Below are 57,671 nucleotides of genomic sequence, written 5' to 3' on the forward strand. Positions count from 1 at the left end.
CCCATATCATCTTTGGCGTTCTTAAAAATAACAAACCTTTTAATGAAAATTGGGCTTGCTTTTAAAGACAGTATCTATGGATCCTAGACCATTTTAACCGAGACTATGTAATAGCCATTGAACCTGAATAAGGTCAGGCATTAAAACAGCGCTCATCGATTGATAGAAATCAATGCAGAACAAATTTTGAAACGAGTTTATAAATCACTTAGTTTGGATTTCCTGATTTGATTTTTTATTTTGCTTATAGCTTGATCAGGCAATTCGAAACATACCTTATAAAAATTTGCCCACAATTTCTATCGCGTACGATTGTTGGTTATTACTCGCGCCTCTATTGTTAGCCCTAAGGAAAGCATTTACATTAGAAATATCATGTCTTGTTTCGGCACGTAATTCAAAATTCTGCAACAACTCGTAGCCAACAGTTAGTGTAATTTCTTTCCAAGTCTGTGCAACACCTGTGCGATAACCATTTTTATCAGAGAAAATTTCTCCGCGTAGGGAAGTTCTCCATTTTTCGCTAAATTTATAATTAAAATATCCAGCAACACCCTGCCAAATTGCTTTTGCTATAGTCCCGTTTGGAAGAGCGGCTCTAGTTTGTTGAGCACCATCATAATTCACTACAAAGCTTATTTTTTCGGTAATATTTAGCGTGGCAACAAGATCAAGTAGAGTTCGTTGTCCTGTAGGGCCGTATGACGTACGCTCAGTGACACGCTGTTGGCCTGAATAAAGATAAGTGGCTAGAGAAAACATGGGGTTAAAAACATAGGAAGCACCTAGTTCGATGGTTTTACCGCGACTGGTATCTCGTATATTATCCCAGCCATTATTTAGTCCTCCTATCAAAGTGAGTTTGTTATTGGGAATATAAGAAACCCGTAATCCTGTCACTGTAAAAGGTTCGGCATATCCCCAAAGAATGGAGCGCGAAAAATTGGTATCATTGTAAGAAAAGAGATTCTCAGCACCTGCCAATTCAATAAAGGCTCCAGCCATGAATGTTAAGGAAGCAGCAGTATATTGAAGATAACCTTGTGGAATTGCGAAACCTATTTCCTGGGAAGGATCACTAGTAATCCAGCCATAAGGTGCAAAAGTCTGAGCATCACGGCCAACTACTGGCGTTATTAAGCCACCAAAGCCCTCTTGTGGTTGATAAGCCAAAGTCATACCAGTTTGCTGGAGGGTGAGTCCATTTTGCTTAATATCAAATACCCGATCATAAGTTCCACTGATAAATTGATTGCTTCGCAATAAATAATTGTATGAGCCGTCAATGTATCCAAAAACTTTCCAATTATTTGTTAAAGTATCCGCTGTGCTTTGGGATGGCGGTTGAGAATCATGCAGTTGATTCGCAGTGGCAACCGATATGAAAAATAAATTTATTATTAAAAGCAAAATGATGTTCATATTTTATCATATTGCCTCAGGTTTTAGCGGAAGTGAAAAACGAAAAGAGGCTCCTTTATTTTCAATATTTTCTACCCAAATATGACCTGCATGTGCTGCAATTATTTTTTGGCAAATTGTCAGACCTAATCCCAATCCGTGCTCAGATATAACTTGTTTGCCACGATAAAATTTTTTAAATACCTTATTCTTTTCCTGAGGGATAATTCCTGAACCAAAATCCTCGATACTAACAACAATCCTTTCTTGAGTTGCTTCGACTAAAATATGGATCGGAGATTCGGGTGGAGAATACTTAATAGCATTATCTAATAAATGGAGCAGGACTTCTTGAATCAGTTTACTATCTATCATAAGGAGAGGAAGCGCTTCTGGAATATTGACGTGAATACGCCGTTTGTGAATGGATTTTTTAGAATGCTTTATGACCGATTCGATAATTTTTTTTAGCGAAGAGAGATTTTTTTTCAGTTCAATCTCTTGAGTTTCTAATTGAATAATTTGGAAAAGATTATTATTCAATCTGTTGAGCTTATCGATTTCGTGATCGATATTTTCTTCTATCTCCCTAACTTTTTTCCCTTCTATTTTTTTTAGACGATTAACCGTACTAATCACTATTTTTAAAGGAAAGCATAAATCATGAAAAATAGATTTTAGCAGGGAGGTTCTAGCGTCGTCTCGTTCGACTTCCAATTCTTTCTTTCTTGCTTTTTCATGCAAATAGTCAACTTCCAGAGCCAAAGCCATTTGATTAATATAGGACTCTAAAAGACCTCTTTGTTCAGGTGCGAGCAATTCTTGATTCAGTGCCTGGATTCTTAAAACGCCGATAGGGCCAGATGAACCCAATAGCGGCAGATAAAGTGCGTTGGAAAATGATAAGGTTTCGGTACCAAAACCAGCAGGTTGCCCCATCTCATAAACCCATTCTGCAATGCCTTGCTCTTTACTATCCAGTTTTTGTTGGGAAGGATAGCCAGAGCGAATTGCAAGATTTTTCTTTTTCGGAAGTAATGCCATAACTTTGCTATTAAAAGCATTCGCAATGTGTTGCGTTCCTAATTGAAGTAGATTATCAACTCCACGTGTGCTCGTAAGTTGTCGACTAAAAGTATAGAGCGCAGTTGTTCGTCGCTGTGTAAGCCGTGCCGATTCAGCTTGGCGACGCATTAAGATAGTTAGATGACTAATAATTTGAGTAACTATTAACATCACAACAAGGGTAAAAAAATACTCTATATCAGTGACCGCAAAACTAAAAAAAGGAGATATAAAGAAAAAGTCGTAAGCCAGAACACTTAATACTGATGCCAGAGTGGAGGGTCCTATTTTTCCAAAAAGGGCAACTATTGTGACACCCAATAAATAAACCATGATAAGGTTGCTTGTTGCAAGAAAAGGATAAAGCAGGGCATTAACTAAAGTTGCTAAAGTGACAATGCCCAAGGTAATACCGTAGATTTTCCATGGTTTTGGGGAGGGTAACTGCTCTTTTTTAACTGAACTCTCAGAGGACTCACCTGTAATAATATAGACATCAATTTCGCCGCTATGACGAACAATTTCATCGGCTAAATTGCGGCGGAACCAACTCTGCCAGCGAATGGGAATATGCTTCCATATCATAATCAGAGTGATATTTTGTTCGCGGGCAAAACTTATGATCTCTTTAACAATATCAAAGCCCGCTAAAATATGTGTTTCTGCACCCAATAACTCTGCCAACCGTAAGTTTTTAATAGCACGGCGACGTTCATATGCCGTTGATCGTAAATGAGGTATATCAATATAAACAGCTAGCCATTCTGCTTGTAAACTATTTGCCAGTTGTTTGGCTGCACGGATTAATTTTTGTGCCTCCGGTTTTGGTCCCACACAGACAAGTATTTTATCTTTGACAGGCCATATTTTTTGTATACCTTCGCCTTGTCTATACCACAAGACATCCGAGCCTACCTGTTTTGCGGTGGTACGTAATGCCAACTCCCTTAAAGCAATTAAATTTCCTTTGCGAAAAAAATGTTCGCGAGCAAACTCGGCTTGCTGCGGGATATAAATTTTTCCTTCTTCCAGGCGCTTCAGTAAATCTTCGGGAGGCAAATCAACTAACTCAATCGTATCAGCACTTTCAATCATGGAGTCAGGAACAGTTTCTCTGATCGGAGCCTGAATGATTTGGGTGACATCGTCTTTTAAACTCTCAATATGCTGCACATTAAGAGTGGTATAAACATCAATACCACGTTCAAGCAATTCTTTGATATCCTGCCAGCGTTTCTCATGACGTAGCCCGGGAGCATTCGAATGGGCCATTTCATCGACTAAAATAATTCCTGGATGTCGTTGCAAGGCGCTATCAAGGTCAAACTCCAAACAGCGCTTGCCGTGATAAAGAACAGCTTTTCTAGGCAAAATTTCAAAGCCATGTAACAGGCGTTCTATATCTTTCCGTCCATGGGATTCGGCAATCCCTACGATAACATCGAGATCCTGGCGACGCTTTTCATGCGCATCCTGAAGCATTTGATGGGTCTTGCCAACTCCAGGTGCAGCTCCCAAATAGATTTTAAGCTTACCGCGATTCCCTTGTTTTTCTTCTTCCTGGGCACGCTGTAATAACTGCTCAGGATTTGGACGTGAATCGACCATCACCTGTCCTTAAATTATCCAGAGCAAGATTTAATTGCAAAACATTAACTCGAGGTTCACCAAGTATTCCCCAAGTACGGCTTTTAATTTGACTGATGATCAATGCTTGCAATTCCTTTTCAGGAATGTGGCGTGCCTTAGCAACACGTGCTACTTGATAGAAGGCAGTATAAGGGCTAATTTCAGGATCAAGTCCACTACCTGAAGTAGTCACTAAATCAACAGGAACTAACTGATTGGCCTTTGTGTTAAATGCGTTGAGCTGTGTTACTCGATCCTTAACTGAGGCTAAAAATCCGGGATTAGATGGACCGCTGTTTGATCCTAATGAAGCGCCGCCATTATAGGGAAAAGGAGTAGTTGCAGAAGGTCTGCCCCAAAAATAAGCAGGTGAAGAAAACGATTGCCCAATTAATCGAGAACCAATAATCAAGCCATTTTGTTGAATTAAGCTCCCATTTGCCTGAGTAGGGAAAAAAAATTGTGCAAGGCCAGTGACAATAAGCGGGTAAATTAAACCGGTGAGAAGCATTAGTGAAATAAGTAGTATTAAAGCTGTTTTCATTTGGTTGACTGCTGCTTTAAACATCGGCTCCTCCTTATGCTAGACCCAATCCTGATAAGAGCAAATCAATCAGTTTAATCCCAATAAAAGGCACGATTAAACCGCCTAATCCATAAATAAGAACATTGCTTCGCAACAACTTAGCTGCTTCAACATGATGATATTTCACGCCGCGAAGTGCAAGTGGAATAAGAAAAATAATGATAAGAGCATTGAAAATGACTGCAGATAGGATAGCACTTTCAGGTGTGGCTAAGTGCATAATATTTAAGGTATTTAATGCGGGATATGTGCTCGCAAATGCAGCCGGTAAAATTGCAAAATATTTTGCGACATCATTGGCAATACTAAAGGTAGTTAAAGCGCCTCTCGTCATTAGCAATTGTTTACCTATTTCAACGACCTCAATTAATTTAGTAGGATTGGAATCCAAATCAATTAAATTACCAGCTTCTTTTGCTGCCTGTGTACCTGTATTCATTGCAACAGCCACATCAGCCTGGGCTAGAGCAGGGGCATCATTGGTTCCATCACCTGTCATAGCAACCAAATGGCCTTGTGCTTGTAAACTGCGGATGAGTTTAAGTTTTTCTTCTGGTTTGGCATCGGCTAAAAAATCATCGATACCGGTCTCTGCGGCGATTGCTGCTGCTGTTAATGGGTTATCACCAGTTACCATGATTGTTTTGATTCCCATGCGCCTAAGTTGAGCAAAACGTTCACGGATACCACCTTTGATAATATCCTTGAGGTGAATGACACCTAATATCTTTTTTTCTTCGACCACAACAAGTGCTGTCCCACCTTGACGAGAAATGATCTCAACACTTTCTTGCACTGAATTTGGAAAAGTACCACCTATTTCCTGCGCATAGTGTTTAATAGCTTGCGCCGCTCCTTTACGAATTTGCCGTCCTGGTAAATTCGCTCCACTCATTCTTGTTTCAGCAGTAAAGGGAATAAAGGTCGCACCTAGTTTGGAAATATTGCGGCCACGTAATCCATATTTCTCTTTGGCCAAAATGACGATACTACGTCCCTCTGGTGTCTCGTCAGCCAATGAGGCTAGCTGTGCAGCATCAGCCAAGGCCGCAATGCTTACTCCTTCTGCCGGAATAAATTCAATTGCTTCACGATTTCCTAAGGTAACCGTTCCTGTTTTATCCAATAGTAAAACATCGACATCACCTGCGGCTTCAACCGCACGTCCTGAGATAGCAATGACATTGGCTTGAATCATTCTATCCATGCCAGCAATGCCAATCGCTGAAAGCAAACCACCAATGGTTGTGGGTGCCAGACAGACAAAGAGTGCTATTAGTACTGTGATAGTTACCACTTTGCCTGCATTGGCTGATACCACACCGTAAATAGAGAAGGGTAAAAGCGTAGCGCAGACCAATAAAAAGACAATAGTTAATGCTGCGAGTAAAATAGTCAGTGCTAATTCGTTAGGTGTTTTCTGGCGTTTGGCACCTTCCACCAGGCCAATCATCTTATCTAAAAAAGTTTCACCTGGATTAGAAGTAATACGCACGATGAGCCAATCTGAAATAACTTGGGTTCCTCCTGTTACCGCACTGCGGTCACCGCCGCTTTCGCGAATAACTGGCGCACTTTCTCCTGTGATAGCACTCTCATTAACGGAAGCAATCCCTTCAATGACGTCACCATCGCTAGGAATGAAATCGCCTGCCTCAACGAACACGATATCGCCACTACGCAGGAGGGCGGATTGAACCAAAGTAATTTTTGCGCCTTTAACTGGTTTTGCCAATTTCTTTGCCTGTATTTCACGGCGGGCTTTGCGTAAGGCTTGGGCTTGTGCTTTGCCGCGGCCTTCTGCCATGCTTTCAGCAAAATTAGCGAAAAGGATGGTAAACCAAAGCCATAAGGTGATTGCTAAAATGAATTTTGGTGAGGCTTCTCCTTCCCCAAATAAAGCCTGAATAAACAGTACGGTTGTTATCAATGAGCCGATATAAACACAAAACATGACCGGGTTGCGAATTTGATGAAGAGGTGCCAATTTTAAAAACGAATGGCGTACTGCCATCTTTATGATGCCGAAATCCCATAGGGAAGATCGATGTGTATTAGCGCCCATGCTGTCCCCAAAGTAGTAATTGCTCAACGATTGGTCCTAGAGCCAATGCCGGAAGAAAAGACAGTGCACCGATGAGGATAGTGACACTGATGAGAAGAAGAATAAAAAGAGGTGTGTGCGTAGCCAAGGTTCCTGAACTGTGTGGCCTTATTTTTTTGCCTGCAAGAGAGCCAGCAACAGCCAAGGCTGGTATTGCAATCCAGAAGCGTGAAACCAGCATCATGAAACCACCCAGCAGATTATAAAAAGGAGTATTCGCATTGAGCCCGGCAAAAGCGCTACCATTGTTATTTCCCATCGAAGTGAAGGCATAGAGAATTTCACTAAATCCGTGTGCTCCGGGATTACCAATCGAACTTACTCCCATTTCAGTAACAGAGCCTACTGCCGTAGAAAGCAAGACTATAAGAGGCATAATTAAAACTGCAATGGAGGCCATTTTCATTTCATAAGGTTCAATTTTTTTACCTAAATACTCAGGTGTTCTTCCAACCATAAGGCCGGCAATAAAGACTGTAATAATGACAAGCATTAACATGCCATACAAACCTGAGCCAACACCGCCAAAGATGACCTCGCCCAAATGCATCATCCAGAGAGGTGCAAATCCCCCTAAGGGCGTATAAGAATCAAGCATGGAGTTAACAGAGCCGTTAGAGGCAGCGGTGGTCGCTATAGACCAAAGAGCAGAACTAACTATTCCAAAGCGGGTTTCTTTGCCTTCCATATTACCACCAGGATAACTATCATATTGTGCTCTTTGCTCAACACCTAAAGATGAAAGGGCTGGATTTCCTGCTTGTTCTGCAATGGCTGTAAAAATAACAAAAGGAATCAATACAAAATACATCGCGGCTAATATAGCCCATCCTTGACGTCTATCATTAACCATCATCCCGAAGGTATAACAAAGGGCAGCAGGAATCAGCAAAATAGCAAGCATTTCTAAAAAATTGGTTAATGGCGTAGGGTTTTCAAAAGGATGCGCCGAATTGACATTAAAAAATCCACCACCATTGGTACCCAATTGTTTAATGGCAATTTGCGAAGCAACAGGGCCCATAGGGATGATTTGGGTTTTAATTTCTGTCGATGTTTGTCCCGCGTGATAACTAATCGGTTGTAATAAGCTAACCGTTAGATTAGGTTTAAAATTTTGAATCACGCCCTGTGAGACCAGAATGACTGCAAAAAGCAATGATAATGGCAGCAAGATATAAAGAGTCGCGCGGACGGTATCTACCCAAAAATTCCCCAAATGTTTTGTTTCATTACCTTTGATGCCACGGATTAGAGCAATCAAGAGAGACATACCTGTAGCCGCTGAAAGAAAATTTTGGCTGGTAAGAGCGAGCATTTGCGTTAAGTAGCTCATTGTTGTTTCCCCGCCATAGGATTGCCAATTGGTATTGGTTGCAAAACTGGCAGCGGTATTAAATGCCAGGTGTGGGGAGGGGGCAATGAATTGTTGTGGATTAAGGGGAAGGTAGGTTTGCAAGCGTTGGATTAGATAAACGGCTAATAAGCCAAATAAGTTAAAAACGAGCATAGCAGAAAGATAGCGTTTCCAATCCATATCTTGCTTGGGTTTGATGCCGCAAAGTCGATAAATGAATTTCTCCAGTGGGGCGCCAAGATAATGTAATCCCCAAGCTTTACCTTCATAAACGCTGGTTATGTACCAGCCCAAAGGTTTTACCAAGGCAAGGAGGATTAGCAGGTAGAAAAAAATTTGTAATAAACCTATCTCAGTCATAGAGTCCTTTCCTACGGGCATGCTCAAAATCAAGTCATAATTAATCTAGCGAACAAACTATAAAATAATCTTCTAAAATACCTCTGGTTTGAATAAAACAAACAGTAAGTAAATCAGTAGGGCGAGGGTAATTAACCCACAAATCAGGTATGTGATCATCGTTCGCTCCGCGATAATGAATCAAAAAAGTTGATTAAGGCGAGACAAAGTCCGAAAAAGAGCAGAGTCATACCAGGTAGTATAAAATCCATCGTGATTTCCCTCACTCTAGTGGTGTTCATTGTTATAAAACAAAGACCTAAGGTTTTCCAGCATAGATCAAAGCAGGTTTTTTATAAAGAAGAATTCTTTGATAAGTTTCTGTAGTAGCTGCTGCCCAAAATCGATCTTTCATTATTAAGCTACCGCCAGATCGCTTAGCTCAACAGTCTTTATAAAGAGAAGAATCATACTCAATTTTTTCGTAAGCAATGATAATAGGGAGGGGAGCTCTAAGTCTTCGAATTGATGTATTTTTTATCTTCCTGGGTAAGCGGTGAACTGGTTTAATAGTTAGATTGTAAATTAAGGGATTGGTTAAAAATAGATTTTCGCCTTTGTGAAAATAACAAAAACTTGTGTTAACGGTAAAACTTAAAATAATGATAAAAAACAGTATTTCCAGGTTGCATTCCAACTTGGCTTTTGAAGTGGAAATTTTCCCTTTTACAATTGTTGTGTTTACTTCATAATTGCCAGCTATTTTTTGAAATTGAGAGAGTTTCGCTGTCATATTCTCAATAGCGAAGCATCTATGAAACCATAGGGATATGCTTATAATTTAGAGAGATAATATGACTAATATAATAGAAATTTATGAAGAAATTCATTTCAATTACGAAAGATTTTTGGTTACCAAAAATCCCAGGCTGTTGGCAGCCAATATACGGTTATATGAGCAAGTAGATAAACACACCCTTAAATCCTTCTTAGCAACAGCCATGGCTCACCAGGTTGAGCCATGCAATCAATCATTGTTAATAATCGGGAAAAGTTATATAGCGTATGCCCTTGCGATGAAAGTGAGCGCTACTCGTAAAGAGTGCTTTCAACAGCTTGATGAAGCCGATGAGTGCTATAAGATAATTAGCAAACATACCCGCTCCCTCCCTTATACCAGTATGACACCATTACTTTCAAATCAGTTAATGGAAGCAGTTTATAGAAAGGAAGAGATTAAATTCCGTAGAGCAGAAATTTTCTTTCACTATGTTAAAAATTCTCCTCATGTAGTCCCTGAGGCATTAAGAAAGATTATAACGGTAGGGAGAAGTTTTTCTGCTCTTTTAAAAAAATCTTATAAGGATGAGGCTACTCAACAGCAATTAGGATTTGATAATAGCTTTATAAGCTCAGTTGATGAATTAGTCAGTGACGCAACGAGTTTATTAGAAAATAGGACTAGCGAGGAAGCAAGTGCCCCAAAAAGAGAACATCCTGCTCAACGTTCAACTCAAGTCAGGCCTAAAGAGGCGCCTAAGTCTATTGTTAAAAAAAGAAAAATCGATGATTTGCAGGACGTTGTTTCTGAACCATCAACAAATGCTGATGTTGGGTTGGATAGGATGGATGCCACCGATAATACAGGCGATACGCAAGAAAAACCTTTCGCTATTCATTCACCAGCTCCGTTTCGAGAAAAGGTTTCCGAGAGTTATCCCACAAGAAAATCCTGGATTCTTTCCCGATTTTTCCAATTTGAGCCGCCACCAGTTTCAGTAGATAATCAAGAGGAGAAGTTTGTTTCTAGTTATGAGGTATAAGTGTTTTATTGCAGAGTGATGTAAAAATTGAAAGTTTGCATCACTTTGGTGGAATTTGAACATTATCTAAATAAGCAATTTGCTTTTGTGTTCAAAAAGAATAAAAAAATTATTGCCATGTATGACATGTCATTTTTTGATAAGCTAAAACTGGATTATTTTTTTATCTCATCTGTAAAAAAGAATAAATGTGAGACATTTCAAATGGTTATGCAGTTCTCCTTATTATCATTGGGTGCTGCAGTCATTGGAGATTACGGTGCCTCGAATGAGGGAATGAAATTCATGTCCTGTTATTTACAAGATTGACTCGTCATTATAAAAATATTCTTAGTCAAGACTGTTTTTTTATTATTTATTTGTTTATCATCGTCTGCGCAGTAGGTCTGTTTACTTCTTCTAATATCCTGTGGATAATTCTTCGCTATTCCCGACAAGTTTTATAAAAAAAACGCCTATTTTAAGAGATAATCCTTGCCCCATAAGGCATTGAGGTGTTTTCTTTCTTTAGAGGGGTATTGAATTTATCCACAAAATCTGTGGATAAAAATGTGTATAGACTGTCAAATCCTAATGAACTAAAGCGGTTAAAAGCATGCTCGATAACTAGCCAGTGGATCGATGATGAAAATAAAAATACTAATCATCTTTAGCTGTTTTTCTTTGCTTTCTGTTAACTAGGAATCGGGTTAATTTAGGCTTCCAGGTAAAGTATGCGCAAAGAGCAAAATAGCTAAGTATCCATACAGAAACAGGGACAGGGGCTGTGTTTGTACGCAACGACCAACTTAATAAGATAATAAAAAAACTTTTTATACAGGCGAGGGCACCATTTTCAATAAAAAGAATACCAAACGTTTTTTGTGCATCTAAAGGATTATATCTTTTCATCACTGTAATGATTCTCCGTTATGTGAGTTGTTGCATAAAACGCTTTTTGAATCAGTTCTGAACTTTTATGCAGTACTTCTGAAATAGCGATAACTAATTCTTTATGTGCTTGTCTTAACTGACTAAGTTCTTCAATTGTATGATCCAAACTACAAAAATCATTGATTAACTCATTTCTTTTTTGGGAAAGAACCTTGTATTTATTGTGTTCTTTCTCTAGTTCAACTTTGTAATTCATAATTCAACACTGTTACTAAGGATTATAAAATCGGCGATGGTATCAATGCTTGTTATCAATTTCAATTTGTAAAGAGGACATTATACCACATTTGATTAAAATTTAAACAAAAAATATAAAGAGGAGTATTCCTAAGATCATTCTTTGTATAAAAATCTATTTGTTTTCAGAAAGATTGAGGGAGATTAGAGTAATCAGGGAATCAAAAGGGAATGAATGTGCTTGGTAGTCGAATTGCGACACTAAGTCTGATTATTTTGATAATCAGACTTAGTGGAGGGGTGCTTATTTTATGAATTAGCAGACTAATATACTGAATTATATGAAATTTTTAACATCACGCCGAGCCGATAAGACAAGACCAACAAACAATCTCTCAAACTTGTTTATCCTAAATGCTTGTCCTTGGCTAGTGAAATGATAGGAAAAGATATTTTTTGTTACCATATTGAAAATATTGGAGCCTCCTTAGGCAATTGTTGTGATATATTACGCAGCCATTGGTACTTGGCCAAAATTTGCCATTTATTAAAGGAATGGCTTTTGCTGCCATTTTGTACGTTATTGGTACTAAAAGGAGATAAAGTGTGCCAGGCAAAGCAAGTATCCTTGAGATTCCTAAAAATAAGATTTCTTGCACCACCCTTTTGCTGGTCGAAGATAATTCAATCGCGTTACAAATGATTGGAGGATATAGAGAAAAACCAGGATGCCATTATACTTCTGCCACCGATGGCGAGGATGCGCTTGAAATAGCAAAATCGAAAGATTTTGATTTAATTATTACCGATATTGGCTTACCTGCGTTATCGGTTAATGAATTAACTAGACAAATTCGTGCTCAACTCCTACCTGATCAATCCGTTATATCTTGTGCTAATAAAGCCAATAAGCAAGTTCTTGCAGTTGATACATTAGATACTGAAAAAAATTACTTGATAAGCATCCTCTACTCGAGACTAAAGAGGAGTTTTAAACTCAGTAGTTGTAAATACGACTTGAAGAAATTAGAAATATAAGTTTAACCATCAGTTATTTTTGCATAGTGTAATAAATTAATCCTGAAATCTAAACTAATGGTAATTGCTACCAATAGAAACAAACAAGGGAGAATGGGGAATGCTACCTCACTTTATTAAACAATTTTCTTCTGTAGTTGAAAATTTTTCGAATAAGCCTGCAATATATTTTGGAAAAAATATATTTAGTTATGAAGAAGTAAATCGATTATCAAATAATATAGCCCATGAAATTTCTAGGTTTGATTTTCCTAAAGAAACCATCATCCCTTTGGTATTAGAGAGGACTCCTAATATTATTATCACCATGGTGGGTATATTAAAATCAGGTTGCGCTTTTTTGCCAATAAGCCCATCTTCTCCTTGCTCACGTATAGAATATATCTTAGAAGAAACCAAGGCTAAACTCCTATTTTGTGATACGGCAATCCAATTTAATTTGCCGAGTAGCGTAAAGGCAATTAGGCCAGAGAATCTGTATGCTGACAATAATAACAATCTCTCTATGGAGTATACATATTGTCATAATGAGCTTGCTTACGTGATGTATACCTCAGGGTCAACTGGAAAACCCAAAGGTGTTTTGATTGAACACCAATCTATGATGAATTTATTTTCTTCATTAATTGAGACTTTAGCCCTATCAAATAGAGATTGCTTCCTCGCTCTTACCGATTACACTTTTGACATTTCTTTAATTGAATTATTAATGCCATTAACGCTTGGTGCCCCTATTGTTCTGACCGAGCATGGTGTTGTAGCAGACGGGAAAAAGATAAAACAATATTTAGAAAATTCTAAAGTAAGCTTTATCCAAGCAACCCCATTAACTTGGGAAATATTATTAAAAAACAATTGGAATAATAATGGTTCAATAAGAATTTTAGTTGGTGGTGAGAAGTTTAAAACGAGTCTTGCTTTAAAACTGCAATATGAAAAAGGGAATGTTTGGAATGTCTATGGACCAACTGAAACCAGTATGTGGTCGATGATTTATCATTTAAAAAGCCCAATAACCACTGAATCTGTTCCTTTAGGTCAACCTCTTGCAAATACTACTCTTAAACTAGTTTATGAAGACGACTCGAATCAAGCTGAACTTTATATAGGGGGGCTAGGCGTTGCAAGAGGTTATTTAAATGCGGAAGAACTGACAAATATTAAATTTATTCATGATGAGAAAGAAAGAGACCGTTTTTACAAAACCGGTGATTTAGTTGTTAAAACAGATAACAACACGATCTGCTATGTGGGAAGAAAAGACGATCAATTAAAATTTGGTGGTATTCGTATTGAGGCAGGGGAAATAGAAGCTTCGATTGAACAGGAAATATTTGTAAAAAAAGCTGTCGTAAAGATCCATGAGCACAATGATTATTACAAAACCCTGGCTGCTTATGTGGAAATTGATGAGGAATCGCTATTTTCACACCATTCAAATATTATCAGCAAAGATTCATCCTACTATATGGAAACGATATATGATGAAACCTACACTCATGCCAAAGAATTTGAAAGTGGGATTGTAAATACATGTGGTTGGCAAAATTCCTTTACAGGAAAAACATTTCAAGCGGATGAACTCTCGGAATCATATATTAATATTCGCAGATATATTCAAAATGCTGACCTTACTCATGTACTTGAAGTTGGGTGTGGTACTGGAAGTCTACTCTTAGATTACTTACCGAAAGCACAACAAGTAACATTAGTTGAAATTTCGCAGAAAGCTATTGATTATGTTCAATCAATTGTTCCTAACGTTCATTTGAACAAAATTGAATTCAAACTGGAATCAATCATTAATATCCACGAAACAAACCAATATAGCTGCATTATTCTTAACTCAGTGATTCAATATTTACCAAGTATAAAATCACTTATGGACTCTCTTAGACAACTGATCAAAGCGACTAAAACTGGTGGTAGGATACTGATTGGTGATGTACGCTCACTTGAATTGTTAGAGGTCTTTCTTGGTATTAAACATTATTGCCATCACCACGAGAAAGAGGATGGATATCCGTCACATTTATTTTACAAATCAAGGGATAGTGAAATTGTATTGTCTCCCCTATTCTTTTATGCATTGAAAGAACAATTTAAGAGAATAAGCTGGGTAGATATCAATGTTAAGCATGGTCTTTATCCAAATGAGCTTAATTATTTTCGCTACGATGTGATATTACATATTGAGCAAGAAGTGATGCAACTCGAGTGTCAAACAATCGCGTTTAATGCATTTAATTCTGAAGACGATATAACGGATATTCTTAATCAAACTCCCAGACCAATTAAAATCCAGAGTATACCTTACGACTATCTTGATACCCTTTGCAATGCGTTATCAATTCGTGAAAATACTCACTTGGAAAATTTGTTAAAAAATCCAATATTATTGAATGAAAAAAATAAAACCATTGCGCATGCTCTAATCCATAAAAAATTGAATGGCTATGAAAGATTTATTCATTATCAACATAATGCACCGCAAAATTATATACAAATGCTATTAGTTCCTGTTTCTAATACGAAAGAGCTAATACGTCCTTTTGAAAAGGAGAAAATTGACTCTTTTCATGCCCATTGCAGGGAACCTTTTAGTCCGTGGCTACAGAAATTTTGTTTTGATCATATAAAAATGCACGTTAAAAAGCATGTGATGACCTGGGTAAATCCCTCTATTTATATATGGGTTGAAAAATGGCCACAGACAATTAATGGTAAGCTGGATAAAAAGAAATTATCTCTTCCTACCGCCTATAATAATGAACAAGGTGGTAATAATTCGATTTTATCCAAGTTAAAACAAATGTGGCTTAATATTACAGGTGATAATGTGCTAATCACAGAAGAATTTTGGACACATGGAGTTTCTTCCTTATCCATGTATTATTTCTTGGCTACTATTAATGAAACTTTCCATTTACATATGACTTATCATGAATTTCATCAGCACAATACGATGGAAAAAGTGGCAATCTATATTGAAAACTTACTTGATGCCACCTTACCAGTAATCGAAAAGGAATATTAATGGTTACTCAAGCATCCTCTCCAACTAATCAAACGATGAAAGAAAAAATTAATAGCCTTTTTTTTCTTTCTTTTCTAAAGGAAGCCGAAAGAATTGTATTTTTTATTGACAAAAAACATACAATTAAACATATCATTCTCAAAACAGATAAAAACTATTTTTTAGAATTAGCTTACTATCAGAATAAACCTTTTGCTGATGCAATTAGTCACTTAAATCTCGATAAAAAAAATATTGTTAATTTAATGAATAAGGTAAATTCGACTTTGTTTGAGCAATCTGAGCTAAGTGATAAAAATTTAAACTTCGAATATACACTTTTAATCGCCTACATAAACTCGTCCTATTTAGCGATATTTACAGTTATTGATAGAACCAATGAAGCATTAAAATCCTACATAAATGCTATTATAAATACGCTACCGGGTGCAATTTATTGGAAAGATAAAGAAGGTCGTTATATGGGCTGTAACCAATTTGTTGCCAACATGGCCGGCTTTGACAAACCTGAACAAGTACTCGGAAAAACTGATTTTGATTTATGTTGGAAAGAATTTGCTCAAGATTGGCGTAACCTTGATTTGGAGGTAATGCGAGAAAATAAAACCTACAAGAGAGAGGAGCCAGCAAAATTAGCCAATGGACGAGTTATTACTGAATTAACCATAAAAAGTCCTTTATATAATGAGAAGAATGAGATAGTTGGTATTATTGGTACATCAATGGATATCACTGAGCAGAAAAATTTAGAACAAGATTTAATTATTGCTCGACAAAAAGCAGAAGCAGCTAGTCGTGCAAAAACCGAATTTATAGCCAATATGAGTCATGATATTCGCACTCCTCTCATTGGTGTTATTGGCATTTCTGAAATACTAGAAAATACTTTAGATGACCCAGAGCAAAAGAAAGATGCTCGTATGCTTTATGATAGCGGTGAAGAATTACTAAGAATGTTAAACGATATTCTTCGGGATGTTAGCGTTGGCAATATGGATGCAAATGATATACATCTTGATACTTTTGATTTATATCAATGCATAGCAGATCTGGTAAAACTTGAGCGCCCCACTACTACATTAAAGAATTTAGGACTAAATGTTGATATTGATAGGAATGTCCCTAGATATATTGTAAGTGACCGCAATAAAATACACCGCATACTACTTAATTTGCTAGGTAATGCTATTAAATTCACTTTGGCCGGACAGATCACTATACAAATTTCTTGTCTTGAAAGTAATGATTCAGATATTCGACTAAAATTCAGTGTGTCTGATACAGGAATTGGGATTTCTAAAAATATACAAGACAAAGTATTTGATCGTTTCTTCCGAGCAACCCCTTCATACAAAGGAATTTATAAAGGCTACGGCCTTGGGTTACATATTGTGCGTTCTTATGTTGAATTATTGGGTGGGGAAATTGGGCTCTCTAGTACAGAAGGGGTTGGGACAACAGTGTATTTCGAGCTTTCTTGTCGAAAAGGTGTAGAAGGAGACGTAATAATAGAAAAATTGGCTGAGTCTCAATTCCACTCTCCTACTCCACTAACTTCTTCTAGCTTGACGAAGTTATCACACCCTACAAACGAAAATGAAAAAACCCCACTTCTTTTATTAGTTGAAGATAACATGCTGGCTGCAAAAATATTAGAAACAATGGTTTCTAAAAACGGATACCGCTTTAAATCGGCCTCTACAGGAGAGGAAGCCTTAGAGTTGGCTAAAGCAAATCATTTTGATCTTATAATCACCGATGTTGGTTTGCCGGGAATGTCAGGTAATGAACTTGTTGCTAAAATTCGCGAATGGGAGATAGCGCATACTAAAAAACCAATACCTATTATAGGATTGACAGGACATACTACTGGCGTTATGCAAGCTGAGTGTTTAAAAGCCGGTATGGATGATGTTTTTACCAAACCGATTACTTTGCATATGATTCAGAATATTGTTAATAAATATATCATTAAACATTCTGAGGAGACGCAAAATACCAAGACAATTTCTTCGCAAGGTTTGGGGGAAGAGTTACCTGCGACAGAAAGAGAGTTATTTGAATTGGGACGTATGCCAATTTTTTGCGAAAAAGAAGCCCTTAAACACTTTGATGGCAATCTCACGCTGCTCCAAGAACTTATAAGAGAATTTATCTCTGAAGGAAGACAAGACGATATTTATCAGATAGAAAAAGCTTACACGACTAAAAATTGGAGTGAAATTGAAAAGATTGCACATAAATTAAAAGGTGGCGCAGTATATCTTGGTACAGCTCGCTTGGAATTAGCATGCCAGTATCTTGAACGCTATTACAAAGCAGGCCACCGGACATTATTAGAACAGCTTTATCATCAACTTTTAAAAGTCAACCAAGAAACAATCGATGCTCTTCGCCAATGGCTAAGACAAGGCAAACCATAATTGCATTTTAGAGATGCTTAAGCAAAGCAAGTCATTATAAATAACTTGTATGCGATAGATGTTTCATTTCCATACAGCGTCATAACATTTTGTTAAAAATTATAAATAGCTTTTTTTGTACTTTTTAGTATAATAATGCCTCTGAGTGTATTAATTGTAGTCCTAATAAAAGGTTTTCAATGCAGCTTTTTCAAAATATCAAAAATTTCGTTGCCCGTGTTGTTCAGGCATTTAGTTCTCTGAAAAATTGGCTTTTTGGAAGTAATGAACCAATACAAAATGAAGAAGAGGAAAGAGAGGAACAAAGAAGTCATCTAATCCCTTGGGTATCCCCTTCCCTTGTTAAATTATGTGCAATTGGTATAACGTCAAAAACTGCACTAGGGCTCCAGTCTACTTGCAGGATGCCGATTCTTTTTCCTAAAAAGGATGATGAGAATGGACCTCCTGGTTCAAGTTTTACATGGACAACTCCTGTCCTGCAATCTCAAGATGATAATATTTCTACTAATACTGCTGCCTGCGCTGCTTAAGCAGACTTAGTAAGCTTTATTCCATTTATTCAGTGGGTGACTGCTCATATTGTAGACTGCCCACTATCTTTTCTTAGAAACTGATCCAATACCCTTTTCCATAAAATAAAAATCAATGTCCAAATTTCGGCGGCGCCTTTTTCTAAATTCGCTAAAATAAAATGGAAGTAATGGTCATTAGAGGTCACTATGTTAACGGAAGAGAAAAAAATCGAGTATTATCAGGCGTTATTGAATAAGAATACTGAATATGAAGGTGTTTTTTACGTTGCTGTTACCACGACCGGTGTATTTTGTCGCCCAACATGTCCTGCAAGAAAACCTAAGTTTGAGCATTGTGAATTTTACGAAACAGCTCAACAAGCCCTACTAGCTTCATTTAGGCCTTGCAAGCGTTGTCTTCCTCTTTCTCATCCCAATCAAGTCTCAACAATAATACAAAAATTAGTGAATGCTATTGAAGAAAACCCTGAAAAACGATGGAAAAATGCAGATTTCCAGGCTCTATCAATTGAGGCAGCGACCGCTCGTCGCCAATTTAAAAAAAGGTTTGGTATGACCTTTGTAGAATATGCGCGAGCTCGACGAATAGGCATGGCAGTGAAACAAATCAGAAATGGTGAGTCAGTTATCAGTACGCAAATTTCTGCAGGCTATGAATCTGGTAGTGGCTTTAGAGATGCATTTGCACGAATTATGGGTGCTGCTCCTGCCAAGCATGGGCATAAAAATATTTTAAAGGCAGCTTGGCTGGATACTAAGCTGGGGCCAATGCTCGCTATTGCGGATGAAAACACCCTTTACCTCCTGGAGTTCATTGATCGTAAAGGGCTTGAGCGCGAGGTTGAACGCCTGCGAAAAAAAACACAGTCAGCAATCATTCCTGGCTCAACAGCCCCTCTTGTTTCAATTCAAAGCGAGCTTAATGCTTATTTTAATGGCGATCTGAAACTATTTAATACACCGCTAAACCTGCTTGGCTCCCCTTTTCAAAAGCAAGTTTGGGATGCTTTAGCCAAAATTCCTCCTGGAGAAACTCGTTCCTACGCTGATATTGCAAAAATTGTTGATAGACCCTCTGCCTGGCGTGCTGTAGCACGAGCTAATGGATCAAATCAACTTGCAATCGTTATCCCTTGTCATCGAGTTATTAGTAGCAATGGGGAGCTCAGTGGTTATGGTGGAGGGGTTGCAAGAAAAAAATGGCTGATTGAGCATGAAAAAAATACAAAAGCTATAAAACACCTATCAACTTCCTAGAGTGTGGCAAGCTTTAGGAGTAATATTTTCCGTCTTAGAGTTCGGTATTTGTTTGTGCTCTCCAAAAAACAATGTGTTCAGGCTTAATAAAGGTATTCAAGTACTCTAAAGCAGATTTCACTTTCTCCTCGCTATCAAAAAACTCTATAATGATTGGCAAATCCCACCGGACATCAAACACAGAGCTGCTGTGCTCTCCTGTTTCACCAAAGCCCTTTAGGCCACGAAACAAACTTATGCCGCGAATCTTTACCGTTTTTTCCAGGTAGTCAAAGATCTTTTTAACTAAATTTGCTGACTCAAGAATATAGATTCGCACGATAATCACATCAATAGATTTGATCATTTTTTCCATATCAATCAATCCTGTTTTTAAGCTAACAATGTAATTATAAGTTAAGAGTATTTTTTTTGCTTTGATTCCTATACTGATTTTTTGGTGATAATCTTCATGTATAGTGCATACCGGTGCTCGTAATAAAGGGAGATTTTTATGAATGCGAAGAGGGACTCGAAACCTACTGGTAATAATCCGTTGGCAAACCGTTTTAATCATTTACCCGCTAAACCTAAAGGACGTTTTCCACGAGTCGCGTACGTATTACAAGGAGGGGGTTCCTTAGGTGCTTATCAATTTGGTGTGGTTAAAGGATTATTAGAAGCAGGTTATCAGCCTGATTGGATTGCAGCGACCTCAATTGGGGCTATCCAAGCTGCAATTATAGTTGGGAGTCCACCAGAAAAACGCATTGAAAGGCTAGAGCAATTTTGGCAAAAAATTGCTCCTAATAATATAGTTGAATATTTAGGGGAGTTGGATTCAACTCTGGAGCTTTATAATAAAATCAGTGCCTCTTTTGCCTTACTGTATGGGCAACCCGGATTTTTTTACCCTCGCTGGTGTACTGGCGGCTTCCCCATATGGGGAGATCCCACCACGCTTAGCTATTACGATACAACGCCACTTAGAGAAACACTCTTGGAATTGATAGATTTTGATCTTCTCAATTCCTGCCCCATCCGTCTAAGTCTTGGTGCCGTACAAATTTCTAATGGCCATCTGATTTATTTCAATAACATTAATTACCGTATTGAAGTAGAGCATGTCATGGCGAGTGCAGCCCTACCCCCCGGGTTTCCTGCAATTAACATAAATGGTGAATTTTACTGGGATGGTGGTGTACACTCAAATATGCCCCTGGAAGTTATCTTAGAGGCCATTCCGCCAGATAATACATTGTGTTTTCTTATTGATTGTTTTGGAGGGCCTTCATTCATGCCAGAAACCATGAACGAGATCGAGGAACGAATGAAAGATATTTCTTATAGTACACACGCGCAACGCTCTATTTTTAACTATCTGCAACGCCAAAAAATGCGTAACTCGATGTTAGAATTAAGTCGTATTTTGACTGCTGATCAGAGGAAAAAATATGCACATTTACTTGATATTGGCACCCCGCATCATTGTACTCTCGTTCACTTAATTTACAGCGCAAGAATTGTTAAGGCAGCTTCCAAAGATTATAACTTTGGCCAGTCTATTATTAAAAAGCGAATAGATGCTGGTTATTTTGATGCCCAAACCATACTTGCTGAGGAATCGCAATGGGGGTATTTACCAGAAAACGGACAAAGTCGTTTGTATGAATCGCCCAATAATCATTCTCGTTTAATTCGAAAATGGAAAAAAGGTGCAATTTAACATAAATTAAGTTAGGTACTCGTTGTTTTATAAAGAGGCGCGTTATTGTGAACGATAATTCTACTGTATGGTATGAAGCATTAGGCAAATGGGTACATCATTTCTTTACGCATACAATGCCTCTTTTTTTTAAACGATGGAAAAGTCATCTTAGTTTGCCAGTTCTTGTTGTCGGTTTGGCACTTCTTATTGGTATCTTCCATCTCTTTTCGTATTTAATTCCCTTTACTGATAATGCTTTTGTCGTGACCAATGTCACCCCGGTAGCCGCTGATGTCTCGGGTTTTATTACCGATATTTATGTAAAAAACGGTCAGCACGTCAAAAAAAATGACCGCATATTTACAGTGTATAGAGTCCCTTATCAATTAGCTTATCAGCAAGCCAGTGCGGATTATCAGGAGGGGTTAAAGAAAATCACTGTATTTCAAAAGGAAATTGATAAAACGATGGCTCTAATTAGAGCAACTGATGCTGAATTAGATAAGGCTAAATATGCCCTCGGTTTAAAAAAAGATAAAAATGTAGCTGAAGCAGTTTCGATTCTGGAAATTAAAAACCTTTCTTATGATGTAACGACGCTAAGTAATAAACGTGCGTCCTTATTACAAGAGGTAGAAATATTACAGGCTAAAATTGAGCAGCAAAAACATACGATTGCCAGTCTTAAAGCTAAAAAAAATCAAGCCAAGATTAATCTTGATTTGACTGTGGTAAGGGCTCCGGGAGATGGCGTAATAGATAATATGTACGTCTCCCCTAATACACCGATTGAAATTCATAAACCGGTGTTTTCGTTTATAGACACATCAAACTTTTATATTCAGGCCAATTTTAATGAAACTGATTTACGTAATGTACGCCCTGGCGATAAGGCTTATATTATTTTGCGTATGTATTATTTTGATAAACTATTTCATGGTGAAGTAGTTAACTCACTATGGCCAGCAGAAAGACAAGTGACGGCTCAAAAAAGCCAGCTGCAGGTTGTTTCCAATCAGAATGAATGGTTATTACTGCCGCAGCGGTTCCCTTTGCAAATCAAAATATTAGATCCTGATCCAAATTATCCTCTAAACCCTGGCGCAAGTGCTTATGTTTATATCTCGACTAAAAGATAAGATTGCTGCCTACGATAAATATAAAGAACATCGTACTAATGGGTTAAAGGCCCTATTTGTCTTGGAACTCATGATTCTGTTTAACCTTTTTTCTTCTATGCACAATCCTTATTTTTATTTTTTTTATGTTCCGATCACTTGCCTTACAGCCGAAACTGCTGGGACTACGCTAAAAGAAAAATATGTATTTTTGTTATGGACTCTTCTTGGTAGTGCTTTATCGATCTTTCTCTTTGGTGTCTTTTCTGTTTATAACGTTTTTTTTATTTTTTTTGTTTTTTTCTACACCCTGGCCCTTTACTTTATTGTGCTGCATACCCTGAAAAGAATGCTTGTTATTGTTCCTTTAATGTTAAGTCTGGCCTCTTATTCCCTCATTTATGGGCTTGATGCAGATAGTAATTTTTATATTGCTGTCAATAATGCCTTACAAACCATTGCTGCTACTGTAGTTATTTTTGCTGGCTTGTCTATTTTTCCCAAAAGCTACTATTTTGAAATTTGGTTCAGTGCATTTCGTGAGGTCATTACTAATCTAGAAACACTCTCTGGTAAACTTTGTAAAGGAGAAGTTGAAACCATCGCTATTTTCCCAGGCATTATTACAATGGAACGTTATGCCAAAATGTTGCCTAAAAAAATTAAATGTTTCAGTGTATTAAAAATAACTCTCCTGGCTTTTGAACTGATCTTGACGATGTCTTATTTATTATCTTTTCAAAAGCAACTGCGCATAGAATACGTCGCTGTTTTACATACCTATCTTGCACGTCTCGCCGAGGCTTCTAAAAACAGGCAGCCTGTTATTTTGACTCAACAAGAGTTACCTGCGTTTAACGAAACACATGAGTTACGTCTTCTATATCAATTAATTTTAAGCTGGAATTATTTATGCGCGGATGGCTAGGAAACCAGACCTTTACTTACCTTGAATTGCGCTGCATACAAATTAGTACTGTGTTTTTCTTTACTTTTTTTGTGCAGGAATGGCTAAGGTATCCGCGCGCTGGCTGGACTGGCTTTGCGGTAATGATGATTTATGCTGGTTTCGACAATGGGACAACGATCTTTCGTGCCTATCAGCGCTTCCTAGGAGTGCTTTTAGGTCTATTTAGCGGCTATATACTATGGTTTATAGGCCATGTTGACTATCGAACCCTAATTATTATTCTCCCTATGACTGTGTTTTTTGCTTTTTTCCTGGTGGGGCGTGAGTATAGTGTTCCAACTGTATTCACTGTGAATGCGTCGGTGATTGGCTCCGGCTATTTTAGTACAGAGAATTCGCTGACAGTAACCTACTACATCATTGATTATACTCTTTGTACCGTGATTGCTTTTGGCATTATTTTAATTTTTGAATATTTTTGGTTTCGTCGCTATAAGTTGATGGAACGCTTTATTAACCAGACACAATCGGAGGTGATTAACGATCTTTATACGTTAGTTAAATTATTAAATCAGGGAAAAATTCAACGAACAGAATGGTTTAGAGCATGTATTAAATTGACGGAAAGCCTCTTTGCGGTGAATATGTTAATAAGGAATGCCCAATTTATAATTAAATCGGAAGGTGCAGTGGGAGATACGTTTAATCAGTTTGTTGAATTAACTAATCGCATTTTTATTGGCCTTAAAGCTCTCTATATGGCCTATTATACTAAACGTTATCATAAATTCGATTACTTTCAGTTATTGCAACAGGTACAGGCTGATTTAGTACGGTTAAAAGCTTTTGTTATTGGCGTAGAGAAAATGGATTTAAGCGACGGAGTAATGCATGCAACACCTGGTTAAAGCTTTTTTATTAACATTTATTTTAGCCGGATGTGCTTATCATAATCCCTACCCTAAACCTAATGTTAAAGTCACCAATCAATGGTCTGTAACTGACAGAAATATTATTTCTACAGACGAAAAAAATATGCCTTATATAGCCTGGTGGCGTGGTTTTAAAGATCCGACACTTAATCAGTTTATTGCCAGAGGTTTGCAGTGTAATACCAGCCTTAATATGTCACGAGGTCATATAGAGGCAGCACAAGGAGAACTTAAAAAGGTTCGTTATCAATGGATCCCAACTCTAGACATGATGCTAGGTTATTCCAGAAATCCAGCAACCGGATTTCCTGGTATTCTGGCTGTCCTAATTCCCAATTATACGATGAATATCTTTCATCAAATTAAAGAACAAAAAATAGCAAAATATAAATTAGAGCAAATCAAAGCCGAAGATGATGCTCTTAAATTGGTCATTATTTCCCAAATTACGGCAAGCTATTTTACCTATCTGGCTGAAAAAGAACGTAAACAACTTTTGCAGACTTTGGCTGATGATCTTGCTCATCTCGCGCAGGTTGCTAATAAGGTTTATAAGGGAGGCTTGAGTTCGGAAATTGAACAGGAAGAATTGTATAGCGAAGCGGAGATAATCCGAGGGGAAGTAGAGGTTGCCGAGCGTAATATCATTATTAGTCGTAATGCCTTGCGTTATCTAGTTAATCAAAATCCAGGTGAAATAAAAACTTCAGCAAAATTTTTACAATTTAATAACCGCCATTTAATACCAGGTTCCTTACCGTTAACAGTTCTTGAAAATAGACCTGATATGCAAATGGCTGCACATCGCTTACGCGCTTCTAACGAAGGCATAGGATTGGCGGCCTCTAATCTTTTACCCACTATCCAATTAGATTTGATTGATGGCCTGGTTGCTGGTGATAGCCGTTATGAGGTGCCAAGAGAGCATGTTTATTTTAATGATCAATTATTAAAAATTCCTTTGATCCGCATGTCGGTTCTTGGGGAAATTTCCAGGGCACGTGGCTTAAATAAGGTTTCTTATTTCAACTATATTGATACGCTGCAAAAAGCTTTGAGAGATACTACGAATGCTCTAGCAGAAAATGAGCGCTTAACCAATAAATTTCGGCAGACCACTCTGGCACAAAAACGTGTCGCAAAGGCATACGATTTAAATAATCGTTTATACCAGCGTGGCATCCAGAATTATGTAGAAACCTTGAAGAGCAAAGTTCTCCTGGATAAGATAAACATCAATTTAAACCAAGATAAGTTGCAGCAACTCATAACGGTAGTTAAGCTCTATCAAGAATTAGCAGGTGGATATCGTGCGGATGAGGCAATACCAAAGGCTAATCATTTACGACAAACAGCTTAATATTTGCCTGCAATAACAATCTCGATAAAGTTTGAGAACTAAATCCGCGCGTGACAGCGCGGAAAATAGACCTTATTTATAATTCACTCTGGCTGTTGAATACTCTTAAGCCCGCGAACAGGTATATCGATATGATATATATAGTGTTGGATGATCTGTTTGGCCTGCTCACTGGTTAGGGGTTTAGTTAGCGCCCCTTCCATAAAATAATCAACACAGTCATATTTAACGACATCAGCTTCATAACCTGTCAATGCGATGATTGGAACGCGCTGGCCAGTATCTTTCTCTACTTGTCTGATCTTTTTTGCGACAACATAACCAGAAGTATCTTCTAACCCGATATCCATAAACACCAAATCATACTTACCGGGCTTAAATAACTCTACTGCTTTATCGCCAGACTCGGCTACGTCTACTTGACAATCTAACTGCATTAGCAAAGATTGAGCAGCTTTTTGTGCAATAGTATTATCCTCAATCATTAATACCTTAGGGATCTTTTTATCGTCCATATTCACTAAGGCCTCTTGTGGTTTGGCATTATTCTTTTGCAATTGCTCTTTTATTTTACTTAATTGCTCTTCCATTTTCTTACGTTCGCTAATATCCACTAAAATACCAACCAAACCAATCACATTTTTATCTTTATCAAACAAAGGGATCCGGGTAGAAAGATAATGAATAATACCTCGTTGTTGATCGAAAACGGGGGCTTCTTCTTCGTTATAAACCGCCTCACCTGAAAGCAAAACATTAATGTCATCACGCTTGAATAATTGCATTCGCTCTTCTGACCAGGGAACGAGTTTTATTATTTGTTTGTAGGTGTTACCAACCAATTCTTCTGTACGTTTAAGACCCAGTAACTTAAGAAAATTACTATTTCCACCTGTAAAGACGCAGTTATTATCTAAAATATATACGATATTGGGCATGCACGCGATGATGTCCATGTAATATTGCTGCAAATTGCTATGTTCTTCGGCAATATCTTTTCTTTTGGTCGGGGACATACTAGCTCTCCATAATTTCATCTAATCGCAAGTGAAGTATAGTACATCTAGACTAATGATGTAGGTTCCCTCATCATATTTCAAGCATAGAGAATGCCATGTGTAATTTGCATCACTGTAACTGGCAGCAATTGAGATTATGATTTATAAATAGTTTAACTACCCTGAATACGGAATTGTGTTAAACATGAATAATAAACTTGTGAAAGCACTTTTTTATGTTTATGGTTTGGCCTGGCTACTGGGGGGATTACTTTATACTGGCGCTCATATGATATCGCCAATTAGTTTTTCCCATTCCATCATATATACCCCTGAAATAGCCTCTCATTTTATGCAAAAACTACAGCCTTACTGGGCATATTACGCCTGGTCCTTTATAATTTTTACTATTGCAGATATGGCCGTCATGTTATTAGGTTTAGCTTTCCGCTATATTTTTGGCACTAATTTTTACACCAATGTTGCTGTTTTTTGCTTTTTTGCCGCTGGTTTTACAGGAGTCATGGTTGATTTGAATTTATTAGCTTGCTGGTTTTTAATGGGTACATTTAAGCTTCCTCCAGAAATTCTCCAGAACTTCTGGAGTACCTTTCTGGTCATACAGTCACATTCGGCAATTTTAATCGCTTGGGGGTTTTTAATAGGAAGCTTGGGTGTTTATTTGGTGTATAAAGCAAGCAGGCAATCAAAAATCATTGTTAACAGTCACTGGATAAAGTGGACCCTTGTTATTTTTTGGCTCAACATACTAGCTGTAATTGCACTGATTTATGGTTTGATAACAACTGATAGTATTCCTATTGCAGTTATTTTAATGATTTTCATGATTTTTGCTGCACCAATCTGGTCTTTCCTAATGATAAGAACGTTAAAGAATTAGCACTCTTTAGTGCCTATTGGTAAACCAATACTCTGCCAAAGGTGTATTTTTGTAGTGAGATAGATACTTGGCAAAAAACTGCTCCGCTTCTACCTGCCTTTTAGAACGCAAGAGGCTGAGTAAATAAGTTTGCAGAAACAGTTCATCCTGAGCATCACTTCCCCCCATTTGGAAGCAATCAGTTATAATAGGCGCAAGCATATCACAGGCAGCATGATAATCCTTTCGCACAAAGGCCAATATCCCTTTGCAAAAAGGTAGAGTAACATTGTGCCACAAATTCTGTGCATAACCAGGCTGGAGTGCTTTTGCATAGGTTATCATTGTCTCTAAAGCCCGATTAATAGCCTTTTCATCGTCAATTCTTGCAAGACAATACAAAAAGTGAATGCTATTAAAACCAGTATACTGTTCATAAGGATGTTGATTTAGGTGGCCAGCAATCTCCTTAAATAAATCATCCTGTGGAAACCCTGCCATATCCAGGCGCCAGAGCAAGGAAATGGCATCAAGCTGCTCCAATACGGTATCAGGCCAGATACCAAAAATACTTGAATTAAAAAGCTCAATTGTTTCGGTTTTTTTACGATTTGCCAAATAAAATAAGGCAAGATGCCAACTATTATGTCCTTTAAGTAAAGGCAAAATCTTATCCCAGCTGGGCTGTAATTTTCGTAAACAGCTGATTCCGCTGCTAATGTCATTCTGCAAGAGATAAACATGTGCCAAAGTATGATGCGCCCATGGAGTAAGTAAATCCATATCAATTGCTCGCTCTGCCATCACTTTTGCCTGACTATAGTGGCCGCATAATTCAAGGGCAAATGAATGGATAGCTAAAAAATGAGATTCATCTTGATTTTCTGGTGCACTTTTTTCACAAAGTGCTAAGAAGTGCTTTGCTTGAAAAGCTTGACCACTGCAATAAAAAAGCCATTCAGCAAATTTTATTGCCAGGGTATCGCGCGGGAAAAGTGCAGCAATACTGGTAAACAGGCTGATAGCACACTCATAATCCAATCGCTGCCAGGCACGTACTGCTTGATAAGTCAGTTTTTCACGTAAATTGGCAGTTCGCAGGCATTTTTCAGCTTGTAATAAATAAGCTGTCGCATTATTGGTTGCAGTATGCTCTTGTCCATATAAATAAAAGGCTGCTGCATAAGTTTGAATCAGTAAATTATCAACATGGTTTTTGGCTGCTTCCAATACGGCATCAGCAGATTTCCCGGAGCTTACTATTTGTTGGTGAAAATAATCAATATCTCCAATGGCTTGCGTAGAATCAGTTGTAACGGCTAACCCTCTTGCTGTTTTCATAATAAGCCATGATTACTAGGAGTGATAAAAAAAAGCATAGCATAACTTTTTATTCAAATTGAAAGAATTGGCCTCATGAGGCAGCCAGAAAAATTAAAATTCGCTGCAAGCCCTCTTTTTCGCTTCTCTTTTTATTGGAGTTTAACAAGAGATACTATTTGAGTCAGTTTTTCACTCAATGTCATCAATAGTTATGATTCCAACAAGAGAATTATCACTATTAACAATTGGTAAATGAATTTAGTATCAAATCAGATCTAGCTTAAATCTAAAGATAGTTGCCCTGCATACCCAGTATTTGTTGGAAAGCTTTTTTACTTATTTTAATCTTATATTTCTTATATAAGTGCTCCCGAGCCAGCGCTTCATCTTCCCCCAGCATGTTGTCCTTTTCAAGAAAGGATATAATATCTTCTGTTACAGCCCATTGATACGTTAACCATTTCCATTTTTTCTGGTGAGAAGCTACAAAATCTGCTTTAAATAGAGTTGTTGACTTTTCATGAAGAACAGCGATTTTAAATAAGGCAGGTTCTAATGATTGAATATGGTCATAAGCAGCTTTAAGTGTTTCACCTGTATCATTCACATCATCAACGATTAATATATTCTTTTCTTTAACGCTGATATTGATGGGAGAGATGATTTCCGTTTTTTCTTTTTTAACCGCACCACCACGATAATGAACGATTTGCATTGAGCATAATTGACGAATATTTAAAAAATCACAAATAAATCGTGCTGTAGGAAATCCACCTCTGGCTATTGCAACTACAATATCAAATTTGTAGGGAGATTGCATAATAATCTTGGCCAGTTTGTAACTGTTTTCATATATTTCATGAAGTGTTATTACTTTTGCCGAAAAATTATCTTTCATGAATGAGCTCTACCAGGGTGTGATTCTTTTAATATAAAGATCGCTATTATTAAACTGGCAAGAAAACAGCAAGGCATAACCAACAATGCTCGATTATAACTTTCAACACTGTAAACGGGTATGTCATTTACTAACCAACTCTCACTATGATGAAGGATGACGCCTACGAGGGGTTGGAAAATTGCACCACCTAAGAGTACTGAAAGATTATTAAAGCCAGAAGCTGTTCCGACAAGCTCAGGAGGGTTATTATCCTTCACAACAGCAAAACTGACAGTCTGTCCGCCTGCGCCAAATCCTAAAAAAAATAAAACTACGTACATCCAATTGAGAGGGACATCAGGGAAATACAACAAAACTAAAGTAGATATAAGACCAAAAATGGAGCTAATAGCCAGTGCCAGGCGCCGACTATTGCAACGATCACTAACCCAACCTAACAACGGACTGCCTATACCTATCCCAAGCCAAATCATGCTACATAAGCCTGATGCCACCATCACCGAAATTTGAAATTTTTGTTGCAAATAAGGAACTCCCCATAACGCTGCGAAAACTGCGATAGGAGTCCATATAGCGAAGGAATAAGCACCAATTATCCAAGTATAAGAGCGGCTGCAAACATCTAATAAACGGCGCCATTCATCCCGAAACTGTCGTTTTGGTGCAGGCTGAGTGGGCTGGTGAGGATAATCTCTTATAACAAACCAAATAAGAGCTGCTAAACATAACCCAATAAAAGCCAGAATAAAGCTGGCATTACGCCAACCTACTTGTTCAATTAAAGCAGCTAAAGGCATTTCTCCAAACATAGCCCCGATTGAGCTCATTGATTGAGCGATACCAGCCAACAGAGCAAATTGTTGTGGTGGGAACCAACGTGAAACCAAAACCAGGACACCAATAAACGAAAACGCAGAAGCAATACCAATAAGAAAGCGTCCTAAAGCTGCTGTAAACAAACTATCGGTTGAAGCAAAAAAGAAAGAGCCCACCGCGCATAAAGTCAAGGCAGACGTCATTAACTTTCGTGGACCGTACCGATCAAACAGTAAACCTGCTGGTAATTGCATAGGTGCATAGGCATAAAAATAAAAGGCAGAAATAATACCAAAACCAGCTGCACTGACCTGAAAGGTTTTCATCATTGACTCAGCCATAACGCTGGGGGCAACTTGCAGCACAAACTCATACAAGTAAAAAGTGGCAGACAGCAAAAAAACGAGGTAAGCACTTAATTTATTAGGTTGAGCATGATGTAATTGATGTGTGTCCAAGATAAACGTCTTATCTGATGAAAATAGCACATTACACCCTAAGCGAATTTCCTTTGTCAATGCCTGGCGGATAGATTGCTCCCAATATTATTAAACGAGTAGAACCAGTGACTTGACAAAGATTAACCGGAGTATTGGTTAGAGTTTTTTCTGCCAGCCAAGCGAACATTGCTGCCTCTATAAAATCTGGGCTAATATTGAGGGCGGCTGTACTGTCCACGCTTATTTCAGGTAACAAATCAGTAAGCGTATTAAGAAGTGCCGTATTGTGAGCACCGCCACCACACAGCAAGAGACGTTTGGGAGATAAATTACCGGCCTTTAGCTCATGCGCAATTGCTCGAGTCGTAAAGCGAAGTAAGGTCGCTTGTACATCAACAGCATCATAAGCTGGTTGGAGATACCTTGCTAACCAATCCAGTGAAAAATATTCTTTCCCAATACTTTTTGGTTGCTGTCGTTTAAAATAAGCATCAGTTAAAAGTGCATCAAGGAGGGGCTCTATTACCCGCCCTTGCGCAGCCCATTCCCCACCTTTATCATAATCATGACCCAGATGTTTTTTAATCCACGCATCCATTAGGCAGTTTCCTGGACCTAGATCATAACCATGAAGATCATGCTCGTTGGCAAGATAAGTCATATTGGCAATACCACCAATATTAACAATCGCTAAAGGGTATGTGTGGCCTTGAAATAAAGCTTGATGATACAAGGGGGCAAAAGGAGCCCCCTGCCCGCCAACAACTAAATCACGCGTTCTGAAATCAGCCACTACAGGAACTCCAGTCAACTCGGCAATCGTATGAGCACAACCTAATTGCACTGTATAGGGAATATCTGCGGTAGCATCGTGGCAGAGTGTTTGCCCATGACTGCCAATAGCATGGATATTTTTAGCATTTACTTTTGCTGTAGCCATCAGTTCAAGTGCTGCTTTGGCAAACTCTCGCCCTAAAAGCGTATTTAACTGGCTAAACTGCTTCAACCCATAAAGATCGCCATTGTATACTTCGAGCAATCGCTGCTTTATTTCGGGGTTGTAAGGACAGGTAATTCCTGCGATGAAAGAATGGGAAGACAAATCGATAAGTGCAGCATCAATACCATCCATACTGGTGCCAGACATTAGGCCAATAAATAATTTCATTACTCCATCCGTATTGTTTGTGGCATACTGGTTTTCTTCTATGTTTAGCTGATTTTATAAACGAAAATGGTCTTATATGCCCTCTGAGATTGTTCAAAATAAACCCACCCCTTTTTGGTATTTAGGCATTTTGTCAACTTTCTCTTTGTTAACCTATGATTTATACCAACCCGCTTTACCGACAATAACGCAGTATTTTAATACAAGTCCAGCCTTAGGTCAGTTAACTTTAAGCCTATTTTTCTTTATATTTGGCCTTTCTCAACTAATATGGGGGCCTTTAATTGATCATTATGGCCGGCGGAAAACCTTGGCTGTCAGTTTGGCCATTTTTTTAATTGCGACTATTGCCTGTATTGCATCAGTTAATATTGAAATGCTAATTGCGGCAAGAGCTTTACAGGGGTTTGCCATTTGTTGTGTCTATGTAATTGCCTTTTCTTCCTCAAGAGATCATGAGGACAGTACGGAACGTGCCCGGATGCTTTCATACCTTTCCATGATTGTCGCAGTTTCACCTCTGTTTGCCCCAATTCTTGGTTCCATTATTCTGATGCGTTATGGCTGGCAGACAACGTTTTTAGTGATGGGTCTTATTGGTTTAATTCTCTTGGTGCTTGCAAAATACGTCTTACATGAATCAGTGTATTGGCAAAAAACCGAAACCACGTTTTTATTGAGAGCTTCTTTTGCTACCTATAAAAAAATCTTTACTCATCGTCGTTTGTGGCTTGCTGTTTTTATCATTACAGCGTCTTATTCTTGTGTCATGATTATAGTTATTAATGCGTCTTTTCTAGTGATCGATAACTTAGCCATTTCTCCTTTTAATTTTTCCTTATTATTTGCCAGTAATGGTGTAATGCTTGTTGCAGGTAATTATTTAGGTATTCGCTTGCGCGAAAAAAAATCATTGTCGTGGAATATTCGGGTAGGCTCTGCTTTGATGCTTATAGGTTCTATAACGATGTGCTTTCTTTTTTATATCCAAGGATTGAGTCTAATTAGTCTCGCACCGACTCTACTCATTAATTTAGGTGTGAGTCTGACTAACCCACCAACTTTTTCCATCGCGCTTACTGATTACCAACAACATGCTGGGACAGCAACTGCCGTACTTAATATGTTAAGGACAACCATTTCAGCGATTATTGGTGGACTTGTTGGTGGATTTATTAGTCACTACCCTTCTTTATTGGTCATCAGTATATTCGCATGTACATTCATTTCATTACTCACTAGTTTCTTTATTACCGAAAGTTGAAGGATAGAGGCAAATTTTTTTGATTGCTGACAATGGTTTGTATAATAGGGAAACTCTTTCCATAAAAATTGGTATAAAATTTTCCTTTATCGCTAGGCAATTTTGTAATGGCGTGGTATTATGTGGTCGAATTGTACAAAAATTTTATATTTCGATTTAAAATTAACCGGCCATTGTTTAGGATTTATTATGTTCCAGAAAAGTGAAAAAGCAGTCGACTACACTTCGGTTACCTCTTATGCTGCAAGTGCGATGTCGCATTTAATGTTACACAAAAAAGAACATTATGAGCAGGCTTTAAAAGATTTAGCTGCTGCTAGTGCTAATGTAATTAAGAAGGGGAAAACAGTCAATGATGTAGTGACTGCTATAGAAAACAGCATGAAAGCTTCTCATGAAAAAAGCCTCACGGCATTAAATTCTGCGCTTGGTATGGCCAAATTCCAAAAAAATCCAACCTTAGCTGGCTATATTAAAGCCCTGGAAACTAATAAAGAGAAATCTGTTGAGTCGCTCATTGAAGCGGTAGTAACTGATACCGTAGTTAAGGCAAACAAGGATTACGGTGCGGATTTAGGCGACTTCAACCCTGCAGAATACCACGTACTAGCAGCAGTATCACCAGCACCTTAGTCATACATTTCTAAGCCTTTTCTTTGTAAAGAAGAGGCTTTATTATGTTAAGAATGCTTATTAAGCTTAAAACAACGATAAAAATTTTCTGTTGTCTGCTCTGCAATTTTCTCATAACTTATTTGCCGTAACTCACCTAAAGCCATTGCCACGTATTTTACCAACGCCGGATGATTTTGCTTGCCACGATAAGGAACAGGAGCAAGATAAGGCGAGTCAGTTTCAATTAAAAGGCGATCCAGCGGCACTTTTTTAGCCACCTCTTGTAAAGCGGTTGCATTTTTAAAAGTGACAATTCCTGATAAAGAAATATAAAAGTTCATATCCAAAGCACGACGAGCAACATCCCAATCCTCTGCAAAACAATGCATTACCCCGCCAATATCGCGGGCTTCCTCTTCTTGCATTACTAATAAAGTATCATCCGCTGCCTGGCGGGTATGAATAATTAAAGGTTTTGATGTACGCTGTGCCGCTTGGATATGAGCACGAAAACGTTGACGTTGCTCTTCTTGTGCCTCTAGTGTCTCCGTTCGATAATAGTCAAGTCCGGTCTCACCAATAGCAATACAGGCTGGATGCTGCTTGGCAAGCTCACAAAGCTTTGCCGCATCAGGTTCCCGAGCTATTTTACTGTTAGGATGTAATCCAACTGAAATACTGATAGTTGGGTAGCTCGCTGCTAATTGGCAAAGAACCGGATAATCATCCAGCTCAACACAAACACAAAGAAAATGCCCTACGTCATTTTCCCGGGCTTGAGTGATAACATTATTGAGATCATTATCAAAATCAGTTAAATCAATAAAATTAAGATGGCAATGGGAGTCTACTAACATATTAGAAGATCATAAGAGTAATTTTGTTTTGATTTTAGCATGCCCAGACGGTAGGTCTCTATTTTTAGTGATCTATTTCTTTTTATATTCAAATAATAAATTTTCAAGAATCAGTGTTTGATTAATACTGATACTCTGATTTAGTTTTTTGCATAGTCGGTTAAGCTCATCCAATTGCCGAAAGAGGACAAGAGGGTGAAAATGGCTTGCTAACTCGTGCAATGCCAATGTCCATGATTTTTCATACTGAAAATTATTAAGGCGATAATTAATCATCTGTGCATTGATTAAATAAATAAGCCACAGCAAATCATTGATCTCATAGCTAAGCCATTTGGCAGCCAGACTGCATACAGAAATCTTATTGCCCATAAGAGCGAGTAAATCTTGAAGAATAACAGGTAGCTGGGAAAAAAGTTTACCCCTCTCACTATCCGTTGCATACCCTTCTCCAAGACTTAAATAATCGCTATGCAAAATTTCAGTTGCCGGGAAGCGCCAGAGTTGGCAACGGCTTAATATGGTGGGTAGAATAGTACTGACTTGCTCTGCAAGCAAAATAAAAACTACTCCATCAGGTGGTTCTTCGAGAAGTTTGAGCAAAGCATTTGCTGCGGCAACATTCATTTTTTCAGCCGGATGAATAAGGACTACCCGATTATTGCCCAATTGTGGTGACGTATATAACAGCGTCTGTATATCACGAATTTGTTCAATCTTGATTGCCCCGCCGACTTTATCAGGTTGCAGATAACAAAGATCCGGATGTTCAGCGAGTGTTACCAAATGGCAAGATTTACATTCACCACAAGGCTGTTTCTCATTAGGACAAAGTATTGCTGCTGACATTGCATGGGCAAAATCAGACACAGCCCCATGCTGTGGTGCAACCAACAATAGCGCATGAGGCAAACAGTGCCTGGCAAGATTTTTTTGTAACTGAGCCCATTGCTCAGTATGAGCCGGTAATAATTCAAGTGTTTTAGGAGGCATTTGGATTATGTGATACGAACGTTTTAAGTGCTGATAAAATTGATTTTTGCACTGTTTCCATGGCTTGACCAGCATCAATACAAACAACATTATCCATACCACGAATCATTTCATGGTAAGCGTTATAGACATCTGTAAAGAAGGCTAAGGATTCTTGTTCGATTCGATCGGTTTCACCACGCTCTTTGATTCTGCCAAGCCCTTGTTCCGGATTAATATCTAAAAAAAGAATCAAATCGGGCTTAAACCCCTGTAAACAGAATGTTGATAAATGCTTGATCATCTGTTTGTCGAGTTTTCGTCCTCCTCCTTGATAAGCGTAAGTAGATAACTCAAATCGGTCTGCTAAAACCCAGGCTCCTTTGTTTAATGCAGGACGAATTACCTGCTCTAGCAGTTGAACGCGAGCTGCATAAAACATAAGTAATTCACAACGAGGTTCAAGCGCTTCCCCCTCTACTTTTTCTTTCAACAACTGCCGTACATGCTCACCGACCCTTGTTCCGCCTGGTTCACGCGTAAGGACAAGCTCGGGAACAAAACTTTCCAGATAGTGTTTAATGGTTTGAAGCGCAGTTGATTTGCCAGCTCCTTCTAAGCCTTCAACAACAATAAATTGCCCACGCTCAATCATGATCGTCCCTTGCTTTGATAACGTGCAATAGCTTCTTTTTGCTCTTTATAAGTGGCAGAAAAATAATGAGAACCATCGCCTTTAGCCACAAAATAGAGATAGTTAGTTGACTGTGGATGTGCCGCTGCATCAATTGCTTCCTTGCCAACCATCGCAATTGGTGTAGGGGGTAACCCGCGGTAACGGTAGGTATTATAAGGCGAATCAATATCCAGATCATGATGGCCTAATTTGCCATTGTAATTATCCCCCAGCGCATAAATAACAGTAGGATCCATCTGCAAGGGCATGAATTTTTTTAAGCGATTGACAATAACACCAGAAATAATCCTCTTTTCTTTTGCTAAGGCAGCTTCTTTTTCTAAAATAGAAGCTGCAATCAATAACTCATACGGTGATTTATAAGGTAGTCCGGGAGCACGATTCCGCCAAGAGGTATTCAAATATTGTACTAAATTTTGGTTAGCAAGTTGCAGGAGATGTTTTGCATCGCTACCGGCATTGTAATTATAAGTATCGGCCAGTAATAACCCTTCTGGGTTCGGGTGAGAGTCAGTAATTAGTTGCCAATCATTGACGTTATATTTTAAATGCTGCGCATTTGAGAGATTCGCTTTCACCTGATTTAAGGTAGTGCCTTCAATAATTGTAAAAGACTCCACCAATACGTCACCAGCCACAACTCTCTTTAATAATTGTTGTGCTGATTCGCCAGGCTTAATTTGATAAATACCTGCTTTGATATGATGAGATAAGCCCTGAAACCTGATGAGCAGTAGAAAAAGGCGAGCTGACTGTATTAATTGTTTGGATTTAAGAGCTCGGACAAAGCCTGAGGCGGAACTATTTTTATCGATAGTGATGGTGATTAGTGCAGGTGCACTAATCACCATCGGTTTGACTAATAACTTGTAGGTATCGTAGCCAATTACAGTAGATACAACAAGAAATAGCGCTAAAAAACCAAAAAGGGTTGATTTAAACCAACGCTTTTTCATTTAAATTGCTTAAACAATAAACTTCCGTTAGTGCCCCCGAAGCCAAGCGAATTACTTAATGCATACTCAATTCGTCTTTCTTGTGCAGTATGAGCTACATAGTTTAAGTCACAGCCTTCATCAGGGTTATCTAAGTTAATAGTCGGAGGAGCAACTTGGTTTTTGATAGCAAGGATACTGAAAATAGCTTCAACAGCTCCTGCGGCTCCCAACAAATGTCCTGTCATTGATTTGGTAGAACTCATTGCTAATTCATAAGCATGATTCTTGAAAACTCGTTTAACTGCTTTAGTTTCATTCATATCATTAAGATAAGTTGATGTGCCATGAGCATTGATGTAGTCAATTTTTGTTACATCAAGGCCGGCATCATTCACTGCTGCAGTCATAGCACGTGCTGCACCATCTGCATCTTCGTCAGGGGCTGTAATGTGGTAAGCGTCTCCTGACATGCCAAAACCAACCAGCTCTGCATAGATAACCGCTCCACGTGCTTTAGCATGTTCATACTCCTCAAGCACTAGAACGCCAGCACCCTCGCCCATAACGAAACCATCACGATCTTTATCCCAGGGACGTGATGCTTTTTCAGGCTCATCATTGCGTTTAGACAAGGAACGCACTGCTGAGAAACCTGCAAGACACAAAGGCGTTGTTGTCATTTCCGCACCACCGCATACCATAACGTCAGCATCGCCATAGGCAATCATACGACCAGCAATACCGATATTATGAGTACCTGTTGTGCAGGCAGTCACGATTGAAATGTTAGGGCCCTTTAAATGGTGTTTAATAGAAATCTGTCCTGCGACCATATTAATGATTCCAGCAGGAATAAAAAAGGGCGACACTTTACGCGGGCCACCACTCATAAGTCTTTCTTGGTTATTAGTAATCGTTTCTATACCGCCAATTCCGGCACCAACAGCTACACCAGCACGGTAAGAAAGTTGTTCATCAATAACCAAGCCGGAGTCAGCTAAAGCCTCATCAGCCGCTGCAACTCCGTATTGGGTAAACAGATCCATCTTGCGAGCTTCTTTGAGCGGCACATGGTTTTCAATATTGAAATCCTTCACTTTGGCCCAAATTTTAGTTGAGTATTCAGTGGTATCAAAACCTTCAACCATACCAACACCACTTTTGCCAGCCAAAATATTTTGCCAGGATTGCTCTACATTTAAACCGACAGGGCTAACCATACCCATGCCAGTAACAACAACACGCCGCTTAGCCAATGAAAACTCCTCGAAGTATCTAGATCAAGCTTCTTCTTTATTAAGGTTTGATTCAATATAATCAATTGCTTCCTGAATCGTAGTGATTTTTTCAGCTTTTTCATCTGGAATTTCAGTTTCAAATTCTTCTTCCAAAGCCATCACCAGTTCAACAGTATCAAGTGAGTCAGCACCTAAGTCATCAACAAAGGATGCGTCGTTTTTTAGCTCTTCAGGTTTAACGCCCAATTGATCAACAACAATTTTACGAACTCGTTCTTCAACTGTACTCATAACTTGTATTTCCTCTTAGTTTAAAAAATTCCTGCAGGCTAGTTTATTCAATTATTCAAAGAACGCAAGCCTATTTAATCCATATACATGCCACCATTCACATGAATGGTTTCACCAGTTATATAATTTGCGCTGTCAGAAGCCAAAAAGGCAACTACTTCAGCAATATCTTCAGCCTTACCCAATCGCTTCATTGGAATACGCTTTAGCATTTCTTCTTTAACCATATCCGGTAAAGCGCTGGTCATATCAGTATCAATAAAACCTGGAGCAACAACATTTACCGTAATACCACGACTAGCAATCTCTTGTGCCAGGGATTTAGTAAATCCTACCACACCAGATTTAGCGGCAGTATAATTAGTTTGCCCGGAATTACCACTAGAGCCAACTACGGAGCCAATACTTATAATACGACCCCATCTCGCACGAAACATCGGCTTAATACAAGCCTTACTTAGACGAAATATAGCACTTAAATTCGTTTCTATAACCTTGTACCACTCTTCGTCATCCATCCTTAGCAATAAATTATCACAGGTAATACCGGCATTATTAACCAAAATGGATGGTAATTTATCTTGATCTGAGAGTTCTGTCATTAGATTATCAACTCCCTCTCTACTTGTCACATCAAGACTAACCCCCTCGCCTTTCACCCCTTCTTGTACAAACATGTCGCTAATAGTAGCAGCACCTTGATTTGTAGTGGCCGTGCCAATAACGTAAGCTCCCTTTTTGGCCAAAGTTAGGGCAATAGCCTTGCCGATCCCTCTACTTGCGCCTGTAACCAGGGCTATTTTACCTTGTAAATTTGACATGACGACATCCTCGTTAATAAGATTTCTCATCCGCAGTGAGTTGGCTAAGAAATTGCTCCAAACTTGCATTATCATTCACACTAACTGCTGGCAGTGTCCTTTCAATGCGTTTTATTAACCCGCTTAATACTTTCCCTGGCCCGCATTCTATAACATATTCAATGCCTTTGCTTTTCATCAATTGGATGGTTTCAACCCATCTTACAGGACGATACAATTGTTCTTTCAGTAGAGAACAAATCTGCTCAGGAGATTTATAAATGCTCAGATCAACGTTAGAAATAACAGGAATAGCCGGTGTTTTGAAATTAACATTAGCAAGATAGTCAGCAAAAGCCTCAGCTGCATCGTTTAACAAAGGGCAGTGGCAAGGTACACTGACTGGAATAATCTTTGCCATTCGAGCTCCAACGGTCTCAGCCAATTTTACAGCTTGCTCAACAGCTGCTGTATGTCCGGCAATGACTACCTGGCCAACAGCATTATAATTAGCAGGCGTGACTAGTTGTTGCTGCGTGCTTACTTGAGTACAAAGCGCTTCGACCTGTTCGTCCGTCAATCCTACAATTGCGGCCATAGCCCCTTGTCCTAAAGGAATAGTTTCTTGCATGAGTTGCCCGCGCTTGGCAACTAATTGAGCTGCATCTGGCAGGTTGATAGCATCAGCACAAACCAAGGCAGCATACTCTCCCAAGCTATGGCCAGCCATCATTTGAGCCTGTCCAGTGCCAAGCTTTTCTAAAAGTCTGTATACAGCAACATCAGCTGTTAGCATCGCAACTTGAGTATGTTCAGTCTGGTTTAATTGTGACTCCGGCCCTTCTTGTACCAATTGCCACAAATCATAACCCATTCTGTCTGAGACCAAAGCAAAAAGATCTTTAATCAAAGAGTACTTGCCAGCCAAGTCTGCTAACATGCCCACTGATTGGGAGCCTTGACCAGGAAAGACGTATGCAGAATTAATCATGAATAATGAACTCCGAAACAACCTTAATTAATAACGTATAACCATCGCACCCCAGGTCATCCCGCCACCAAAGGATTCTAATAATAGTAAGTCACCACGTCTTATACGCTGTTCCCGGATAGAGTAATCCAAAGCTAAAGGAATGGATGCAGCAGAGGTGTTGCCCTGATTCTCAATAGTTACTATTACTTGTGACATGGGTAAACTTAATTTTTTAGCAATACCCTGGATAATACGAATATTGGCTTGATGCGGGATAAGCCAATTAATATCTGATTTCTGTAGATGGCAAGTCTGGAGCACTTCATCCACAACATCACCCATAATATTGACAGCCAACTTGAAAACTTCGTTCCCTTTCATACCAATGATCGCTTTATAATCTTCAGTGGCATAATTAGGATAAGTCAACAATCCATCTTCATCATGTAGGGCATGCAATGTGCTTCCCAAGATTCCAGGCTTATCACTAGCACTTAATACGACAGCGCCTGCACCATCGCCAAATAGAACACAGGTCGCACGATCATTCCAATCAAGGGCGCGCGACATACTTTCACTACCAATTACCAAAACATGTTTTGCAGCACCAGTACTGATATATTGTTTGGCTACATCCATTGTGTACACAAAACCACTACAAGCAGCGCTGATATCAAAGGCTGGTATAGGGCGTGAAATCTTAAGTGCTTTCTGAACGTGGCAAGCCATGCTGGGAAAAAAATGATTAGGAGTGCAAGTTGCTACCAGGATTAAATCAATCTCATTGGCATCAATATCAGAAGCTGCTATTGCTTTTTCTGCAGCTCTACAAGCCATAAAAGAGGTTGTTTCATGCTCCGCTGCAATATGCCTGCTGGCTATTCCTGTTCTTGACAGAATCCATTCATGGCTGGTATCCAGCTTGGATTCCAATTCTTGATTAGTAAGTATGCGTTCAGGTAAGTAACTGCCTGTTCCATTAATAATGGCATTTTTCATAGTAACAAACCCTGATTGATAAAATCGGTAATTTGGTCACGTACCAAATCAACCACATTATTTTTTACTTGTAGCTTGGCCTCTTCAATAGCATATTGAAAAGCAAGTTCACTGGCTCCACCATGGCTTTTTACGACGATACCATTCAAGCCAAGCAAGCTGGCACCATTATATCGCGCCGGGTCCATACGTTTTTTCAAATGGCCTAAAGCAGGCAAAGCAACCAAACCAGCCAACTTACTCAACCAGCTTTTTGTAAATGACTCTTTGAGTACCGCTAGCATAAGTTTTGCTAAGCCCTCGCTCGCTTTTAATGCTACGTTACCCACAAACCCGTCACAAACTACCAAATCAACGTCACCAGAATAGAATTGATCACCTTCAACGTAGCCAACGTAATTCATTAAATTACACTCTGCCAACATATGGGCTGTGCGTTTAACCTGATCGTTTCCTTTAATTTCCTCTACACCAATGTTTAGCAGGGCAATTTTGGGCATTGCTTTTTTATCTACGGCCTGAACTAAAGCGGAACCCATCACTGCAAATTGGAAAAGATGCTCGGCACAGGAATCGACGTTAGCGCCCAAATCAATAACTCGAGTCTTACCATGCATTGTTGGCAATTCGGCAATGATTGCAGGTCTGTCGATGCCTGGCAGAGTTTTTAGAACGAAACGAGCCGTAGCCATCAAAGCACCGGTATTGCCAGCACTTACACAGGCTTGAGCACGCCCTTCTTTCACCAGATTGATAGCCACCCGCATGGAAGAGTCTTTCTTATTCCGCATTGCATGCGAAGGCAACTCATCCATTTCGACGATTTCAGACGCGTGAACGACCGAAAATTGGCTGTTATTGGTGATACCGAATTTTTTAAGATGCGCATTCACCTGATTTTGTTCGCCCACCAGCAACAACTTTAGATCAGGGTTATTTCGTGCAGCACGAACACAAGCAGGAATCACAACTTTTAAGCCATGATCCCCACCCATCGCATCTACAGCAATGGTGATGTTTTTCAAGCGAGTTACTCTTGTTCTTCGTATGCGCTATCAGCTGTATCCAAAACCTTTCTACCACGATAGTAGCCATCGGGTGTAACGTGATGACGCAAATGGGTTTCTCCAGTAGTTGGATCAACTGATAGCGTCGGTTGTGTTAAAGCGTCATGAGAACGACGCATATCACGTCTGGAACGTGATTTCTTATTTTGTTGTACGGCCATTGTATTACTCCTAAACAATTTGCATTCGCTGGGGCGGAATATTACCGATTTTTTCGCGGTAATCCAAGTGTTACTTAGATATTTTATGATTTTATTATGTTGTCTACCTGAATAAAGCGGTTGATTTCTTGGTCGCAATTCTCAATATCCAAGTGCGACTCCGGGACATAAAGATGCAATTCATCAGTTAATAATTCCTCTAACTCAAGCTGACCATTAGTAGAAACAACACACTCATAAAGCTCCATTAATTTTTCGGCTACTTCATCAGAATCGCAAACAGCTAAGGTTGTCTGATTAATATAGTGATGATGAAACTCACCTAAACAACGTTGACAAATCACCGATACAATGGAATCAACATCCATGGTTATTAAATAATAATTTTTCTCGGCACTGACTTTGAATTGGCAATCAAGTACACAAGGGGCAGCAACATAAGCTGGCAGTCTTTCCTGCAATTCGATTTTAACGTTTTGAAGTCCTGCTTTAGCGGCTTCGCTTTTCAAATTAATTAACATAGTTTCACTGTTTCACTTTAAAAAAAGATCTTGATAGATTTAATAGCGCAAGATCATTTATAGAACTCTTAATTATACCTTATTCTTGTTTCTTTAATTAGTCTCTCATCAAAAACAACTGTAAATACAATTTTAAAATCAGACATTATAACGTAAAATAGGATTTTTTTTATACATACTGATATAGATAGTCTATGAAAGCCAAAGTTATTGTCGGCATGTCGGGGGGGGTTGACTCCTCTGTTGCAGCTTGGTTATTGCAAGAGCAAGGATACCAGGTGGAAGGTCTTTTTATGAAAAATTGGGAGCAGGACGATTCCGATGGTTATTGTGCTGCAGCAAATGATTTAGAGGATGCGCAAGCCGTGTGCAACCAACTGCGCATTCCATTGCACAGTGTCAATTTTTCTAAAGAATATTGGGAGCGCGTCTTTGCCCATTTTCTTAATGAATATGAGCACGGGCGAACTCCCAATCCCGATGTACTCTGCAATAAGGAAATAAAATTTAATGCCTTTTTGCAGCATGCGCTTACCTTGGGGGCAGATTATATAGCTACCGGCCATTACGCTAAAGTACGGAGAAATAACAACATTGGTGAACTCTTAAAAGCTAAGGACAGGGAAAAAGACCAAACTTATTTTTTACATGCCGTGGAACCTGCCGCACTGGCAAAGACCTTATTCCCTGTAGGAGATTATCATAAAGGGGAAGTACGAGAATTTGCTAAACAATTGGGCTTGGTCACCCATGACAAAAAAGATTCGACAGGAATTTGTTTTATTGGTGAAAAGCGTTTTAAAACCTTTCTCAATGAATTCATTTTGGCTAAACCAGGCGATATTAAAAGTAGCAGTGGCGAGCAATTGGGACGACATGATGGTTTAATGTTCTATACAATCGGCCAACGTCAGGGGTTAGGCATTGGAGGGCGGCAAACTGCCAGTGAAGAACCTTGGTATGTAGTCGATAAGGATACTAAAACCAATACCTTAATTGTTGCCCAAGGTAATCATCATCCAATGCTCTATTCACAAGGCCTTATTTGCGGCCCAATTCATTGGCTGGTTGAGCATGCAGTGGAATTGCCCTTAACCTGCTATGCAAAAACACGTTATCGCCAACCAGAGCAAGCCTGTGTTGTTTCTCCAGAGAGCAATAAACAGCACTATGTGATGTTTTCGAGTTTGCAACGAGCGATAACACCAGGACAATATATTGTCTTTTATGAGAAAAATCAGTGTCTGGGTGGTGCTACAATAGAACAAATTATCCGTTAATATTGTACAATTATAATAATATCCAATTTTGCTTTAATATTGGTATCAATAATCTGGAGTCAACATGTCCACAATGAATGCTTCCCCTGCTGAAACGGCAGGTATTTATTTCTCTGTCAGCGCCGCAGACAAAGTAGCGTCTTTAATTGTTGAAGAAGAAAATCCTGGATTGAATTTGCGAGTCTTTGTTACAGGGGGAGGTTGTTCGGGCTTTCAATATGGTTTTACCTTTGATGAAACAATTCAGGACGATGATACAGTCATTGTGCAACATTGTTCAGATGGTCAATCCTCAGTAAAGTTATTAGTTGACTCAATGAGTTACCAATATCTTAGTGAAGCTGAAATTGATTATGTTGAAAATATTCAGGGCTCTCAATTTGTTATTCGTAATCCCAATGCTAAAACGACTTGCGGCTGCGGTTCATCGTTTAGCATGGATGATGACGAATAATTCACCAGACTTCTTGCGAAACTCCCTGCATGGGAGCGGCGCTCAGCCTCTGAGTAATACGTAAATGAGTGCTTGAGCACCGAGTCGATCAAGCGATGTTCCAATACAGTAGAGTTTCGCAAGACAAGAAGTCTACCGCTTAGTAGGATTTTACGATCACTTTAGTACCAATTCTAATAAAATTACGGTGTAACCAATACGCATCACCCGGTGTAACACGAATACAGCCGTGGCTTGCATTATAGTTGGGCACATCGTATGAGCCGTGGATAGCATAATATTTACTAAAAAACATGCAATAAGGCATCTTGGCCCCGCCGCCTCCTAATGGATAGCGACTTGAACGACAACTAGCACTTCCTTTACTAATAATTCGATAAGTTCCAGAAGGGGTTCTGCAAGAGCGCCTAATATCAGGACAATATCCCCTCCCACCGGAGGCTCTCCCGGTTCTTATTACAGAACCATTTTCATTGATTGCCTTCCAAGTTAGTGAACGCGGATTAAAAATAAAGGTATTGCTAGCAAGAACAAGTAATTTTGGCATACTGCTATCAGCGGTATCTATACGAGGAGAATAACCAAATGCTGCTGTACTACTATAGAGGAGAAAAGAACCAGCAAAAATAAGAGGCCAGTATTTGCGAGGACTGTGCTCATCCATGATATTTCCTACAACTAGAGAACCCTGCGATTAAATATAGTTCAAAAAATAACCATTCGCAAAATTTTATTCAACATCCCAAAGGTTAGTGTTTGATTTTTTGACTAAAAATTGGATAAATTCCTGATGTCGTTGTAATTCATGTACGTCAGCAACAATCACAGGTGAATTGCTAACCAAACGCTCTATTTGCTGCAAGACAACTCCAGGTTGATTAACATGCTCCATACGCTCTTCAAATAAACTTGCTTGTCCGCCTGTCATGGCTAAATAGACTGATGCTAGAATCTCTGCATCCAGTAAGGCCCCATGCAGGATTCGATTGGAGTTATCGATCTCGTAGCGTTTGCACAAGGCATCCAAACTATTACGCTGGCCAGGATGCTTTTCACGTGCAAGAATTAACGTATCGCAAACAGTACAACAATCCTTAAGCAGCACAGGCCAGTTAAGCAAGTTTAATTCAGCGTTAAGAAAACCCATATCAAAAGGAGCATTATGGATAATTAACTCTGCACCTTGAACGAAGTGCATGAATTCCTCAGCAATATCTTTGAATAAGGGCTTATCTTGTAAAAACTCGGTACTTATACCATGAACGCGAAATGCACCCTCATCGACTTCGCGCTGTGGATTAAGATAAACATGAAAATGATTACCTGTCAGTTTTCTGTCTTGTAGTTCAACGCAACCTATTTCAATAATCCGGTGGCCTAATTCATGACCAATACCGGTTGTTTCGGTATCTAAAACAACTTGACGCATATCTTTATCCGTTTAAGTATTAAGGAGTTCTTCAATTGCTTGGTTTGCCAAGGCATCAGCTAGTTCATTCTCAGGATGTCCTGCATGCCCCTTTACCCAATGCCACCTAATTTTATGTTGCATAGCTAAGGCATCTAATTGTTGCCAGAGGTCAACATTTTTAACTGGTTCTTTTCTTGAATTACGCCAGCCATTCTTCTTCCATTGACCTAACCACTCCATCATTCCTTGCCGCAGGTATTGCGAATCGGTATAGAGATGCACCTCACAAGGTCTTTTTAATGCTTCCAAGGCCTTAATAGCAGCCGTCAATTCCATGCGATTATTCGTTGTTTGTGTCTCCCCGCCGTATAAAGTTTTTTCACGGCCATTATAACGTAGCAAAGCTCCCCAGCCACCTGGCCCGGGGTTTCCTTTGCATGCCCCATCGGTATAAATTTTAATGGTCATAAAAATAAATCTTGATAAGGTTCAACAGCAGGGTCGATAGCATACACAGAAAAATCATGAATACCAGCGTTTGTTAGTACTTCTTCATCAATAAAAAAATGGCCGCTCAAGAATTTGGCAGACTGCGTTAAGATCCAATAGGCGGCATCGGCAACAATGTCAGGTGTTCTACTTGCTTTGAATATGGCATCAGGAAAATGTACGCGAATGGCATCGGTAGCAATTGTTGTTTTTGGCCATAAAGAATTAACAGCAATCCCGTAAGATTTTAATTCTTCTGCCAAACCTAAGGTACACATACTCATGCCAAATTTACTTATTGTATAAGCAAGATGGGGTGCGAACCATTTTTTATCCATGGATAGCGGCGGAGATAGTGTTAAAATATGTGGATTATCAGATTTCCTTAAATGAGGAATTGCCGCCTGAGAGCATGCAAAAGTTGCCCGTGCATTGACCGCCTGCATTAGATCGTAGCGTTTCATTGATGTTGCCAAAGTATCACTAAGACTAATTGCACTAGCATTATTAACCAGAATATCCAGCTTGCCAAAGGCCTCTACAGTCTCTGCTATTGCATGCTGAATTTGTTCTTCATCACGAACATCAACAACGAGAGGTAGCGCCCTTCCACCTAGTTGTTCTACCTCTTTGGCAACCGTGTGAATTGTACCTTCCAGTTGCGGATGAGGAGTATCCGTTTTGGCAGCAAGAGCTATCCATGCTTTTTCGCGTGCAAAGCGGTGTGCAATGGCTCTTCCTATCCCCCGACTTGCGCCCGTTATAAATAATACCCTCGTCATTTCTTCTCCCTAAGATCCATACCTGCTACCCAGGTTAAAAAATAGCGTATCAATTTACCATAAGGTGGATAAAACCAGGTAATAGCTGCAAAACGTCGTTGTGAAAATACCGGCTTTAATTTTGAAAAACGCTCAAACCCTTCTTGCCCATGATAATGACCAATTCCACTTTCCCCTATTCCACCAAAAGGCAGCGCATCAATGGCAATATGGGTTAAGGTATCATTAATAGTTAAAGCACCAGAGAGTGTTTTTATTTCCAGTGCTTTCCTTTCCTGTTTATCTTCACCAAAATAATAGATGACCAAAGGTTTGGGGCGTTCATTGATAAAATCAACTGCCTCATCAAAGGACTCATAGCTGATAACTGGAAGAATGGGGCCAAAAATTTCTTCCTGCATAAGCAGCATCGAACTCTTTACATTCAATACCATATAAAATGGCATTTTTTGCTTTTGGCTCTCAAATTTGCCAATTTGAATAACATGCCCATTTTGGTCTTGAGCATCATCGATATAGCTCTGTAACCGTTCCTTATGTTGAGCGGAAATAAGGCAAGAATAATCTGGATTGCTTTCTAAATCGGGGTAATGTTTGGCCATAAACTCTTTACAAAAGGTCTCAATACGAGCCTCCCATCCCTTGGGCACCAACAAATAATCGGGTGCAATACAAGTCTGGCCAGCATTATAGAGTTTTCCCATAAAAAGCCGGGAAAAATAATTTGGATTAACAGAAGAAGAAATAATTACAGGTGATTTTCCTCCTAACTCAAGCGTAACTGGAGTTAAACTCTTGGCTGCTGTTGCCATTATCTCTCTACCTACCGCAGTTGATCCTGTGAAAAGAAGGTGATTAAAAGGCAAATTAGCAAATTTTTTAGCAACCTCTGTGTCGCCATTAACAATAGTAACGAAGCTAGTCTCTATCCCCTCTTGGTTGAACAATCGAGCTAATCTCTCTCCTGTTTTGGGCGTCTGCTCTGAAATTTTAATCATTACACGATTCCCAGCAGCTAAAGCATAAACCAAAGGTACCAATGCAAGATAAAGTGGGTAATTCCAGGGAACCATTACACCAATCACGCCTAATGGTTGTGGAAAAACATAAGCAGAGGCAGGTTTAAAAAGCCATAAAACCGGCTTTTTTCGAATTTTCATCCACCTTTTTAAATTTTTTAAGCAATAATCAATTGCATTAATACTTGGAAAAATCTCTAAAAGAAGTGTCTCCTGATAAGCACGATGAGAAAAATCTTCATTCACCGCCTGGGCGAGTTCAATTGCATTTTTTTGCAGGAGTTGTTTTAACTGTTGCAAGGTCTGTTGCCGTTCTTCACAGGATAAATAAGGGTTTACACGCGTTTCTTGTGCAAGACGTTTAAACAGCGTTTTCAATTCCATTTTTATCGTCCTTATTTATTTCCTCAATAAATAATCTTCATAGCAAAAAATCACCCTGGAGGATTTTTTGCTTAATAATTGCCAGATCGGGAGCAAAGTAACGATCCTGATTATATGGAGCAACTACCGCTCTTATTTTTGCATAAACCTGACTTAATTTAGGTGAGGTAGTTAGAGGTGTATGGAACTCGAGGCCTTGGCAAGCAGCTAATAATTCGATAGCTAGGATAGTCGCGGTATTATCAATCATTTCATACAAGCGCCTCGCTGCATTAGTAGCCATTGAAACATGATCTTCCTGATTCGCAGAGGTCGAGAGGCTGTCTACAGAATGAGGATGAGCCAAGGCTTTATTATCACTGGCACAAGCCGCGGCTGTAACATGGGCAATCATAAAACCAGAGTTTAAACCTCCCTCTTTAACTAAGTAAGCCGGTAATCCACTGAAATGTTTATCAATTAATAATGCAATACGACGCTCTGCATTAGCTCCAATTTCGGCAATTGCCAACGCTAAATTATCAGCTGCCATGGCAATAATTTCCCCGTGAAAATTACCTCCAGATAAAATATCCCCTTGCTCAGCAAAGACGATGGGGTTATCTGAAATAGCGTTGGCCTCGATCCCTAAGGTTTCACTAACAAAGCGCATTTGATGTAAAACAGCGCCCATGATTTGAGGTTGACAACGCAACGAGTATGGATCCTGTACCCGCGTGCAACTACGATGCGATTCACGAATCAAACTTCCAGCTAATAAATCTCTATATTTTGCTGCAACGTCACATTGGGCTGAATAACCACGGACCTGGTGGATGCGCCTATCAAAAGGAACGTCACTGCCAGAAGCAGCATCTACCGATAAACTTCCCGCTATAACGGCTGTTTCAAAGAGTAATTCTGTTTTGAATAAGGCTTGCATGGCTAAAGCTGTAGATACTTGTAAGCCGTTAAGCAACGCCAAACCTTCTTTAGGTGCTAATTCCAACGGTGTTAATCCAGCAATTTTAAGGCCTTCAACAGCACTAATTATTTTCCCTTCAAAACGCACCTGCCCTTCTCCTATTAAAGGTAAAGCAAGATGGGCTAGTGGTGCTAAATCACCCGATGCACCTACGGAGCCTTTAGCTGGGATGCAGGGATAAATACCTTTGTTGTATAAAACGCATAAAGCATTGATAAGCTCTTTTCTGACTCCAGAATAACCCTGTGCTAGATTATTAATTTTAAGAATTAAAACTAACGCTACAATTTCATCAGCCAGTAACTCACCGGTTCCACAAGCATGAGATAAGACAATATTACGTTGCAATTGTTTTAAAAGCTCAGTAGAAATAGTTTGGTTGGCTAGAGAACCAAACCCCGTATTGATGCCATATACAGTTCTTTTGTCATTTATTACCTGTTGTACAGTTGCACAAGATTTCTCAATTAGAGGTAAAAAAGCTTCGTCCAAAACCAAGGATTTCTGTTGAAAAAGAATGGACTTGATTGCTTGAAGACTTAAGTGGCCTGGAACAAGGGTAAAAAACTCAGCCATGACGCACTCCACCAATTGATTCCATGGGTAACCATAAATTATTTTCTTTAGCGCATTGCTTTGCCAAGGTATAACCAGCGTCAGCATGGCGCATAACGCCGGTTGCGGGATCATTATGCAATACGCGCGCGAGACGAATTGCAGCTTCCTCGGTGCCATCGGCTACGATGACCACTCCTGCATGTTGGGAAAATCCCATGCCTACGCCACCGCCATGGTGAATGCTGACCCAGGTCGCACCGCTGGCGCAATTCAATAAAGCATTTAATAATGGCCAGTCGGATACAGCATCACTACCATCCAACATACCCTCGGTTTCTCGATTTGGGCTGGCCACTGAACCAGAATCAAGATGATCGCGGCCAATGACAATCGGTGCTTTAACTTCTTTATTTTTTACCATTTCATTAAAGGCAAGTGCCAACCGTGCTCGATCTTTAAGGCCTACCCAACAGATTCTGGCTGGTAAACCTTGAAAAGCAATTTTTTCTCGGGCCATATCCAACCAATGATGCAAATGTTTGTCATCTGGTATCAGACTTTTAACTTTTTCATCTGTAGCATAGATATCTTCGGGGTCTCCTGATAAAGCAACCCAGCGAAAAGGGCCAACACCTTCACAAAATAGAGGGCGAATATAGGCAGGTACAAATCCAGGAATCATGAAGGCGTCAGTAACGCCTTCTTCATAAGCCATTTGACGAATATTGTTACCATAATCAAATACTGGAATACCTTCCTTTTGGAAAGCAAGCATTGCCCTCACTTGTTCAGCCATCGATTTTTTCGCTGCGGCAACAACTTCTTGCGGAGCAGTTCGCCTGAGTTCATCTGCTTTTTCCAAGGACCAACCACCTGGTAAATAACCATTTAATGGATCATGAGCGCTGGTTTGATCTGTGACTAGAGATGGTAAAACACCCCGTCGTAATAATTCCGGATAAATTTCAGCTGCATTCCCCAAAAGCCCTACCGATAAGGGTATTTTATTGCGGCAGGATTCCTGTATCCATTCCATGGCTTGCTCAAAATTTTCTGTAGAGCGGTCTAAATAGCGGGTTTTTAACCGTTTTTCCAATCGACGAGGATCACATTCAATGGCAAGCATACTAGCTCCTGCCATTGTTGCTGCCAAAGGTTGCGCTCCTCCCATACCGCCAAGGCCAGCTGTCAATACCCAGTGACCTGATAAATTACCATCGTAATGTTTCTTAGCGCAGGCACTGAAAGTCTCATAAGTACCTTGCACTATGCCTTGCGAACCGATATAAATCCAACTACCTGCAGTCATTTGCCCATACATCATGAGCCCTTTCTTATCAAGCTCATTAAAATGATCCCAGGTAGCCCAATGCGGTACTAAGTTAGAGTTGGCAATTAAAACTCGTGGCGCATCCTTATGGCTAGTAAAAACCCCTACAGGTTTTCCCGATTGAATTAATAAAGTTTGATCATCATTCAGCTCTTTGAGAACTTCCACAATCTTATGATAAGAAGGCCAATCACGGGCTGCGCGGCCACGACCTCCATAAACCACTAATGAAGCAGGGTCTTCCGCTACATCAGGATCCAGATTGTTACGAAGCATTCTTAAAGCAGCTTCTGTAAGCCAATTTTTAGCTTCCAATTGGGTACCGCGTTGAGCGCTGATGTTGAGTAGCGCGTGGTTTTGCACAGCCATTTTTTCTCCATCCTTGAGTTCTATTGGGTATCATACACGAGGGGATTAAGGACGTGAATGGCTATTCCATTTGAAGCATTCATACAGGTTGTAAAAATAACAATCAACATGATAGACTGCAAAGTCGCTTTTTAAAAATGAAGAGTTATCGTGCATACACCTCAATCAAAACACCCTCCTTCATTGCGGGTTTTTTTCGCCACAGAAATGTGGGAAAGATATGGTTTTTACGTTGTACAATCTTTATTGGCTCTGTATTTAGCTCGTCATTTCAAATGGCCCGATAAAGACGTCTATGCGCTGGTCGGCTCTTTTACCGCTTTAACTTACTTGTCTCCAGTAATTGGAGGCTGGATTGCTGATCATTTACTTGGGCAGAAAAGGGCCATTTTGGCTGGAGCCTGTTTTTTATTTCTTAGTTACCTCTCCTTATCCCTTCTCAACTCAGATCAAGGTTTGACTGTTTCTCTGGCGGGGATTGCAGTAGGCACAGGTTTGTTAAAACCTAATATTTCCTCTTTATTAGGCAACGAATATCCTATCGATTCCCCAAAACGAGAAAGTGGTTTTACGATTTTTTATATGGGGATAACAACAGGTATTATTTTAGGGACAACCTTACCCAGTTTACTTCATAGTCACTTTGGATGGCCGGTTGCTTTTGCCAGTGCCGCTTTGGGAATGGTTATCGCTTTTGCAGTCTTTGTTTTTGGAGTTTATATTTACCATATAGCCGATTATCATCCCTTTGAATTCCGTATAGATAAATTAATAAAATCGATTTTGATGATGATATTTTTATGGCTGCTTTCTTTTTCGATTCTTGAATACCCTATCTTTGCTGATTCAGCCTTTGGTGGTGTTGTTCTCTTGTCCTTGGGTTATTTAATTTACTGTGCAAAACGTGAAACAGCCCAGCAAGCAAGGCAAACGGTTGTCATTGGGTTATTATGTATCATTTCAGTGATGTTTTGGGCTTTTTATTTTCAAATGTTTATGTCTCTTACTCTATTTATTTCAAGAGTTGTTGAGCCCAAGCTTTTTGGTATTCAGTTCCCACCACCTTACTATGTTGGGATACAAAGTGTTGGCATGATTATTTTTGGCTACTTCCTTGCTCGGGGAAAGAAGGAGCTCAATATAGTACAAAGTGGAATACGTACGAGTAATAAATTTATTTTAGCAATGATTTTTATGACTATTGCCTATACCCTCATTGCACTGGTAAGCCACAACAGCCTGGGGGCTAGTTTATTATCACCACTGTATTTTATTCCTGCCTATTTGATGATTTCAATCGCCGAGCTTTTGCTATCTCCAGTAGGCCTCTCTGCAATTACTGTGCTGGCCAGTCGTAAAAAAGTGAGCACAATGATGGGGATCTTCTTTGTCTCACTCGGTATTGGCGGTTTTTTATCAGGTAAATTAGCCAATTTAACCTCGATTAAATCAGACGAATTAACAATTACCAAGTTAAAAATTCATTATGCAAGCACCTTTACCGAATTATTGTATATTTTATTGGCTGCCACGTTGGTTTGCTTTATTTTAGGCTACTTTATAAAATCGCTATTGCTACGCAATCAGAATGACGTAAACAAGAGTGCAGGTTAATAAAAGCATAATACTTGGGCTGCGCGCCGAAAATCCCTTATAATGCCATTTGACGCTACACTGCAGACATGGCATTATTCCTAGCCTTGGAAGGCCATTCTTATTACCTTCTACCTCATATTTAGGCTTATCATGCATCAGAAAAAATCATTATCATCAATATTACCTTTGTTTTTGGTTCTATTTATCGACGGCATGGGTTTGGGCTTACTATTCCCTATTTTAAACACCATCATTATTGAACCTCAAACTGGCTTTTTACCGGCTGAAACAAGCTTGGGTTTACGTGATTTCTATTATGGCTTAACAATCGGCATTTTTATGATTTGCTGGTTTTTTGGGGCTGCAATATTAGGTGATTTATCCGACAGCGTAGGCCGAAAAAAATCATTGATGATCTGTTTACTGGGTTCTTTCCTGGGTTACTTTCTTTCTGCAATTGCGATTGTTTTGCAAAATTTCTGGCTACTCATCCTCGGACGTATCATCGCCGGCTTTACTTCTGGTAGCCAACCAATTGCACAAGCAGCCATTGTTGATGTCAGTTCTGAGGAGCACAAAGCACGCAACATTGGATTTATTCTGTTAGCCGTATCACTTGGCTTTGTTTTTGGTCCAATTTTCGGTGGTCTGCTATCAGATAATCGCCTGGTATCCTGGTTTGGCTTCGAAACCCCCATGTATTTTGCTGCTGCTTTATCTTTATTAAATGCTGTTTTGTTGCATCGGTCATTCAACGAAACCTTTACTGAAGCCGGTAATAAGATAAAAATTCAGTGGCACTATGCAGTCAATATTTTTATTTCAGCTTTTAAGCATCCCTCTATCTGTAAATATTCTGTTGTATTGCTTGTTATGATCTTTGGTTGGTCCAATTATTTTTCCTTTATTTCTTTATATTTATTGCAAACTTATCATTACTCAGCCATGGAAAATTCCTTTTTTCTCGCGGTAATGGGTCTGGGTTTCAGTATCGGTTGTGGTTATATTGTTGATTTTTGCACCAAACGTTACTCTTTTGATTGGGTTGTTATCACTGGCCTACTCTTAACAGCGACGCATGTATTACTCACGTTGCTATTTAAACAACAATGGGTCGCCTGGGTGGCAGCTCTTTTGATTGGTATGAGTCTATCTGTTGCCTATTCAGTATTGTTGACTATTTTTTCCAATCAGGTAAATGAGGATGAGCAAGGTTGGGTTATGGGGGTGACGGGTTCTATTATGGCTCTTTGCTTTGGTTTGACATCGATTTTTACCGGACTAATTGCCCAAATAGGTGCGGTATTACCGATGACCCTGGCCACTCTTGGTTTAGCAGTGAGTGGTCTCCTCCTCGCTGCATTTCAAACCAAGACGGCAGTCCCCTCGCATTCACCGTCTTAGACAGGAGCAATTTTGGATAAAAAAAATTCTTATTTACCCGTTGGCTACCAGACACTCACAGCTTATTTAATTGTTAAAAATGCTGCAAAAGCCATTGAATTTTATAAGAAAGTGTTCAATGCGGTGGAAATAATGCTTATGGAAAACCCTGGCAAAAAGATAGGCCACGCAGAATTGTCCATCGGTGATGTTAAATTTATGTTGGCTGATGAACATCCTGAAATGAATGCTTACGCGCCAGATAAATATAAGGGTTCACCGGTTGGTATGCATCTTTATGTTAAAGATGTTGATGCAACTGTAGCACTAGCGGTTAAGCATGGCGCTAAACTGGTTAGAAAAGTGGAAAATCAATTTTACGGTGATCGCAGCGGTACCCTCGAAGACCCTTTTGGCCATACCTGGTATATCGCCACACACATTGAAGATGTTTCCGAAGAAGAAATGAAAAAACGGGTAGCCGATTTATTTGCTAAAAAATAAGGCCCTTAATTCAGAATGAGTCAGTGAGTCTTACTGTAAAACTCGCTAATTTACTAAATACCTTATCACTCAGGAAGAGATTATGCCCACATTGCTACGCTTAACAATATCATTATATGTAATGCTCTTTTTATTAACTGCTCAGGCTGAAATGGATCCAAGCAAGCTTATTAAGGTGACTAATGATACTAATCCCAATTGCATTGAATATTACCATTATAAAGGTGGGATCTATTGTAGTATTACTGCTCAAGATGTTGCGCCATTGAATCCAGAAATAAAAAATTATGAAACACAGAAAATAGCCTTTGATAGTCGCCCCTGGAAAGTTGTTTTTGGGAAAAAAACAGAAGAAATAACCGTTGTTGAATATGTACCCGCTGATGATAATATCGAGCATTGGCAAGAATTGGTTACCAGTCAATTTATCCCTGGCTTACAAACAAGAATCTCCATCAAACAATATATTGACTCCATAATAAACAATTTAAAAGAATCTGGATTTAAACCAATTGTTACTATTATCGAAGAGACACCTGAACAGGCTTTATTTGAGTTTCGTATTGATAGCCCAAGTAACATGCAACAGGATGAGTTACAATTTGTTACCAAAGGTAAAGATGGGTTTTATATTTTGCATTATGTGATTAGAAAGGCCGACATGGGTAAGCCCAACAGGAATAAATGGATAGGGTTGCTTAAGAAAACAAAGCCTAAATAAGACTAAAACTTTGAGTTGCTTAATGGTCTTCATTTGAACGAAATGGAGTAATGATCAGTATTTTCCCAGCAATGGACGTTCAAAACGTCCATTTAGCAACAATACTGTAGACAGTTACAAACTCGGTTGGCAAGTACAGCAGTTAATAACTGCCTCACCACCTCTGATAAGTCCTTTGCCTGTTGCAGCAACACCCGCTACAAAGGTAGAGACTGTACGCAAAGCTAGTGATACGAGCGACCACAGCGTATCAACCAAAAGGCTTCCTACAAAACAACAGCTAGTTTCTATTCCAGCAAGAAACATATTGTTACTCGATACGGCATGATTTAGATCCATAATAGCTAAATTTGCTGCTGTTTCAGCAAGTTTACCTATAGAAAAAACTGCTGAACCAACAGCCATTGTTAAGTTTACTATTGGTATTAACAACGTAGATCTTATCTCTTGCTGCATATCCGACAATGAATTAAAAGGCACGAAAAAACCAGAAAAAGTATTTAAGCGAATCTCTCTTTTTTGATATTGCTCATTTTTTTTGATTTGATATTGCTTCTGTTTTTTTGGGGCGCCCTGTTCAATCATAAGTAACCTAAATGACAACTTAAAGGCCACATTATAGCAATCCACTCACTTTTTGTCAAAAATTAATTCACATTGAACACCCAAATGCCTTAGGAGGTTGTTATAAAATATCAGGTAAATCTTCTTTAACTGAATACGAATGGGCGCCCATACCTACTAATCTGCCATGATCGACGATAAGGTATTCATCGCGAATAGGTCGCGTAGCTAA

At 39.1% G+C, this 57,671-nt stretch carries 56 protein-coding genes (1 of these 56 running past the window's edge); 20 read left to right on the plus strand and 36 right to left on the minus strand.

The features are described 5' to 3' along the window. Positions 1–276 precede the first annotated feature (276 nt). From ACN4Z1_RS11620 to kdpF, 6 genes are all read right to left on the minus strand, one after another. Positions 277–1,422, minus strand: coding sequence for an outer membrane beta-barrel protein (locus ACN4Z1_RS11620; RefSeq protein WP_228364639.1), 1,146 nt, complete (start codon positions 1,420–1,422; stop codon positions 277–279). Positions 1,423–1,428: 6 nt separating this feature from the next. Further along, a complete protein-coding gene (locus ACN4Z1_RS11625) occupies positions 1,429–4,074 on the minus strand; it encodes a sensor histidine kinase (RefSeq protein ID WP_228364640.1) in 2,646 nt (881 codons plus the stop codon). Further along, a complete protein-coding gene (kdpC, locus tag ACN4Z1_RS11630; protein WP_228364641.1) occupies positions 4,049–4,663 on the minus strand; it encodes a potassium-transporting ATPase subunit KdpC in 615 nt (204 codons plus the stop codon). The genes ACN4Z1_RS11625 and kdpC overlap by 26 nt, the downstream gene beginning before the upstream one ends. A gap of 10 nt (positions 4,664–4,673) precedes the next feature. Continuing rightward, positions 4,674–6,746 carry a potassium-transporting ATPase subunit KdpB gene (kdpB, locus tag ACN4Z1_RS11635; protein ID WP_228364642.1) on the minus strand — a complete coding sequence of 691 codons (2,073 nt, stop codon included), beginning with the start codon at positions 6,744–6,746 and terminating at the stop codon, positions 4,674–4,676. Then, positions 6,736–8,502 carry a potassium-transporting ATPase subunit KdpA gene (kdpA, locus tag ACN4Z1_RS11640; protein ID WP_228364643.1) on the minus strand — a complete coding sequence of 589 codons (1,767 nt, stop codon included), beginning with the start codon at positions 8,500–8,502 and terminating at the stop codon, positions 6,736–6,738. Before kdpA ends, kdpB begins: the two co-directional genes overlap by 11 nt. Positions 8,503–8,574: 72 nt before the next feature. After that, on the minus strand, positions 8,575–8,661 hold the full coding sequence (kdpF, locus tag ACN4Z1_RS11645) for a K(+)-transporting ATPase subunit F (RefSeq protein WP_082646665.1): 87 nt from the start codon (positions 8,659–8,661) through the stop codon (positions 8,575–8,577). A gap of 674 nt (positions 8,662–9,335) precedes the next feature. On the opposite strand from kdpF, the gene ACN4Z1_RS11650 reads away from it, so the two are divergent. Continuing rightward, on the plus strand, positions 9,336–10,304 hold the full coding sequence (locus ACN4Z1_RS11650) for a hypothetical protein (RefSeq protein ID WP_228364644.1): 969 nt from the start codon (positions 9,336–9,338) through the stop codon (positions 10,302–10,304). A 639-nt stretch (positions 10,305–10,943) separates the two neighbouring features. On the opposite strand, the gene ACN4Z1_RS11655 is transcribed toward ACN4Z1_RS11650, so the two are convergent. Further along, positions 10,944–11,195, minus strand: coding sequence for a hypothetical protein (locus tag ACN4Z1_RS11655; RefSeq protein ID WP_228364645.1), 252 nt, complete (start codon positions 11,193–11,195; stop codon positions 10,944–10,946). Then, positions 11,182–11,433 carry a hypothetical protein gene (locus ACN4Z1_RS11660; protein WP_115221342.1) on the minus strand — a complete coding sequence of 84 codons (252 nt, stop codon included), beginning with the start codon at positions 11,431–11,433 and terminating at the stop codon, positions 11,182–11,184. Before ACN4Z1_RS11660 ends, ACN4Z1_RS11655 begins: the two co-directional genes overlap by 14 nt. A 587-nt stretch (positions 11,434–12,020) precedes the next feature. Between ACN4Z1_RS11660 and ACN4Z1_RS11665 the strand changes: the two genes are divergently transcribed. The 5 genes from ACN4Z1_RS11665 to ACN4Z1_RS11685 all read left to right on the plus strand — a co-directional run bounded on the left by ACN4Z1_RS11665 (position 12,021) and on the right by ACN4Z1_RS11685 (position 19,705). Next, entirely contained in the window at positions 12,021–12,452 is a 432-nt protein-coding gene (locus ACN4Z1_RS11665) for a response regulator (RefSeq protein ID WP_228364646.1), read from the plus strand. 100 nt (positions 12,453–12,552) lie between these two features. Beyond that, a complete protein-coding gene (locus ACN4Z1_RS11670) occupies positions 12,553–15,489 on the plus strand; it encodes an amino acid adenylation domain-containing protein (RefSeq protein WP_228364647.1) in 2,937 nt (978 codons plus the stop codon). Beyond that, positions 15,489–17,912 (plus strand): PAS domain-containing sensor histidine kinase, encoded by a 2,424-nt coding sequence (locus tag ACN4Z1_RS11675; RefSeq protein ID WP_228364648.1) that lies wholly within the window; start codon positions 15,489–15,491, stop codon positions 17,910–17,912. The genes ACN4Z1_RS11670 and ACN4Z1_RS11675 overlap by 1 nt, the downstream gene beginning before the upstream one ends. A 179-nt stretch (positions 17,913–18,091) precedes the next feature. Further along, a complete protein-coding gene (locus tag ACN4Z1_RS11680) occupies positions 18,092–18,445 on the plus strand; it encodes a hypothetical protein (protein ID WP_228364649.1) in 354 nt (117 codons plus the stop codon). Positions 18,446–18,634: 189 nt separating this feature from the next. Further along, a complete protein-coding gene (locus tag ACN4Z1_RS11685) occupies positions 18,635–19,705 on the plus strand; it encodes a bifunctional transcriptional activator/DNA repair enzyme AdaA (RefSeq protein ID WP_228364650.1) in 1,071 nt (356 codons plus the stop codon). A gap of 34 nt (positions 19,706–19,739) precedes the next feature. Here the strand turns inward: ACN4Z1_RS11685 and ACN4Z1_RS11690 are convergent, their stop codons facing one another. Further along, positions 19,740–20,060 carry a DUF190 domain-containing protein gene (locus ACN4Z1_RS11690; protein ID WP_228364651.1) on the minus strand — a complete coding sequence of 107 codons (321 nt, stop codon included), beginning with the start codon at positions 20,058–20,060 and terminating at the stop codon, positions 19,740–19,742. Positions 20,061–20,198: 138 nt separating this feature from the next. Between ACN4Z1_RS11690 and ACN4Z1_RS11695 the strand changes: the two genes are divergently transcribed. The 5 genes from ACN4Z1_RS11695 (at position 20,199) to ACN4Z1_RS11715 (ending at position 25,712) form a co-directional block, all read left to right on the plus strand. Then, positions 20,199–21,410, plus strand: a complete 1,212-nt coding sequence (locus tag ACN4Z1_RS11695; RefSeq protein WP_228364652.1) for a patatin-like phospholipase family protein — start codon at positions 20,199–20,201, stop codon at positions 21,408–21,410. Between the two features lie 116 nt (positions 21,411–21,526). Further along, entirely contained in the window at positions 21,527–22,531 is a 1,005-nt protein-coding gene (locus tag ACN4Z1_RS11700; RefSeq protein WP_255673238.1) for an HlyD family secretion protein, read from the plus strand. Beyond that, a complete protein-coding gene (locus tag ACN4Z1_RS11705; protein ID WP_228364654.1) occupies positions 22,506–23,438 on the plus strand; it encodes an FUSC family protein in 933 nt (310 codons plus the stop codon). The genes ACN4Z1_RS11700 and ACN4Z1_RS11705 overlap by 26 nt, the downstream gene beginning before the upstream one ends. Next, entirely contained in the window at positions 23,423–24,328 is a 906-nt protein-coding gene (locus ACN4Z1_RS11710; protein ID WP_228364655.1) for an FUSC family protein, read from the plus strand. Before ACN4Z1_RS11705 ends, ACN4Z1_RS11710 begins: the two co-directional genes overlap by 16 nt. Further along, positions 24,312–25,712 (plus strand): TolC family protein, encoded by a 1,401-nt coding sequence (locus ACN4Z1_RS11715; RefSeq protein WP_228364656.1) that lies wholly within the window; start codon positions 24,312–24,314, stop codon positions 25,710–25,712. Before ACN4Z1_RS11710 ends, ACN4Z1_RS11715 begins: the two co-directional genes overlap by 17 nt. A gap of 83 nt (positions 25,713–25,795) precedes the next feature. On the opposite strand, the gene ACN4Z1_RS11720 is transcribed toward ACN4Z1_RS11715, so the two are convergent. After that, entirely contained in the window at positions 25,796–26,728 is a 933-nt protein-coding gene (locus ACN4Z1_RS11720; protein WP_228364657.1) for a response regulator, read from the minus strand. A gap of 187 nt (positions 26,729–26,915) precedes the next feature. Here ACN4Z1_RS11720 and ACN4Z1_RS11725 point away from each other — a divergent pair, with 187 nt between their 5' ends. After that, the gene (locus ACN4Z1_RS11725; protein WP_228364658.1) at positions 26,916–27,611 is read left to right on the plus strand and encodes a phage shock protein B; all 696 of its coding nucleotides are present in this window, start codon (positions 26,916–26,918) and stop codon (positions 27,609–27,611) included. A gap of 6 nt (positions 27,612–27,617) precedes the next feature. Here the strand turns inward: ACN4Z1_RS11725 and ACN4Z1_RS11730 are convergent, their stop codons facing one another. The 5 genes from ACN4Z1_RS11730 to ACN4Z1_RS11750 all read right to left on the minus strand — a co-directional run bounded on the left by ACN4Z1_RS11730 (position 27,618) and on the right by ACN4Z1_RS11750 (position 32,238). Then, positions 27,618–28,931: a tetratricopeptide repeat protein gene (locus tag ACN4Z1_RS11730; RefSeq protein ID WP_228364659.1), complete on the minus strand. Its 1,314-nt coding sequence runs from the start codon at positions 28,929–28,931 to the stop codon at positions 27,618–27,620. Positions 28,932–29,102: 171 nt separating this feature from the next. Beyond that, the gene (locus tag ACN4Z1_RS11735) at positions 29,103–29,171 is read right to left on the minus strand and encodes a CBS domain-containing protein (RefSeq protein WP_370634632.1); all 69 of its coding nucleotides are present in this window, start codon (positions 29,169–29,171) and stop codon (positions 29,103–29,105) included. A gap of 28 nt (positions 29,172–29,199) precedes the next feature. After that, on the minus strand, positions 29,200–29,811 hold the full coding sequence (locus tag ACN4Z1_RS11740; RefSeq protein WP_228364660.1) for a phosphoribosyltransferase: 612 nt from the start codon (positions 29,809–29,811) through the stop codon (positions 29,200–29,202). Continuing rightward, positions 29,808–31,091 carry an MFS transporter gene (locus tag ACN4Z1_RS11745; protein WP_228365063.1) on the minus strand — a complete coding sequence of 428 codons (1,284 nt, stop codon included), beginning with the start codon at positions 31,089–31,091 and terminating at the stop codon, positions 29,808–29,810. The genes ACN4Z1_RS11740 and ACN4Z1_RS11745 overlap by 4 nt, the downstream gene beginning before the upstream one ends. 28 nt (positions 31,092–31,119) lie before the next feature. Continuing rightward, positions 31,120–32,238, minus strand: coding sequence for an anhydro-N-acetylmuramic acid kinase (locus ACN4Z1_RS11750; RefSeq protein WP_228364661.1), 1,119 nt, complete (start codon positions 32,236–32,238; stop codon positions 31,120–31,122). Between the two features lie 76 nt (positions 32,239–32,314). Between ACN4Z1_RS11750 and ACN4Z1_RS11755 the strand changes: the two genes are divergently transcribed. Continuing rightward, a complete protein-coding gene (locus ACN4Z1_RS11755; RefSeq protein ID WP_228364662.1) occupies positions 32,315–33,502 on the plus strand; it encodes a multidrug effflux MFS transporter in 1,188 nt (395 codons plus the stop codon). Positions 33,503–33,691: 189 nt separating this feature from the next. Beyond that, on the plus strand, positions 33,692–34,135 hold the full coding sequence (locus tag ACN4Z1_RS11760) for a hypothetical protein (protein ID WP_228364663.1): 444 nt from the start codon (positions 33,692–33,694) through the stop codon (positions 34,133–34,135). 47 nt (positions 34,136–34,182) lie between these two features. On the opposite strand, the gene ACN4Z1_RS11765 is transcribed toward ACN4Z1_RS11760, so the two are convergent. The 12 genes from ACN4Z1_RS11765 to ACN4Z1_RS11820 form a co-directional block, all read right to left on the minus strand. After that, entirely contained in the window at positions 34,183–34,974 is a 792-nt protein-coding gene (locus ACN4Z1_RS11765) for a TatD family hydrolase (protein ID WP_228364664.1), read from the minus strand. 72 nt (positions 34,975–35,046) lie between these two features. Then, complete coding sequence (locus ACN4Z1_RS11770) at positions 35,047–35,967, minus strand: DNA polymerase III subunit delta' C-terminal domain-containing protein (RefSeq protein WP_181879354.1); 921 nt, start codon at positions 35,965–35,967, stop codon at positions 35,047–35,049. Then, positions 35,957–36,601 (minus strand): dTMP kinase, encoded by a 645-nt coding sequence (gene tmk, locus ACN4Z1_RS11775; protein WP_228364665.1) that lies wholly within the window; start codon positions 36,599–36,601, stop codon positions 35,957–35,959. Before tmk ends, ACN4Z1_RS11770 begins: the two co-directional genes overlap by 11 nt. After that, a complete protein-coding gene (gene mltG, locus ACN4Z1_RS11780; RefSeq protein WP_228364666.1) occupies positions 36,598–37,599 on the minus strand; it encodes an endolytic transglycosylase MltG in 1,002 nt (333 codons plus the stop codon). The genes tmk and mltG overlap by 4 nt, the downstream gene beginning before the upstream one ends. After that, complete coding sequence (gene fabF / locus ACN4Z1_RS11785) at positions 37,596–38,837, minus strand: beta-ketoacyl-ACP synthase II (RefSeq protein ID WP_115221319.1); 1,242 nt, start codon at positions 38,835–38,837, stop codon at positions 37,596–37,598. Before fabF ends, mltG begins: the two co-directional genes overlap by 4 nt. Before the next feature lie 24 nt (positions 38,838–38,861). Next, positions 38,862–39,110: an acyl carrier protein gene (gene acpP / locus ACN4Z1_RS11790; protein ID WP_058443967.1), complete on the minus strand. Its 249-nt coding sequence runs from the start codon at positions 39,108–39,110 to the stop codon at positions 38,862–38,864. 74 nt (positions 39,111–39,184) lie between these two features. Then, positions 39,185–39,931 carry a 3-oxoacyl-ACP reductase FabG gene (gene fabG, locus ACN4Z1_RS11795; protein ID WP_115222695.1) on the minus strand — a complete coding sequence of 249 codons (747 nt, stop codon included), beginning with the start codon at positions 39,929–39,931 and terminating at the stop codon, positions 39,185–39,187. A gap of 13 nt (positions 39,932–39,944) precedes the next feature. After that, positions 39,945–40,901: an ACP S-malonyltransferase gene (gene fabD, locus ACN4Z1_RS11800; RefSeq protein WP_228364667.1), complete on the minus strand. Its 957-nt coding sequence runs from the start codon at positions 40,899–40,901 to the stop codon at positions 39,945–39,947. Between the two features lie 27 nt (positions 40,902–40,928). Next, entirely contained in the window at positions 40,929–41,882 is a 954-nt protein-coding gene (locus tag ACN4Z1_RS11805) for a beta-ketoacyl-ACP synthase III (protein ID WP_115221317.1), read from the minus strand. Then, positions 41,879–42,907, minus strand: a complete 1,029-nt coding sequence (gene plsX / locus ACN4Z1_RS11810) for a phosphate acyltransferase PlsX (RefSeq protein WP_228364668.1) — start codon at positions 42,905–42,907, stop codon at positions 41,879–41,881. The genes ACN4Z1_RS11805 and plsX overlap by 4 nt, the downstream gene beginning before the upstream one ends. A gap of 5 nt (positions 42,908–42,912) precedes the next feature. After that, positions 42,913–43,110, minus strand: coding sequence for a 50S ribosomal protein L32 (rpmF, locus tag ACN4Z1_RS11815; protein ID WP_058443953.1), 198 nt, complete (start codon positions 43,108–43,110; stop codon positions 42,913–42,915). An 83-nt stretch (positions 43,111–43,193) separates the two neighbouring features. After that, positions 43,194–43,631, minus strand: coding sequence for a metal-binding protein (locus tag ACN4Z1_RS11820; RefSeq protein WP_228364669.1), 438 nt, complete (start codon positions 43,629–43,631; stop codon positions 43,194–43,196). Between the two features lie 194 nt (positions 43,632–43,825). Here ACN4Z1_RS11820 and mnmA point away from each other — a divergent pair, with 194 nt between their 5' ends. Together mnmA and erpA are read left to right on the plus strand one after the other, a co-directional pair. Then, on the plus strand, positions 43,826–44,911 hold the full coding sequence (gene mnmA, locus ACN4Z1_RS11825) for a tRNA 2-thiouridine(34) synthase MnmA (RefSeq protein WP_115221313.1): 1,086 nt from the start codon (positions 43,826–43,828) through the stop codon (positions 44,909–44,911). Positions 44,912–44,975: 64 nt separating this feature from the next. After that, complete coding sequence (erpA, locus tag ACN4Z1_RS11830) at positions 44,976–45,365, plus strand: iron-sulfur cluster insertion protein ErpA (RefSeq protein ID WP_115221312.1); 390 nt, start codon at positions 44,976–44,978, stop codon at positions 45,363–45,365. A gap of 139 nt (positions 45,366–45,504) precedes the next feature. Here erpA and ACN4Z1_RS11835 read toward each other — a convergent pair whose 3' ends face one another. The 7 genes from ACN4Z1_RS11835 to hutU all read right to left on the minus strand — a co-directional run bounded on the left by ACN4Z1_RS11835 (position 45,505) and on the right by hutU (position 52,671). After that, the gene (locus tag ACN4Z1_RS11835) at positions 45,505–46,029 is read right to left on the minus strand and encodes a L,D-transpeptidase (RefSeq protein WP_115221311.1); all 525 of its coding nucleotides are present in this window, start codon (positions 46,027–46,029) and stop codon (positions 45,505–45,507) included. A 66-nt stretch (positions 46,030–46,095) separates the two neighbouring features. Further along, a complete protein-coding gene (dnaQ, locus tag ACN4Z1_RS11840) occupies positions 46,096–46,794 on the minus strand; it encodes a DNA polymerase III subunit epsilon (protein ID WP_228364670.1) in 699 nt (232 codons plus the stop codon). Positions 46,795–46,806: 12 nt separating this feature from the next. Beyond that, positions 46,807–47,244, minus strand: coding sequence for a ribonuclease HI (gene rnhA, locus ACN4Z1_RS11845; RefSeq protein WP_115221309.1), 438 nt, complete (start codon positions 47,242–47,244; stop codon positions 46,807–46,809). After that, complete coding sequence (locus tag ACN4Z1_RS11850) at positions 47,241–48,047, minus strand: SDR family oxidoreductase (protein ID WP_228364671.1); 807 nt, start codon at positions 48,045–48,047, stop codon at positions 47,241–47,243. Before ACN4Z1_RS11850 ends, rnhA begins: the two co-directional genes overlap by 4 nt. Continuing rightward, entirely contained in the window at positions 48,044–49,450 is a 1,407-nt protein-coding gene (locus ACN4Z1_RS11855) for a coniferyl aldehyde dehydrogenase (RefSeq protein ID WP_228364672.1), read from the minus strand. The genes ACN4Z1_RS11850 and ACN4Z1_RS11855 overlap by 4 nt, the downstream gene beginning before the upstream one ends. Before the next feature lie 37 nt (positions 49,451–49,487). Continuing rightward, positions 49,488–50,990, minus strand: a complete 1,503-nt coding sequence (gene hutH, locus ACN4Z1_RS11860; protein WP_228364673.1) for a histidine ammonia-lyase — start codon at positions 50,988–50,990, stop codon at positions 49,488–49,490. Next, entirely contained in the window at positions 50,983–52,671 is a 1,689-nt protein-coding gene (gene hutU / locus ACN4Z1_RS11865) for a urocanate hydratase (protein ID WP_228364674.1), read from the minus strand. Before hutU ends, hutH begins: the two co-directional genes overlap by 8 nt. A gap of 150 nt (positions 52,672–52,821) precedes the next feature. On the opposite strand from hutU, the gene ACN4Z1_RS11870 reads away from it, so the two are divergent. The 4 genes from ACN4Z1_RS11870 (at position 52,822) to ACN4Z1_RS11885 (ending at position 56,875) form a co-directional block, all read left to right on the plus strand. Next, a complete protein-coding gene (locus ACN4Z1_RS11870) occupies positions 52,822–54,285 on the plus strand; it encodes a peptide MFS transporter (protein WP_082646551.1) in 1,464 nt (487 codons plus the stop codon). 132 nt (positions 54,286–54,417) lie between these two features. Further along, a complete protein-coding gene (locus ACN4Z1_RS11875; RefSeq protein ID WP_228364675.1) occupies positions 54,418–55,671 on the plus strand; it encodes an MFS transporter in 1,254 nt (417 codons plus the stop codon). 12 nt (positions 55,672–55,683) lie between these two features. Next, positions 55,684–56,154, plus strand: coding sequence for a VOC family protein (locus ACN4Z1_RS11880; RefSeq protein WP_115175137.1), 471 nt, complete (start codon positions 55,684–55,686; stop codon positions 56,152–56,154). Between the two features lie 82 nt (positions 56,155–56,236). Beyond that, on the plus strand, positions 56,237–56,875 hold the full coding sequence (locus ACN4Z1_RS11885; RefSeq protein ID WP_228364676.1) for a hypothetical protein: 639 nt from the start codon (positions 56,237–56,239) through the stop codon (positions 56,873–56,875). A 114-nt stretch (positions 56,876–56,989) separates the two neighbouring features. On the opposite strand, the gene ACN4Z1_RS11890 is transcribed toward ACN4Z1_RS11885, so the two are convergent. Together ACN4Z1_RS11890 and ACN4Z1_RS11895 are read right to left on the minus strand one after the other, a co-directional pair. After that, positions 56,990–57,460, minus strand: a complete 471-nt coding sequence (locus tag ACN4Z1_RS11890) for a hypothetical protein (protein ID WP_115221301.1) — start codon at positions 57,458–57,460, stop codon at positions 56,990–56,992. Between the two features lie 100 nt (positions 57,461–57,560). Next, positions 57,561–57,671 carry the 3' portion of an NAD-dependent formate dehydrogenase gene (locus ACN4Z1_RS11895; protein WP_228364677.1) on the minus strand. Its footprint extends 1,068 nt past the window's final position, so the window shows 111 of its 1,179 coding nt (coding positions 1,069–1,179); its start codon lies beyond the right edge, outside the window — the gene reads right to left on this strand; it ends in the stop codon at positions 57,561–57,563.

It is taken from the genome of Legionella sp. ST3F1, from assembly GCF_048553315.1.
Classification (GTDB): Bacteria; Pseudomonadota; Gammaproteobacteria; order Legionellales; family Legionellaceae; genus Tatlockia; species Tatlockia donaldsonii.

Bases quoted from the DNA above. Each gene is read 5' to 3' on its own strand.
- ACN4Z1_RS11755 (WP_228364662.1), top strand. From the start codon at position 32,315: ATGCCCTCTGAGATTGTTCAAAATAAACCCACCCCTTTTTGGTATTTA.
- ACN4Z1_RS11875 (WP_228364675.1), top strand. From the start codon at position 54,418: ATGCATCAGAAAAAATCATTATCATCAATATTACCTTTGTTTTTGGTT.
- ACN4Z1_RS11680 (WP_228364649.1), top strand. From the start codon at position 18,092: ATGCAGCTTTTTCAAAATATCAAAAATTTCGTTGCCCGTGTTGTTCAG.
- ACN4Z1_RS11650 (WP_228364644.1), top strand. From the start codon at position 9,336: ATGACTAATATAATAGAAATTTATGAAGAAATTCATTTCAATTACGAA.
- kdpC (WP_228364641.1), bottom strand. From the start codon at position 4,663: ATGTTTAAAGCAGCAGTCAACCAAATGAAAACAGCTTTAATACTACTT.
- kdpA (WP_228364643.1), bottom strand. From the start codon at position 8,502: ATGACTGAGATAGGTTTATTACAAATTTTTTTCTACCTGCTAATCCTC.
- erpA (WP_115221312.1), top strand. From the start codon at position 44,976: ATGTCCACAATGAATGCTTCCCCTGCTGAAACGGCAGGTATTTATTTC.
- mnmA (WP_115221313.1), top strand. From the start codon at position 43,826: ATGAAAGCCAAAGTTATTGTCGGCATGTCGGGGGGGGTTGACTCCTCT.
- rpmF (WP_058443953.1), bottom strand. From the start codon at position 43,110: ATGGCCGTACAACAAAATAAGAAATCACGTTCCAGACGTGATATGCGT.
- ACN4Z1_RS11690 (WP_228364651.1), bottom strand. From the start codon at position 20,060: ATGGAAAAAATGATCAAATCTATTGATGTGATTATCGTGCGAATCTAT.
- fabD (WP_228364667.1), bottom strand. From the start codon at position 40,901: ATGATTAATTCTGCATACGTCTTTCCTGGTCAAGGCTCCCAATCAGTG.
- ACN4Z1_RS11660 (WP_115221342.1), bottom strand. From the start codon at position 11,433: ATGAATTACAAAGTTGAACTAGAGAAAGAACACAATAAATACAAGGTT.
- acpP (WP_058443967.1), bottom strand. From the start codon at position 39,110: ATGAGTACAGTTGAAGAACGAGTTCGTAAAATTGTTGTTGATCAATTG.
- ACN4Z1_RS11885 (WP_228364676.1), top strand. From the start codon at position 56,237: ATGCCCACATTGCTACGCTTAACAATATCATTATATGTAATGCTCTTT.
- rnhA (WP_115221309.1), bottom strand. From the start codon at position 47,244: ATGACCATTAAAATTTATACCGATGGGGCATGCAAAGGAAACCCCGGG.
- kdpF (WP_082646665.1), bottom strand. From the start codon at position 8,661: ATGATCACATACCTGATTTGTGGGTTAATTACCCTCGCCCTACTGATT.
- dnaQ (WP_228364670.1), bottom strand. From the start codon at position 46,794: ATGCGTCAAGTTGTTTTAGATACCGAAACAACCGGTATTGGTCATGAA.
- ACN4Z1_RS11750 (WP_228364661.1), bottom strand. From the start codon at position 32,238: ATGAAATTATTTATTGGCCTAATGTCTGGCACCAGTATGGATGGTATT.
- ACN4Z1_RS11655 (WP_228364645.1), bottom strand. From the start codon at position 11,195: ATGAAAAGATATAATCCTTTAGATGCACAAAAAACGTTTGGTATTCTT.
- ACN4Z1_RS11805 (WP_115221317.1), bottom strand. From the start codon at position 41,882: ATGAAAAATGCCATTATTAATGGAACAGGCAGTTACTTACCTGAACGC.
- ACN4Z1_RS11820 (WP_228364669.1), bottom strand. From the start codon at position 43,631: ATGTTAATTAATTTGAAAAGCGAAGCCGCTAAAGCAGGACTTCAAAAC.
- ACN4Z1_RS11705 (WP_228364654.1), top strand. From the start codon at position 22,506: ATGTTTATATCTCGACTAAAAGATAAGATTGCTGCCTACGATAAATAT.
- hutU (WP_228364674.1), bottom strand. From the start codon at position 52,671: ATGGCTGTGCAAAACCACGCGCTACTCAACATCAGCGCTCAACGCGGT.
- hutH (WP_228364673.1), bottom strand. From the start codon at position 50,990: ATGGCTGAGTTTTTTACCCTTGTTCCAGGCCACTTAAGTCTTCAAGCA.
- ACN4Z1_RS11620 (WP_228364639.1), bottom strand. From the start codon at position 1,422: ATGAACATCATTTTGCTTTTAATAATAAATTTATTTTTCATATCGGTT.
- ACN4Z1_RS11835 (WP_115221311.1), bottom strand. From the start codon at position 46,029: ATGGATGAGCACAGTCCTCGCAAATACTGGCCTCTTATTTTTGCTGGT.
- ACN4Z1_RS11890 (WP_115221301.1), bottom strand. From the start codon at position 57,460: ATGATTGAACAGGGCGCCCCAAAAAAACAGAAGCAATATCAAATCAAA.
- mltG (WP_228364666.1), bottom strand. From the start codon at position 37,599: ATGAAAAAGCGTTGGTTTAAATCAACCCTTTTTGGTTTTTTAGCGCTA.
- ACN4Z1_RS11855 (WP_228364672.1), bottom strand. From the start codon at position 49,450: ATGGAATTGAAAACGCTGTTTAAACGTCTTGCACAAGAAACGCGTGTA.
- ACN4Z1_RS11685 (WP_228364650.1), top strand. From the start codon at position 18,635: ATGTTAACGGAAGAGAAAAAAATCGAGTATTATCAGGCGTTATTGAAT.
- ACN4Z1_RS11770 (WP_181879354.1), bottom strand. From the start codon at position 35,967: ATGCCTCCTAAAACACTTGAATTATTACCGGCTCATACTGAGCAATGG.
- ACN4Z1_RS11720 (WP_228364657.1), bottom strand. From the start codon at position 26,728: ATGTCCCCGACCAAAAGAAAAGATATTGCCGAAGAACATAGCAATTTG.
- ACN4Z1_RS11760 (WP_228364663.1), top strand. From the start codon at position 33,692: ATGTTCCAGAAAAGTGAAAAAGCAGTCGACTACACTTCGGTTACCTCT.
- ACN4Z1_RS11850 (WP_228364671.1), bottom strand. From the start codon at position 48,047: ATGACGAGGGTATTATTTATAACGGGCGCAAGTCGGGGGATAGGAAGA.
- ACN4Z1_RS11730 (WP_228364659.1), bottom strand. From the start codon at position 28,931: ATGAAAACAGCAAGAGGGTTAGCCGTTACAACTGATTCTACGCAAGCC.
- ACN4Z1_RS11765 (WP_228364664.1), bottom strand. From the start codon at position 34,974: ATGTTAGTAGACTCCCATTGCCATCTTAATTTTATTGATTTAACTGAT.
- ACN4Z1_RS11700 (WP_255673238.1), top strand. From the start codon at position 21,527: ATGCCTCTTTTTTTTAAACGATGGAAAAGTCATCTTAGTTTGCCAGTT.
- ACN4Z1_RS11670 (WP_228364647.1), top strand. From the start codon at position 12,553: ATGCTACCTCACTTTATTAAACAATTTTCTTCTGTAGTTGAAAATTTT.
- ACN4Z1_RS11625 (WP_228364640.1), bottom strand. From the start codon at position 4,074: ATGGTCGATTCACGTCCAAATCCTGAGCAGTTATTACAGCGTGCCCAG.
- ACN4Z1_RS11725 (WP_228364658.1), top strand. From the start codon at position 26,916: ATGAATAATAAACTTGTGAAAGCACTTTTTTATGTTTATGGTTTGGCC.
- ACN4Z1_RS11710 (WP_228364655.1), top strand. From the start codon at position 23,423: ATGCGCGGATGGCTAGGAAACCAGACCTTTACTTACCTTGAATTGCGC.
- ACN4Z1_RS11740 (WP_228364660.1), bottom strand. From the start codon at position 29,811: ATGAAAGATAATTTTTCGGCAAAAGTAATAACACTTCATGAAATATAT.
- ACN4Z1_RS11695 (WP_228364652.1), top strand. From the start codon at position 20,199: ATGAATGCGAAGAGGGACTCGAAACCTACTGGTAATAATCCGTTGGCA.
- tmk (WP_228364665.1), bottom strand. From the start codon at position 36,601: ATGATTGAGCGTGGGCAATTTATTGTTGTTGAAGGCTTAGAAGGAGCT.
- ACN4Z1_RS11675 (WP_228364648.1), top strand. From the start codon at position 15,489: ATGGTTACTCAAGCATCCTCTCCAACTAATCAAACGATGAAAGAAAAA.
- ACN4Z1_RS11715 (WP_228364656.1), top strand. From the start codon at position 24,312: ATGCAACACCTGGTTAAAGCTTTTTTATTAACATTTATTTTAGCCGGA.
- kdpB (WP_228364642.1), bottom strand. From the start codon at position 6,746: ATGGGCGCTAATACACATCGATCTTCCCTATGGGATTTCGGCATCATA.
- fabG (WP_115222695.1), bottom strand. From the start codon at position 39,931: ATGTCAAATTTACAAGGTAAAATAGCCCTGGTTACAGGCGCAAGTAGA.